This window comes from Brevibacillus porteri, from assembly GCF_003013475.1.
In the GTDB taxonomy this organism is placed as follows: Bacteria; Bacillota; Bacilli; order Brevibacillales; family Brevibacillaceae; genus Brevibacillus; species Brevibacillus porteri.
Genome location: NZ_PXZO01000043.1, coordinates 1 through 42750 on the forward strand (window position 1 = coordinate 1; position 42750 = coordinate 42750).

At 48.6% G+C, this 42750-nt stretch carries 48 protein-coding genes and 1 rRNA gene; 40 read left to right on the plus strand and 9 right to left on the minus strand.

What is annotated here, in order from left to right; translation table 11 throughout:
* Window positions 1–46: 46 nt before the first annotated feature.
* Window positions 47–2095 carry a methyl-accepting chemotaxis protein gene (locus C7R92_RS21595; RefSeq protein ID WP_106835601.1) on the minus strand — a complete coding sequence of 683 codons (2049 nt, stop codon included), beginning with the start codon at window positions 2093–2095 and terminating at the stop codon, window positions 47–49.
* 234 nt (window positions 2096–2329) lie between these two features.
* On the opposite strand from C7R92_RS21595, the gene pstB reads away from it, so the two are divergent.
* Window positions 2330–3082: a phosphate ABC transporter ATP-binding protein PstB gene (gene pstB, locus C7R92_RS21600; RefSeq protein WP_017247280.1), complete on the plus strand. Its 753-nt coding sequence runs from the start codon at window positions 2330–2332 to the stop codon at window positions 3080–3082.
* 65 nt (window positions 3083–3147) lie between these two features.
* Here pstB and C7R92_RS21605 read toward each other — a convergent pair whose 3' ends face one another.
* On the minus strand, window positions 3148–3486 hold the full coding sequence (locus tag C7R92_RS21605; protein ID WP_007721121.1) for a winged helix-turn-helix transcriptional regulator: 339 nt from the start codon (window positions 3484–3486) through the stop codon (window positions 3148–3150).
* Window positions 3487–3658: 172 nt separating this feature from the next.
* On the opposite strand from C7R92_RS21605, the gene C7R92_RS21610 reads away from it, so the two are divergent.
* From C7R92_RS21610 to C7R92_RS21645, 8 genes are all read left to right on the plus strand, one after another.
* Window positions 3659–4282, plus strand: a complete 624-nt coding sequence (locus C7R92_RS21610) for an ester cyclase (protein ID WP_106835602.1) — start codon at window positions 3659–3661, stop codon at window positions 4280–4282.
* Between the two features lie 3 nt (window positions 4283–4285).
* Window positions 4286–4837: an NAD(P)H-dependent oxidoreductase gene (locus C7R92_RS21615; protein WP_106835603.1), complete on the plus strand. Its 552-nt coding sequence runs from the start codon at window positions 4286–4288 to the stop codon at window positions 4835–4837.
* Window positions 4838–4871: 34 nt separating this feature from the next.
* Window positions 4872–5585 carry an SDR family oxidoreductase gene (locus C7R92_RS21620; protein ID WP_106835604.1) on the plus strand — a complete coding sequence of 238 codons (714 nt, stop codon included), beginning with the start codon at window positions 4872–4874 and terminating at the stop codon, window positions 5583–5585.
* 106 nt (window positions 5586–5691) lie between these two features.
* Complete coding sequence (locus tag C7R92_RS21625; RefSeq protein ID WP_069852100.1) at window positions 5692–6984, plus strand: arsenic transporter; 1293 nt, start codon at window positions 5692–5694, stop codon at window positions 6982–6984.
* A 134-nt stretch (window positions 6985–7118) separates the two neighbouring features.
* Window positions 7119–7508: a hypothetical protein gene (locus C7R92_RS21630; RefSeq protein ID WP_106835605.1), complete on the plus strand. Its 390-nt coding sequence runs from the start codon at window positions 7119–7121 to the stop codon at window positions 7506–7508.
* Between the two features lie 27 nt (window positions 7509–7535).
* Window positions 7536–8138 (plus strand): gluconate 2-dehydrogenase subunit 3 family protein, encoded by a 603-nt coding sequence (locus C7R92_RS21635; protein WP_106835606.1) that lies wholly within the window; start codon window positions 7536–7538, stop codon window positions 8136–8138.
* A complete protein-coding gene (locus C7R92_RS21640) occupies window positions 8125–9744 on the plus strand; it encodes a GMC family oxidoreductase (RefSeq protein ID WP_106835607.1) in 1620 nt (539 codons plus the stop codon). Before C7R92_RS21635 ends, C7R92_RS21640 begins: the two co-directional genes overlap by 14 nt.
* A 96-nt stretch (window positions 9745–9840) precedes the next feature.
* Window positions 9841–10176 carry an ArsR/SmtB family transcription factor gene (locus tag C7R92_RS21645; RefSeq protein WP_048036218.1) on the plus strand — a complete coding sequence of 112 codons (336 nt, stop codon included), beginning with the start codon at window positions 9841–9843 and terminating at the stop codon, window positions 10174–10176.
* A 21-nt stretch (window positions 10177–10197) separates the two neighbouring features.
* Here the strand turns inward: C7R92_RS21645 and C7R92_RS21650 are convergent, their stop codons facing one another.
* Window positions 10198–10449, minus strand: coding sequence for a glutaredoxin family protein (locus C7R92_RS21650; protein ID WP_069852108.1), 252 nt, complete (start codon window positions 10447–10449; stop codon window positions 10198–10200).
* A 170-nt stretch (window positions 10450–10619) separates the two neighbouring features.
* Between C7R92_RS21650 and C7R92_RS21655 the strand changes: the two genes are divergently transcribed.
* From C7R92_RS21655 to C7R92_RS21725, 14 genes are all read left to right on the plus strand, one after another.
* Window positions 10620–10868 (plus strand): gamma-type small acid-soluble spore protein, encoded by a 249-nt coding sequence (locus C7R92_RS21655; protein ID WP_069852110.1) that lies wholly within the window; start codon window positions 10620–10622, stop codon window positions 10866–10868.
* Between the two features lie 155 nt (window positions 10869–11023).
* On the plus strand, window positions 11024–11410 hold the full coding sequence (gene acpS, locus C7R92_RS21660) for a holo-ACP synthase (RefSeq protein WP_069852112.1): 387 nt from the start codon (window positions 11024–11026) through the stop codon (window positions 11408–11410).
* A 266-nt stretch (window positions 11411–11676) separates the two neighbouring features.
* On the plus strand, window positions 11677–12714 hold the full coding sequence (locus tag C7R92_RS21665; protein WP_106835608.1) for an outer membrane lipoprotein-sorting protein: 1038 nt from the start codon (window positions 11677–11679) through the stop codon (window positions 12712–12714).
* A 643-nt stretch (window positions 12715–13357) separates the two neighbouring features.
* The gene (locus C7R92_RS21675) at window positions 13358–14470 is read left to right on the plus strand and encodes a hypothetical protein (protein ID WP_106835610.1); all 1113 of its coding nucleotides are present in this window, start codon (window positions 13358–13360) and stop codon (window positions 14468–14470) included.
* A gap of 184 nt (window positions 14471–14654) precedes the next feature.
* Window positions 14655–15095 carry a hypothetical protein gene (locus tag C7R92_RS21680; RefSeq protein ID WP_017247295.1) on the plus strand — a complete coding sequence of 147 codons (441 nt, stop codon included), beginning with the start codon at window positions 14655–14657 and terminating at the stop codon, window positions 15093–15095.
* 2 nt (window positions 15096–15097) lie between these two features.
* Window positions 15098–16300: an alanine racemase gene (gene alr / locus C7R92_RS21685; RefSeq protein ID WP_106835611.1), complete on the plus strand. Its 1203-nt coding sequence runs from the start codon at window positions 15098–15100 to the stop codon at window positions 16298–16300.
* A gap of 230 nt (window positions 16301–16530) precedes the next feature.
* The gene (locus C7R92_RS21690) at window positions 16531–16830 is read left to right on the plus strand and encodes a CopG family ribbon-helix-helix protein (RefSeq protein ID WP_007721089.1); all 300 of its coding nucleotides are present in this window, start codon (window positions 16531–16533) and stop codon (window positions 16828–16830) included.
* 3 nt (window positions 16831–16833) lie between these two features.
* A complete protein-coding gene (locus C7R92_RS21695) occupies window positions 16834–17184 on the plus strand; it encodes a type II toxin-antitoxin system PemK/MazF family toxin (protein ID WP_005830205.1) in 351 nt (116 codons plus the stop codon).
* A gap of 208 nt (window positions 17185–17392) precedes the next feature.
* The gene (locus tag C7R92_RS21700) at window positions 17393–17821 is read left to right on the plus strand and encodes an anti-sigma regulatory factor (protein WP_106835612.1); all 429 of its coding nucleotides are present in this window, start codon (window positions 17393–17395) and stop codon (window positions 17819–17821) included.
* A gap of 5 nt (window positions 17822–17826) precedes the next feature.
* Window positions 17827–18828 (plus strand): PP2C family protein-serine/threonine phosphatase, encoded by a 1002-nt coding sequence (locus C7R92_RS21705; RefSeq protein ID WP_106835613.1) that lies wholly within the window; start codon window positions 17827–17829, stop codon window positions 18826–18828.
* 24 nt (window positions 18829–18852) lie between these two features.
* Window positions 18853–19179, plus strand: coding sequence for an anti-sigma factor antagonist (locus C7R92_RS21710; protein WP_069852126.1), 327 nt, complete (start codon window positions 18853–18855; stop codon window positions 19177–19179).
* Window positions 19179–19673: an anti-sigma B factor RsbW gene (gene rsbW / locus C7R92_RS21715; protein ID WP_069852128.1), complete on the plus strand. Its 495-nt coding sequence runs from the start codon at window positions 19179–19181 to the stop codon at window positions 19671–19673. Before C7R92_RS21710 ends, rsbW begins: the two co-directional genes overlap by 1 nt.
* Complete coding sequence (sigB, locus tag C7R92_RS21720; protein WP_007721066.1) at window positions 19642–20430, plus strand: RNA polymerase sigma factor SigB; 789 nt, start codon at window positions 19642–19644, stop codon at window positions 20428–20430. Before rsbW ends, sigB begins: the two co-directional genes overlap by 32 nt.
* Window positions 20431–20527: 97 nt before the next feature.
* Window positions 20528–22690 carry a Tex family protein gene (locus C7R92_RS21725; protein ID WP_106835614.1) on the plus strand — a complete coding sequence of 721 codons (2163 nt, stop codon included), beginning with the start codon at window positions 20528–20530 and terminating at the stop codon, window positions 22688–22690.
* Window positions 22691–22757: 67 nt separating this feature from the next.
* Here C7R92_RS21725 and cmpA read toward each other — a convergent pair whose 3' ends face one another.
* Window positions 22758–22880, minus strand: a complete 123-nt coding sequence (gene cmpA / locus C7R92_RS21730) for a cortex morphogenetic protein CmpA (protein ID WP_012684250.1) — start codon at window positions 22878–22880, stop codon at window positions 22758–22760.
* A 76-nt stretch (window positions 22881–22956) separates the two neighbouring features.
* Window positions 22957–23295: a hypothetical protein gene (locus C7R92_RS21735; RefSeq protein WP_017246608.1), complete on the minus strand. Its 339-nt coding sequence runs from the start codon at window positions 23293–23295 to the stop codon at window positions 22957–22959.
* A 192-nt stretch (window positions 23296–23487) separates the two neighbouring features.
* On the opposite strand from C7R92_RS21735, the gene C7R92_RS21740 reads away from it, so the two are divergent.
* The 6 genes from C7R92_RS21740 (at window position 23488) to tsaD (ending at window position 27785) form a co-directional block, all read left to right on the plus strand.
* Entirely contained in the window at window positions 23488–23949 is a 462-nt protein-coding gene (locus tag C7R92_RS21740; protein ID WP_017246607.1) for a SprT family protein, read from the plus strand.
* 98 nt (window positions 23950–24047) lie between these two features.
* On the plus strand, window positions 24048–25064 hold the full coding sequence (thiL, locus tag C7R92_RS21745; RefSeq protein ID WP_017246606.1) for a thiamine-phosphate kinase: 1017 nt from the start codon (window positions 24048–24050) through the stop codon (window positions 25062–25064).
* A 5-nt stretch (window positions 25065–25069) separates the two neighbouring features.
* Window positions 25070–25540, plus strand: coding sequence for a tRNA (adenosine(37)-N6)-threonylcarbamoyltransferase complex ATPase subunit type 1 TsaE (tsaE, locus tag C7R92_RS21750; protein ID WP_106835624.1), 471 nt, complete (start codon window positions 25070–25072; stop codon window positions 25538–25540).
* The gene (gene tsaB, locus C7R92_RS21755) at window positions 25521–26243 is read left to right on the plus strand and encodes a tRNA (adenosine(37)-N6)-threonylcarbamoyltransferase complex dimerization subunit type 1 TsaB (RefSeq protein WP_017246604.1); all 723 of its coding nucleotides are present in this window, start codon (window positions 25521–25523) and stop codon (window positions 26241–26243) included. Before tsaE ends, tsaB begins: the two co-directional genes overlap by 20 nt.
* Before the next feature lie 4 nt (window positions 26244–26247).
* Window positions 26248–26703 (plus strand): ribosomal protein S18-alanine N-acetyltransferase, encoded by a 456-nt coding sequence (gene rimI / locus C7R92_RS21760; protein WP_017246603.1) that lies wholly within the window; start codon window positions 26248–26250, stop codon window positions 26701–26703.
* Window positions 26703–27785, plus strand: a complete 1083-nt coding sequence (gene tsaD, locus C7R92_RS21765; RefSeq protein ID WP_069852134.1) for a tRNA (adenosine(37)-N6)-threonylcarbamoyltransferase complex transferase subunit TsaD — start codon at window positions 26703–26705, stop codon at window positions 27783–27785. The genes rimI and tsaD overlap by 1 nt, the downstream gene beginning before the upstream one ends.
* A 342-nt stretch (window positions 27786–28127) precedes the next feature.
* Here tsaD and C7R92_RS21775 read toward each other — a convergent pair whose 3' ends face one another.
* Window positions 28128–28628, minus strand: a complete 501-nt coding sequence (locus C7R92_RS21775) for a DUF3600 domain-containing protein (protein ID WP_069852136.1) — start codon at window positions 28626–28628, stop codon at window positions 28128–28130.
* Window positions 28600–29181 carry a sigma-70 family RNA polymerase sigma factor gene (locus tag C7R92_RS21780; protein WP_106835615.1) on the minus strand — a complete coding sequence of 194 codons (582 nt, stop codon included), beginning with the start codon at window positions 29179–29181 and terminating at the stop codon, window positions 28600–28602. The genes C7R92_RS21775 and C7R92_RS21780 overlap by 29 nt, the downstream gene beginning before the upstream one ends.
* A gap of 245 nt (window positions 29182–29426) precedes the next feature.
* Between C7R92_RS21780 and C7R92_RS21785 the strand changes: the two genes are divergently transcribed.
* Window positions 29427–31664, plus strand: coding sequence for a hypothetical protein (locus C7R92_RS21785; RefSeq protein ID WP_106835616.1), 2238 nt, complete (start codon window positions 29427–29429; stop codon window positions 31662–31664).
* An 8-nt stretch (window positions 31665–31672) separates the two neighbouring features.
* On the opposite strand, the gene C7R92_RS21790 is transcribed toward C7R92_RS21785, so the two are convergent.
* Window positions 31673–33607, minus strand: coding sequence for an ABC-F family ATP-binding cassette domain-containing protein (locus C7R92_RS21790; RefSeq protein ID WP_106835617.1), 1935 nt, complete (start codon window positions 33605–33607; stop codon window positions 31673–31675).
* A 106-nt stretch (window positions 33608–33713) separates the two neighbouring features.
* On the opposite strand from C7R92_RS21790, the gene C7R92_RS21795 reads away from it, so the two are divergent.
* The 6 genes from C7R92_RS21795 to C7R92_RS21820 all read left to right on the plus strand — a co-directional run bounded on the left by C7R92_RS21795 (window position 33714) and on the right by C7R92_RS21820 (window position 37682).
* Window positions 33714–34292: a 5-formyltetrahydrofolate cyclo-ligase gene (locus tag C7R92_RS21795; RefSeq protein WP_106835618.1), complete on the plus strand. Its 579-nt coding sequence runs from the start codon at window positions 33714–33716 to the stop codon at window positions 34290–34292.
* 131 nt (window positions 34293–34423) lie between these two features.
* Entirely contained in the window at window positions 34424–34939 is a 516-nt protein-coding gene (locus tag C7R92_RS21800; protein ID WP_012684262.1) for a MogA/MoaB family molybdenum cofactor biosynthesis protein, read from the plus strand.
* Window positions 34933–35934, plus strand: coding sequence for a molybdopterin-binding protein (locus C7R92_RS21805; RefSeq protein ID WP_106835619.1), 1002 nt, complete (start codon window positions 34933–34935; stop codon window positions 35932–35934). Before C7R92_RS21800 ends, C7R92_RS21805 begins: the two co-directional genes overlap by 7 nt.
* A gap of 61 nt (window positions 35935–35995) precedes the next feature.
* Window positions 35996–36361, plus strand: coding sequence for a twin-arginine translocase TatA/TatE family subunit (gene tatA, locus C7R92_RS21810; protein WP_069852148.1), 366 nt, complete (start codon window positions 35996–35998; stop codon window positions 36359–36361).
* 21 nt (window positions 36362–36382) lie between these two features.
* A complete protein-coding gene (gene tatC, locus C7R92_RS21815; protein ID WP_106835620.1) occupies window positions 36383–37159 on the plus strand; it encodes a twin-arginine translocase subunit TatC in 777 nt (258 codons plus the stop codon).
* Between the two features lie 103 nt (window positions 37160–37262).
* Window positions 37263–37682: a hypothetical protein gene (locus tag C7R92_RS21820; protein ID WP_106835621.1), complete on the plus strand. Its 420-nt coding sequence runs from the start codon at window positions 37263–37265 to the stop codon at window positions 37680–37682.
* 66 nt (window positions 37683–37748) lie between these two features.
* Here C7R92_RS21820 and C7R92_RS21825 read toward each other — a convergent pair whose 3' ends face one another.
* Complete coding sequence (locus C7R92_RS21825; RefSeq protein WP_106835622.1) at window positions 37749–39068, minus strand: CAP-associated domain-containing protein; 1320 nt, start codon at window positions 39066–39068, stop codon at window positions 37749–37751.
* A 265-nt stretch (window positions 39069–39333) separates the two neighbouring features.
* On the opposite strand from C7R92_RS21825, the gene groES reads away from it, so the two are divergent.
* The 4 genes from groES to C7R92_RS21845 form a co-directional block, all read left to right on the plus strand.
* Entirely contained in the window at window positions 39334–39618 is a 285-nt protein-coding gene (groES, locus tag C7R92_RS21830; RefSeq protein WP_007721023.1) for a co-chaperone GroES, read from the plus strand.
* A 55-nt stretch (window positions 39619–39673) separates the two neighbouring features.
* Window positions 39674–41305 (plus strand): chaperonin GroEL, encoded by a 1632-nt coding sequence (gene groL / locus C7R92_RS21835; RefSeq protein WP_017246591.1) that lies wholly within the window; start codon window positions 39674–39676, stop codon window positions 41303–41305.
* A gap of 208 nt (window positions 41306–41513) precedes the next feature.
* Window positions 41514–42296, plus strand: a complete 783-nt coding sequence (locus C7R92_RS21840; protein ID WP_106835623.1) for an HAD family hydrolase — start codon at window positions 41514–41516, stop codon at window positions 42294–42296.
* 272 nt (window positions 42297–42568) lie between these two features.
* Window positions 42569–42750, plus strand: a 16S ribosomal RNA gene (locus C7R92_RS21845); the annotation flags it as partial.

Here is a 42750-nt window from a genome sequence, read left to right on the forward strand (position 1 = left end):
ACTAAATGGGGTCTTGACCATGTGCTTGCAGGAGGGCTTTTTCTTATCATGATGAATGTCGTTGGAGAGAGGGACTGTCTTCCGCTCTGAAAAATTTGATCGCTTGCTCCAGATCCTCAACGATATCTGCCAAACGCAGGGAGTCATCGAGAAATTGCTCCGATAAAGATAAACTTTCTTGATTGGCGGCTACGGCTTGCTGTGTGCCTGATACGACTTGCTGTGCAGACGCAGACAGATTGTCTACCCGCTGTGAAATGGCTTGGCTCTGTGTCGAGATTTTTCCTGTGAGCGTTCTGATCGATTCAAATTGCGCAGTCAACGCTTCACTGAGCTGGATCGTATTGTGAAAGATAGAAGCAGCCTGGTGTAAGGTTTGAATGCCATTTACAGTAGCGTGATCGGTCGTTTGCAAGCAGGCGGCTACATGCTCCATTCGTTCTTCCCCTGATTCAATTACCTTTTGAATGCGGGCCGATGCTTCTTCGGTCTGGTCGGACAGCAAGCGAATCTCGTCTGCTACGACGCTGAAGCCGATTCCGGCTTGTCCAGCCCTGGAAGCTTCGATTCGAGCATTGAAGGACAAAAGTTTGGTTCGCTTGGAGATGGCGGAAATCAGACCGAGCATTTCGTTGATGTCGCTCATGCTTTCTCTCATGGAGGACATGGCATGCATAGAAGCTTTCATATCCTCTGAGATACTGTGCATATTTTCTTTTAGCAAATCAATGGAGGTTGCTGCTTTCGCATTTTGCTGACGTGATTCCTGGCTCTGTACGATTGCTTTTTCCATGGAGTCTGTGATTCGAGACATTTCTTGCGTGATGCCGGCCATCGTGGCGTGGATATCATCGATCTGCTCCTGCTGGTTGTCCATTTCTTGGGCAAGTCGCTCTGTTACGGATACGACTTCTGACTGCATGGCGTGAGAATGGCGAGAGCCTTTTCCCACATGATCGGCTACTTGTTTGACGTCTGAGATGACATACTGGATTTTACCGATGATCGTCCGGATTTGTTCACTCATTCGATTGAAGCTGTCGGCCAACTGGCGAATTTCATCATTGCTTTGTACGTGCATGGTTTGCAGGAGATCACCCTCGCTAAAGGCGGACATTTTTTGTTGTGCTTCCTTAATCGGCTTGATGATTCGACGTACGTACACATACAGCATGAGTGCAAGTGCAGCGAGTCCGACGAGTGAGACGGCCAAAATGGTTAGCTGAAGGCGACGGACCTCTTGCTTTACCTCGGATACCGACTGTGCGACGATCACTCCCCATTTTAGGGAGGGGTCAAATTGATAGGAGGCAAAAGAGTCCACTCCATTAATCCTGCTCGGTTCGTAGCCAGATTGACCAGCGATGACGTTTTGCACGATCGCAAGCTCTGAGAGAAGAGGGCGCTGCAACGCGTAGGACTGATCGGGATGAGCGACCAGCTTGCCTTGTTGATCAACAATCATGGCATATCCAGTTTCCCCTAGTTTAATCTGCCCGATGGATTCGCTCAGCTTCGGGACAGAGACAAATGCCACGACGACGCCTACGGGCTCCTCGTCTTCATTGCGCAAAGGGAGTGAGACGGCGATCTTGGGAAACTCCGTCTCGGAAAACTGGAAGACATCTGAGACAAAAATCCCCTGGTGTGGTTGATTCAATGCGCCCTCATACCAGTCCATTTTTCGCGGATCGTAGGAACTGTCGAGGGGTGATCCTGGAAAGGTTAAATACCGTCCGTCTGTGGTGACGATCTGTAACTCAGAAATCGTAGGATTGCTGGCAGACATATCTGTAAAAATGCCAAAGATCTGACTGTTGGTAACCGTGCTGTTTTTATAAGTGGAAGCAAATGATTGCAAGGCGGTTACGATGTCATAGACCCTGCTATGTACTTTCTGTAGAGCTGCACCTGATGCCTCGTGTAATTGCTGCTTTGTTTTTTCATTAAGCGTGGCTTCGGATTGATAGCTGATGAAGAAAGCGGCGATTGCCATCATGCAGACTACCATCCCCATAATGCCTGCGAACAGCCTGGTGAAAATTGAACGATAATGAAATGACGAGTGACCCCATAGTTTTCTTATGTCTGGCATTCATTGTTCTCCCCTTATTCTTCAAAACGTTCAGCTTCATTGTAGGGGGTACTTAGGGGGGCGTATATGCTTTACCAGCAAGATTTACCATAACTTAATGTAAAATGACCTATGTAAAAAGTCCCAAAACAAAAACTTTATCGAAACTTAATAAACATCACACGGAACCCTAACATTGGTGCGCTATAGTGGGGAAGTAAAAGGACGTAACAATCACGAAGGAGCGAAGACCGTATGAGCGTTATTTCGGTGAGAGAGTTGAATCTCTTCTACGGTAATAAGCAAGCCCTCTATCATATAAATCTGGATGTAGAGCCTGATTCCATTACAGCATTAATTGGTCCGTCCGGCTGCGGTAAGTCTACATTTTTACGGACGTTGAATCGAATGAACGATTCAGTACCGAACACCAAAATTACGGGAACGGTAAAAGTGTTCGATGAGGATATTTATAGCTCTCGCGTAGAGGTTGAGCGACTTCGCAAAAATATCGGCATGGTGTTTCAGCATCCGAATCCTTTTCCGAAGAGCATCTATGACAACATCACGTACGGGCCGAGACTCCATGGCATGAACGATCGTAACAAGCTGGACGAGTTGGTAGAGACAAGCCTCAAGGCAGCAGCCCTTTGGGATGAAGTGAAGGATGTACTGAAAAAGCCAGCAACAGGGCTTTCGGGTGGGCAGCAGCAACGCCTCTGTATCGCACGGGCACTCGCTGTTCAGCCACAGATCATTTTGATGGATGAGCCAACCTCTGCCCTTGACCCGATTTCTACTGCGAAAATCGAAGAGCTGTTGGAAGAGCTGAAGAGCCGTTATACGATTGTAATCGTGACGCACAACATGCAGCAGGCAGCTCGTATTTCGGATAAGACTGCGTTTTTCTTGAATGGAGAGCTAGTCGAGTTTGACAGTACCCCGACGATCTTCCAAAATCCTCGTGACAAAAGAACAGAAGATTACATTACCGGACGTTTCGGATAATTCAATAAGCATGAAGGTAGGAGAGCGGACTTTTCGAGGTCCGCTCTTTTTGATTTTAAAAGCGTTTATAAATGTAACCCAAATCTCTTTAATTCAATGAAAATACCTTCCAATCGTTTCCCTTTCTCCGTTAACGTATATTCCACGCGCGGAGGAACCTCTGGAAACACCTTCCTCTCCAATATGCCGTGCTCCTCCAATTCCTTCAGTCTGAGCGACAGTGTTTTGGGACTAATCCCATCCATGGATTTCAGCAGGTCGCTGAAACGCAGCGTTCCTTCGATAAGCAGGTCCCGAATGATTAAAAAGGTCCATTTGGTCCCGATTACGTCAAGCGTCTTGGCAATGGGGCAAGGCTGGCCCGGGGTTCCTTTGTTCAGTTCGATTGGCTCAAGAACATTCATCGGAATATCCTCCAAATATTTTTTAGGATTCTTTGGCCTAGTATAGCGCAATACTATCTTTTCGGAAACTATATGAATTAAATATCACTACTTCCACAAATGAAGTTAGTGTATTTACAATATAAATGTGAACCGATACTTCCACTCTAAATAAGGAGTTGATCCGAACAACATGATTCCACGCACCAAAAAAATGAGTTCGATAGCTGGTATTGCTGTCATCTTAGGGACGATGCTGTTCACAACAGCATGCGCTACTGATTCGAAAACGTCTGCTTATGATAAACAAACGCCTGTGTTGTCCGCCAAGACAGACGTCCAACTATTGAAGGATCTTCCTCAACCCGTTTCGATGACGATTGATTCCTCATTGGATTCAACGAAAGCTACCGAAATGGTACAGGCTGCTCAACGTTTCTACGGATTCTGGAACACTGGGAATGAGGAGCTCGTTGCACAAACCGTTTCCCCAAGCTTCATTGATAACACATTGCCGAAAGGAAGACCTCAAGGCCCCGATGGCTTGTTATTCGCTTCCCGCAACTTCCGTAAAGCAGTTCCCGACTTGCAATGCAAGATTGAGGATTTACTGGTAGTGGGGGACAAGGTGACAGCTCGTCTTTCCTTTACGGGTACGAGCAAAGGCGAGTTTATGGGAAAACCTTTGACCGGGAAGCCCATTCAATTTATGGCGATCGATGTTTTGCGCATCAAGGATGGGAAGCTCGTTGAGGACTGGCACCTGGAAGACAATTTGACTTTTATGCAACAAATTGGCGTCGTAAAGGAGATGTAAAAAATGAAAAAAATCCTAATCATCAATGGTCACCAAAAATATGGCTCATCAGAGGGGAAACTGAACCAAACGTTTACGGATCATATGGTGAGTCTGCTCGAAAAAGAGAACCATGTACGAACTACCATTATTCAAAACGGATACCAAATCGAAGAAGAGCACGAGAAATTTCTCTGGGCAGATATGGTCATTTATCAAACACCCATCTACTGGTTCAGTGTCCCTGGGTTAATGAAAACATATATGGATGAAGTATATGCCTACGGCTTGTTTTTCAAGGGGGCTAATCAGTACGGAAGAGGCGGTTTATTAACCGGCAAAAAATATATGTTCTCAACGACTTGGAATGCTCCAGAAAAAGCATTTAACGATCCAACCCAATTTTTTAAAGGGGAAAGCTTGGAAGATGCAATCAGCCATTTGCACCGCGTACAGGAATTTTTGGGCATGCAACCTGTAAAGAGCTTTGCTTGCTATGACGTCATCAAAAACCCGCAGATCGAGCGATTTGTATCCGAACTCGAGGCGCATCTCAAACAAGTATTGAGTTTTTAAATGAATATCTCAAAGTAAGGGGAGAGATTCTATCATGTTGCACAATCAAAAGATAGTCATCATCGGCGGAAGCTCCGGAATTGGTTTGGAGACAGCCAAACAGGCAGTAGCGCTAGGAGCAGAAGTGATCATTGCCAGCCGTTCCGAAGATAAATTGCAAAAGGCAAAAGAGAGTCTGGGCTCCAAAGCCTCGGCGTATACGCTGGATACCACCGATGAGCAGCAAGTTCAGGCCTTTTTTGAAAAAGTAGGCGCATTTGATCATCTGGTCGTCAGTGCGGCTGAAACATCTGGCGGTTCATTCCTTCAAACGGATACAGCCCAAGCACGGAAGCTGTTTGACAACAAATTTTGGGGCCAATACTACGCGGCGAAGTACGGAGCGCCGAAGATTTCAACAAACGGTTCCATCACCTTATTCTCCGGAGTCGTCGCCTACAAAGCGATGATTGGTTCGTCTGCGCTCGGCGCAGTCAATGCGGCCGTTTCGAATCTGGGGCAAACCCTCGCCTTGGAACTAGCACCAATCCGAGTGAATATCGTTTCACCTGGCATTATTGATACGCCATCACGCAGTAAAATGCCTGAAGATGTGCGCGATAATTTCTATGCAACATTGGCAGACAAGCTCCCTGTGAAACGAGTTGGACAAGCACAAGACGTCGCACAAAGCGTACTATACCTGCTCCAAAATAGTTTTGTAACCGGCACTGTTCTTCATGTAGAAGGTGGCCACATTTTACTTTAAAGGATTCCATTACCGGACGTTTCGGATCATTTTAATTTGTAGTATGGTAGGAGAGCGGACTTTTCGAGGTCCGTTCTTTTTGGTTTTTGGAAAGGAGATACATGCAATGGTTTGGATTTCATTTTTTCTTTTTCTGATCACGTTGACATTGGTCATCTGGCAACCGCGGGGGCTGTCGATTGGGTATCCGGCTGTCGGAGGAGCACTGTTGGCTTTGGCGATCGGGGTAGTCACAATAGCGGATGTCGCAGAGGTCACCTCGATTGTCTGGAATGCAACGCTCGCCTTAATCGGAATTATCATCATTTCACTTGTATTGGACGAAATCGGTTTTTTTGAATGGGCTGCGCTCCATATGGCTCGATTTGCAAAAGGGAATGGGCGGCTTATGTTCGTTTATGTCATCCTGCTTGGTTCACTCGTATCTGCCTTGTTTACGAATGATGGGGCAGCCTTGATCCTGACACCGATTGTATTGGCACAGGTGCGGGCACTAAAGCTGGATGGGAAAACGGTTTTGGCATTTGTCATGGCGAGCGGATTCATTGCTGATACGAGTTCTTTGCCCTTTGTGATTAGCAATCTGGTGAATATTGTTTCAGCTGACTATTTTGATATTGGCTTTGCTGCGTATGCGGCCAAAATGATCATTCCGACTTTGTTTTCGATTGGTGGAAGTCTGCTGGTTTTGTACCTATATTTTCGCAAAAGCATCCCGGCGCAGATTGATCTTTCCCATCTGAAAAATCCGGAGGAAGCGATTCGCGACCACAGAATGTTTCGCTTGGCGTGGCCGATTCTTGCGGTCTTGTTGATTGGTTTTTTTATGAGCGAGTCCATCCATACGCCCGTTTCTATCATTATTGCGGGGGCAGCTATCATTTTTTGCCTGGCTGCAAGAAAAAGTGAAGCGATCGCTATGCGGCGGATTATGAAAGAAGCGCCGTGGGTAGTCGTTGTTTTCTCGATCGGCATGTATGTCGTGGTGTGGGGGCTGCACAACGCGAGATTGACTGACTTGGTCAAGGACACCTTGGATTGGTTTATGGCGCATGGGTTATTGGCAACGACCTTGGGAACAGGCTTTCTCGCTGCTGTTCTTTCCTCTGTCATGAACAACCTTCCGACAGTGATGTTCAACGCACTCGCGATTGCCGGGACACAGGCAGACGGATTGTTGCGGGAAGCCATGATCTACGCGAATGTGATCGGGAGCGATTTGGGGCCGAAAATGACTCCGATTGGATCACTGGCGACCTTACTCTGGTTGCATGTTTTGGGACGTAAAGACGTGACAATTACGTGGGGACAGTACTTTCGGACGGGGGTTATTTTGACCGTACCGACATTGACGGTAACCTTGCTTGGATTGTATTTGACGTTAGTTTATTTTTCATAGGGAATGAAAAGCCTGCTGGTTAATAGTCAGCAGGTTTTTTCTATTCATCACGCTGCTTGAGTGAAATAGGCAGAATAGGACCTGGCACGGACGGAAAAAATAGGCACAACGTACGTAAAAAGGAGGATGTTTCCATGTGGCATGGCTGGCCGATCGAACGCGTACTGATACTTTTTGCTGGATTGGCGTTTGCCCTGATTGCGGTTCAGGTCACGCTTTTTCACTCCAGACAAAACTTCCGACATTGGGCAATGTGGATTCCCGTGCTTGAGCTCCCTGTATTTGCGGTTACTGCTATTGTTTTATCGTTTGTGAATGCGGGTTGGCTGCGTTGGGTGTTTGCTTTGATGATGGTGGTCGGTATGGCTGGTGGTTTGTACGGGGCCTATTTGCATACGGTCGGGGTTGGGCAGCGTGTGGGAGGTTATTCGCAAGGTCAAAATTTTCTCGTCGGTCCTCCTGTGATTCTTCCATTACTGATCACCGCAATGTCAGCATTAGGGCTTCTTGCGCTGTTTTGGTAAAAATCGTTTTCGAAGGGGTGAGAGGACATGGAGAAGCCTGGACGTTACCCATCCTATGATGTTTGGGACCAGCATACAGAGTGGGATGCTCACACAAGGAAAGTAGTAGGGGCCAGACGAATGCCCGCGATTGCCAATCAATTTTTTACGAAGCCTGAATCCTTGCTCTTACAGACAGTTGTAGGCGTATTGGTCCATGATCACCGTTTGGAGGTGCTGACCTTTGTGGTCGAGCATCTGGATAATACGACGGCTAGTAATATTGGCGAGTCGCAACGAAAGGTCGGAGTTCCACCCCAAAAAGAGCTCTATCGCTCGGGCTTGAAAGGGATTGATGCGGAGAGTCATGCCGCTTATGGAACTGATTTTGTTGCGTTGAAGCTAGACCAGCAGGAAGCCGTTCTTCAGCACGTCGCGAATGGGGGTATCCAAAACCAGGAGGCGTGGACAAACATGGCTCCCGCAGATTTTTTCAAGCGATTGCTGCATGACACAGTCAGTGCGTACTATTCACATCCGTTGGTTTGGTCGGATATCGGCTACGGCGGACCTGCTTATCCGCGCGGCTATGTACGGGTGGAAAAAGGATTGACGGACCCATGGGAGGCAAAAGCAAATGACGAGTCATGACCATCGTACGATTACTCATCGCCCCACTCCTGTTGATCAAAGAAAATACGCCGATGACGCAGATGTATGCATCGTAGGTGCTGGAGCGGCAGGAGGCGTACTGGCTTATGAGCTGGCAAAGGCCGGGTTGCGTGTAGTCGTACTGGAAGCAGGGCCGTTTTGGGACCCTCAACATGATTTTGCCAGTGATGAGCTGTCGATGCGGAGATTGGCCTGGCAGGAAACGAGGCTGGTAGCAGGCAATGATCCACTGCGTTTGGGACATAACAACTCAGGACGGGGAATTGGGGGAGGCACCGTGCATTTTACGGGGGTGTTCCTGCGTTTCCACGAGAGTGATTTTAAGACGAAGACCGTAGACGGCGTAGGGGAAGACTGGCCGATTACGTATCAGGACCTTGCTCCGTATTACGACAAGATTGAACGGGAGATTGCGGTCTCAGGTCCCAATCATTTTCCGTGGGGTTCCTTTCAAGGACCGTATCCGTACCCCGTTCGGGAGCCAATCAGTGCCAATGCCCAACTGTTCCGGGAAGGGTGCGAGAAGCTGGGGATCGAGAGTGTGGTCGCCCCTCTGGCGATTTTATCGGCCCCCTTTGATGGACGTCCTCCCTGTATCAATCGTGGCTTTTGCAATCAAGGGTGCATGCCGAATGCCAAGTACAGCGGGTTGATTCATCATATCCCCAAAGCGATAGCGGAGGGGGCAGAGGTGCTGTCCGACTGCATGGTGACGGAAATTTTGATGGCTGGAGACCGGGTCAGTGGCGTGTTGTTCAATCATAATGGTTTGACGCACAGGCAAATGGCTCGTGTGGTCATTTTGGCCGGGTTTGTGGTGGAGACTCCCAGATTGCTACTCAGTTCGGCGAATGCTCAGTTTCCGCAAGGGTTGGCGAATTCGAGTGGATGGGTAGGAAAAGCTATTATGCCTCACTCCAGTCATGATGTATACGGACGACTCCCGGAGGAAGTGAGATTGTATAAAGGAACACCTGTCCTTGCTTTGACCCAGCATTTTTATGAGACGGAACGGGAACGAGGATTTGCCCGCGGATATACATTGAGTGCACACGGGGCACGTCCAGTCGGGATGGCGGCTGCTATTGCTGCCGAGAGGGAAGACGGCTCGTATTTATGGGGAAAACAGCTTCGAGAAACCATGCTGGATTACAATATGTATGCGCGGATCACCTTGGTCGGGGAAGTGTTGCCTCATCCCGATAACAGAGTGACGCTCTCTGGGGAAAAAGATGAATACGGAATGCCGATCCCTACGGTAACGTTTAGTTATCAGGAGAACGACAAACAACTGTACAAGCATGCTATTGGGCAAATGAACAGGATTATAGAGGCGATGGGTGGGCAGCCAGAGCATGTGGTATCGGATACCGCTCATCTCATGGGGGGATGCCGAATGGGCAATGACAGGGAAACCTCTGTTGTGAATGAATATGGGCAGTCACATGACATACCCAATCTTTTCATAACGGGTGCTTCTACGTTCGTTACCTCGAGTGGCAGCAACCCGACAAATACAGTCATGGCGCTGGCTGCGCGCACTGCAGACAAGATCATTGAGGCGATGAAAAAGCAAGATGTATAAGTAGGGTTCACATAACTTTTGCGTTCCATCTTCCCCATCATATAAGCCATATAGTATACTGATAAACAGATATGTAAGGCAAAGGTGGGTATCCTTATGGAAATGGATTTGATGCAGGTTCTGTTTTTGTCAGAGACTTATAAGCTACTTGGTGACAAGACGCGCTTGACGATCATGGCTCTCCTGCAAGTACAGTCCTTATGTGTCCGTGATCTCGTGGAAATTTTGCAAACTTCCCAGCCCTCTGTTTCCCAACACTTGGCTAAGCTCAAAACTCATGGTTTGGTCAAAGAGCGTCGGAAGGGACCGTGGGTATATTACTCCGTTAATACAGAATGCGGTCCTGAAGTTAAGCAAATTTTGTCTAACTTGCCGGATATGTCGCCAATCGTCAAACAAAAATCAGTTGCAAGTGAACCTTCATTTGGCTGATCAGTCGTAAAAAGCGTTGGATCAATTGAGATCCAACGCTTTTTTTAGTTCTTCCTTGTCAAATCCATGAATGACCATTTGCTCGCCGTTTTCCTTTTCAATGTAGGTAACAGGTGTCATGCTGGCGCCTAATTGAATGGCTTCCTGGAAGTAAGCCTCGTTTTGTCGGATGTCTCTGTCTTCAAAAGCAATGTTGTTTGAAGTCAGCCACATTTTTTCTTCCTGACAAGGACCGCAAGTGACTTGGGTATAGATAATAACCTTGTGAGCCATACAGAATTGCTCCTTTCAAAAGCAGAGTAGAAGCCTTGCTCTTTCCAATATGAATGATCGTTCGCGACAAAGCAAGTCAACAACAACACAATTTGGAAAAATAAGGATGGATACGCACGTAGGGGGCTGTACAAATTATATTCAGTGACGTCGAGGAGGTGAAAGTAACGATGCCTAAACAAAACAAACAAGCGGGTATGGGCAAAGCGAACCAAGCTAGCCAAGCAGCAAACACTGCGACTGAATTCGCAAGTGAAACAAATGCAGCAGAGGTTCGTAGTCAGAACCAACAATCCGCACAACGCGCTGCTTCCCAAGGCGCTGCGACTGAGTTCGCAAGTGAGACAAATGTTGCGGAGGTTCGCCGTCAAAACCAACAATCGGCTGCACAACAATCTTCTGGCCAAGCTACTGAGTAGGAGCCAGCGGAAAAAGGCCCTCGCAATTTGCGGGGGTTTTCTTATTTTTACGGAAAGTCTATGCGTGGAATGTGGTTTCTATCCTCGCACTTGCAAAAGCGTGGAAGTGGATGATACTGTGATTCGTAAATCCGCCCACTAGGAGGCAATTGCTCATGATCATTGGAACAGGCGTAGACATAGTGGAAATAGAGCGCATCGCTACTTTGATAAAAAGACAAGAGAGTGCAATCAAACGCTTTTTGACCACAGATGAACAACAGCTCCTGCATGGAAAGACAGAGACGAGACAGGCGGAAATGGTTGCAGGCAGATTTGCTGCCAAGGAAGCGGGAGCAAAAGCTCTTGGCACAGGCATTGGAGCCGTACTCAGCTTTTTGGATATGGAAATCCTCCCGAATGATTCGGGCAAGCCGATCATGACCATAAAGCACGAGGTGTACAGCAAACTCGATCTGGACCCCGCTCGCGTCCATATTCATGTGAGCATTTCGCATAGCCAAACGCATGCGATTGCGCAAGTCATTGTAGAACAACGATAGATGTTTTGAACAACCTCGATAAACTTGTCTGCATATTGGGACGAGGATGGACATACATTTATATCGCGTAGATCAGGAGGGACTACCTGCTCTTACACAGGAAGGCTAAGTCTGTAGCCGATCCAAGCGATATATCGCCAACTTCGTATCCATTTGCAACCATTGACACGATGTGCGCTGCATGGGCGAGAGACTGACAGATTTCCCAGGAAATAGACAGGGATGCCCTTCTTTGTCGAAAATATTGACAAGGAGGAGTTCATTGAATGAAACGGGTAGCTTTACCACTGGTGTTATTGTTGGTTTTCACCCTGTTCCTTGGCGGTTGTTTCGGTCAGAAAACACCAGAAGATGTGGTGAGCGACCTGAACGGTACGCTGGGAAAAATGTCTGGGTACAAGTCTCAGGCTATTTTGACCATGCAGACAGGCTCTACCCCCATGGAGTACGATGTTCAGGTCTGGTATGAAAAGCCAACCAACTATCGGGTAGCTCTCACCTCGAAGCAGCGTGGCATTACACAAATCATCTTGCGAAACAATGAAGGAGTCTTTGTACTGACCCCGCATCTGAACAAGAGCTTCCGCTTCCAAAGTGGCTGGCCTGAGAACAACGGACCGTTGTATCTATACGAAACACTGGCCAAGAGCATTATCGATGACACTGAGCGCCAAATGAAGATGGAAGAAAAACAGTATGTATTCGAAGTGAAAGCGAACTACAGCGGCAATCGTTCTTTGACCAAGCAAAAAATTTGGCTGACAGAAGATTTCAAACCGACGCACGCCGAAATTATGGATGCTAGCATGAATCCGCTCGTACGGATTGATTTCACTGATTTTTCGTTCAACCCTATGTTTGACAAAGACGCCTTTGACAAAGAGCGCAACATGACAACGAGCTCGTTGACAACGATCCCAACAATGGCGAAAACAAATGGACAGGTCATGAAACAGCCGAACAGCCAATTCGGTGTCATCGTCCCTACGTATACGCCAGAAGGGGTTAAGCAAGGAGATATTGAGCCAGTTACCCGTGATGGGGAGAGGAAAGTCATCTTGACCTACAAAGGGGCCTACAATTACAAGGTAATCGAAGGACGCCCGACAGCAGCATCTGTGTCGTATGAGCAAGGTATGCCTGTGAACCTCGGCTTTACGGTGGGTGTGCTTGCGCAGACAGGTGAAAATCAGCGACTGCTGACGTGGGAGCTCGACGGCATCGAGTATACAATCGCGGGGGATCTTCCTGAGGAAGAAATGGTGAATGTCGCACAGTCGACATATGGTCTCAGCGCAAAATAAAAGTGTGGGAGAGGGGACGGTGAATGCCGTCCTCTTTTGTTTTTGCTTTAGAAAGTGGCTGTAGCGGAGGGGAAGAAGTGCATTTCCTCTACGCTTCGGCCTACGCCCTGCAAGGGGTTAGACTGTCCGCTCCAGAGGCGCTTGGACTGGAAATGCACTTCTTCCCAAGTGACTTTGTCCCACTATTTGAGAAAAATACCCCCTGTTGATACTCAAAGAATGATCTTCCTAAGTTTTTAAAGAAGCGATGAATCAAAAAAGCTGGCGAAAAGAAAAAGCACAGGGCTCGCAGACCTTGACAACGCCTACCCAGTCAGAACTTCAAAAAGAGGACCACGCTTGTCGAACACTTATTCCTTGAGAAACTTCCGCCCGTAGGGTGGCTTTGGCTCGACGGTCCTCTTTTTGGAGTGGAGACGGTCAGTGAATCCCCCACGCTGGCGTGTCAGAGTCGAAGAGAACTGTGCTTTTTCTTTTCCTCCACCATGTTGACTCAAACTAAAATGCCTTTCATAGTTTTTTACGATTTTTCCTCAAGTTTTCCTTTTTTCTCAAACGGGAATCTAAAAATACCCATGTACACTTGGTCTTGTACCAAAGAGGCAGCACACTTCACGAGAAAAGACGAAAGGGTTGAGTGTATATGTTTAGCAAAGCGAAAATGGGAATGCTGATGGGAACGATGGCAGTGGTTCTGAGTCTGGGTAGCATAGGCGGAGCAATGGCAGCCGATTCAGCAAAACCAACCTCATTAAATAAACCGGCAGAAGTAAAATTCAAAACAGGCAAGATGGGCCACCACGGTGGAGTGGGCTTCAAAGAAAACTTCAAAGAAAATACAGAGCTGCTCTCGCTGTTGAAGCTGGATGCTGACAAGCTGAAAGAAGAGCTTGCGGCAGGGAAAACAATCGCAGCGATTGCACAAGCCCAAGGAGTCGACACTGCCGATGTAGTAGCACTTCTGGTTGAACAGCAAGAGGCCAAACTGAAGGAAGCAGTAGCAGCAGGCAAGCTGAAGCAGGAGCAGGCAGATAAGCTGTCTGAAAATCTGAGCGATCGCGTAAAAGAACAGGTAGAAAACACGAAACCGGATAAAGGCTTCGGCAAAGGTGGCTCAGGCAAAGGTGGCTTCATCGGTGGCTTCGAGAAAAACGAAGAACTGCTGTCCCTTTTGAAACTGGATGCCGCTAAATTCCAAGAACAACTGAAAGCGGACAAATCGCTGGCTGCTATCGCAGAAGCTCAAGGCGTATCTGTGGATGATCTGGTGGCTTTGCTGGTAAAACAACAGGAAACCAAGCTGAAAGAGGCGGTAGCGGTAGGCAAGCTCACGCAGGAGCAAGCTGACAAGATGAATGAAAATGCGAGCGAGCGGGTAAAAGAAATGGTGCAAAACACGCATCAAGGACGTGGACCGGGTAAAGGAATGGGCTTCGAGAAAAATAATGAAGAACTGCTGTCCCTCCTCAAGCTGGATGCAGACAAACTGAAGGAAGAGCAAAAAGCAGGAAAATCGTTGGCAACCATCGCCAAGGAGCAGGGCGTAGAAGTGGATGACGTCATCGAGCTCTTGGTAGGTCAGCACGAAGCCAAGCTAAAAGAAGCAGTAAAGGCAGGCAAGCTCACACAGGAGCAAGCAGACAAGCGCAGCGAGGAATTGACAGCGATGGTGCAAAAAATGGTGGATGGTAGCTTTGAAAAAGTCGTTTTCCCAAGACATGAAAAAGAGGGAAAAGACCAGGAGAAAACCATGTAGAAAAGTCAGCAGGTGGGAGCTAATCCCATCTGCTTTTCTATTTTCTCGGGATTGGTCGATGAGGGTCGATTTGTACATAAAAACCAACGTGCGAATGAGGTGAAAGGACAATCCGCGAATTGACACACAGCGGGAAAACACGATACATTCAGAGTAACTTATTGAATGAGGTGGCATGCTTTACATGAAGAAACCGTCTAACGAAGTTTTGTACGAGGAAGCATCGACCTACAAAGACATGCTCCTGCGAAAAAGCTGGAAAATGCGCATTAACGAGACTGTCATGTTTGTGCTGGGGATGATGATTCTCGCTCAATTTTTCCCGACCAATGACACGAGATTCAAGGTGCTTGTTTTCGCCATTGCCATTGCTGTTGTTGGATTGTCTCCGTTTCTGTACAAATCGGTATTTCGTCCGGTGTACAAGCTGACCAAGACCCACCTGATTATATCCATGTCAGGACAGGAAAAGAGCTACCCGCTGTCTGAAGTCGAGCAAATTTATGAAGGCCGTCATTTTTATCGTGTAGGCGGCAAAAAGGAATCACTGATGGTTTCCAGGCAATTTCTCAGTCATTTAAATGAACGCTTGTTTTACTATAAAAAAGGGAACAAGAGGAGATAGGAATGAAATCGTTTTGTCGTGACACTTGGGTAGAGGTTGATTTGGATGCCATCCGGGCGAACCTCGAGACATTCAAACGCCATTTGCCAGAAAAAACGGGTATTATGGCTGTTGTGAAAGCAGACGGGTATGGTCATGGCGCTGTCCATGTTGGCAAAGAAGCGTTGGCGGGCGGTGCAGATTCACTTGCAGTCGCATTGCTCGATGAAGCGCTTATTTTGCGGAGGGCAGGGATCACAGCGCCGATTTTAGTGTTGGGATACACACCTGTCGAATCCATTGTCACTGCAAGCGAGCTGGAAGTGGAGTTAACCGCTTACAGCGTCGAATGGATCACGGAAGCGAACGACATTCTTCAGAAAAATGATCACAAGCCTATCGGGATTCATGTAAAGACCGATACGGGCATGGGACGTTTGGGCGTTCGGACAAAGGAAGATTTACTTGCGGTTGTAGATGCCCTTGAAGAATGCTCTAAGCTGAAGTGGACAGGTATTTTTACGCATTTTGCCTGCGCGGATGAACCAGATACAACCCATGTGCGACGACAACACGACTTGTTTCAATCCTTTTTGCAAGCGCTGCGTGAAGCAAATAAAACATTGCCGTCCGTCCATTGCTGCAATACGGCGGCGGCAATCGCATTTCCCGATTGGGGGTATGATACGATTCGTTTAGGCATAGGTTTATACGGATTGTATCCTTCTTTGTACATGAAAGAACGTGCGGAAGTCATTCTTGCCCCTGCCCTGGCACTCAAGACCAGAATTGCCCACGTAAAGAAGGCAGATGAGCCATTCACGGTCAGCTATGGTGCTACGTATGCAGCAAAGCCTGACGAATGGATTGCAACGCTGCCGATCGGATACGCAGATGGCTATTCTCGCCTTTTGTCCAAACGTGGTGAGGTGTTGTACAATGGATCGCGCTACCCGATTGCAGGCAGAGTTTGCATGGACCAAATCATGGTCAGCCTGAATTCGACAGAAGCAGCGGTCAATGATGAGGTCGTCTTGTATGGCAAGCAGGGGGACGAGGAAATCTCCTTGGATGAAATTGCCGATTTGCTGGGAACAATTAATTACGAGGTTCCTTGTATGCTGAATTACCGAATCCCGCGCCTCTATTTGCGCGACCAGAAAGTAACGGACGTATTTCACCCATTGACGATGAAGCACTCGTCCCGTGAAAATGTAAATAACTAACAAGGAAAATCAGCAGGAATTTTCCCTTGGAACACGAATACTAGTTAAGCGAAAAAGCTGGCTTTTTTGGGTAAACGAAGTCTTCACCTGCACCTTTGGATTGTTTACACTCACGTTTTCTCACCGAAAAAGCGCACAGTAGGTATATTTTTGCAATGGATTCGACATAATGGTATTGTTCATATTGGCTGTTCTTTCTAGAACCAGCATAGCGGATGGAAGTTACGGTCATGGTTGGAGGTGGATTTGTCTTGTCGAAGTCAAACACGAAACGCATCATGATCAGTTTGCCACAACACTTGCTTCAGGAAGTGGATGGCGTTATTCAAAAGGAAAAATCCAATCGCAGCGAGTTTATTCGTCAAGCGATGCATTTGTATTTGAAAGAGCGAAAAAAGCGCACAATCCGTGAGACCATGCAAAAAGGGTACATGGAGATGGCGAAGATCAATCTGAATATGGCATCGGAGGCTTTTGGCGCTGAAGAAGAGGCTGACCATACTCTTGTCCGCTTAGTTAGCGGGGTGTGACTGGTGATTGTCAAACGTGGCGATGTGTTTTTCGCGGACCTGTCCCCGGTCGTTGGCTCTGAGCAAGGAGGCGTACGGCCTGTTTTAGTCATTCAAAACGACATTGGAAATCGATTTAGTCCGACGGTCATCGTCGCAGCCATTACAGCGCAGATTCAAAAGGCGAAGCTGCCTACGCATGTGGAAATTGACGCAAAAACTTATGGATTTGATCGTGACTCCGTCATTCTGTTGGAACAAATACGAACCATTGACAAACAACGTCTAACTGATAAAATAACGCATCTCGATGACGAGATGATGGATCGGGTTAATGAATCCTTGCAAATCAGTTTAGGACTCATTGATTTTTAACGTGTGAAAAAAGATCAGACTATTGGATAGGAAAAGCCACTTGAGTGAAGCAAGTGGTTTTTTGCTGTCAGATTTGCAGGGATTTTATAGGTGAACAGCGAACTGTTCGAAAAGAGAATATAAGACAAAATGTGACACAATATGATTTATTTTTCGAGGTAGAGAAAAAACTCATTTCTACCTACCAAGCGAGGCGGAAGGGGTTTTTTTGGTTGTGGCAGACAATTCTCCTGAGACAATCAATATAGAACAAGAATCAGACATCGTGACGGCGCGGCAAGTGGGGCGAAATATGTCGAAGTTGTTTGGCTTTGGCACGATCACGCAGTCCCGCATCGCCACGTCAATCTCTGAATTGGCTCGCAATATTTATTTGTATGCGGGTACGGGGACGATCACCATTTCGCCGCTTGAGCGCGAAGGAGTGATCGGCTTGCAAATAACAGCGAATGACAGTGGGCCAGGGATTCCTGATATTCGCCAGGCGTTAGATGATGGCTATTCGACTTCGGGTGCCCTCGGGGCTGGATTACCAGGTGTCAGGCGCATGATGGATGAATTTGAGATCCACAGTACCCTGGGAGAAGGGACTCGTGTCGTTGTTGTGAAGTGGAGCGATCAAGCAAAGGAGGAATGAGATAAATGGTAACCCGGAGCTTCCAGGAAGAGTATGTAAAAATTCTTCGGGATTACCTGAGTGCTCAAGGGGAGGACCAGCTTTACGGAGCCCAGCAGTTGGGCAAATGGATGCTTTCTCAAGATATTTCGCCAGAAGAAATAACTGATTTGCATGCGCGAGCGCTTGAGCAGCTCGGGGAAGTGCCAGAGTTTGTGCGCTCCTCCTTCTCCATTTTGACAGAGATCATGATTGAATATGGGAACGAGCATCGATCCGTAAACAGCTGGCGCAATAGGCATCAGCAGATGGAATCAGAAATAGCGGTGGCGAAAGCGATGCAGCAATCCCTTTTGCCAAGTGAGGTTCCAGTCTATCCAGAACTGGAGATTGGCGTAGTGAGTATTGCTGCGAAACAAATCTCGGGCGACTATTACGACTTCATTGAGCAAAGTGAAGGGCGTTTTGGCCTCGCCATAGCAGACATTACCGGAAAAGGAATGCCTGCTGCGATGTGTATGTCGATGGTGAAATATGCGATAGACAGCCTTGGACAAATGGAGCTGGGTCCCGATGAAATGCTGCACCATTTAAACCGGATCGTGGGAAGAAATATTGATCCGAGCATGTTTGTGACGATGATGTTTGGCAGTTACGACTCGAAGGAACACTGTTTCCGTTATGCGATGGCAGGACACGAGCCAGGATTTTTGTACAGGTCGGCCGAAGGGGAGTTCTACGATCTCGAAGGGCGAGGGAATGCACTCGGGTTACACCCAAACAGTGCATACGAGGTTCAGGAGATTCATTTAGAGATAAATGATGTTCTGATTCTTCTGACGGATGGTGTAACAGAATGCAAAAATAACCGATACTATTTGCAAAGGGAAGAGCTTGTACACCATTTGCAAAAAGAGGTGGGCGAATCTGCCCAAAAGATGGCAAACGGCCTGTACAATAGACTGCTTCTGCTCTCCCAATTTGACCTGCTGGATGATTACACCATGATTGTACTTCGAAGAACCTAAGCAACGTACGGGGGGTAGACGCAGATGGACCTGCTAATTAAGACAACGAGCCTTGAAACTGAGCACCGAGTGGTCCTTGGTGGAGATATTGATGCTTTTACAGCGCCGAAAGTAAAGGAAACACTGATGTCACTCGTCACCAAGCCGGATATCAATCACATTACGGTTGATTTGGAAGCCGTAGAATACATGGACAGTACCGGAATCGGAATTTTCATCGGGATTATGAAAGAGTGCATCCAACGAAATCGTACATTTGAGGTGCACAAATTGTCTCCGCGTGTGGAAAGGCTATTTCGCATCACTGGCTTATACGATCATATTGCCATCCGCAAAGGAGAGAGCGAGTAATGGGTCCAAATCGACCTCAGGCAGACGTGATTCAATTGACTTTGCCAAGCAAGGCGGAGTATTTGGGAGTAGCGCGTCTGACTGTATCCGGTATAGCCAACCGTATGGGCTTTTCTTATGAAGAGATTGAGGATATCAAGCTTGCCGTCGGAGAAGCATGCACGAATGTAGTAAGACATGCATACAAGGAAACAGAGAATCCAGGCTCTATTCATATCCAATGCCACGTTTATGAAGATCGGTTGGTGATCGAAGTAAGCGATCAGGGGGTAGGATTTTCAAATGAGCTCATTGCTGAGCAACTGACGCCGATTTTTGCAGGGAAAAGCCTAGAGGATTTGGATGAGGGCGGCCTCGGGCTCTATCTCATTCACACGCTTATGGATGAGGTGGAGACTCGCTCTGAATCAGGGGTGGTAGTCTCCATGACCAAGTATGTTCGGCAGGATGGGGTGGCTGGCAATGACTGGACAATCTCGGAAGCAGAAATATAGTCCAGAGGAGTTAAAGGAGCTCATCCACCTGTATGGTGAAACAAAAGATCCAGCGATACAGGAACAACTGGTGAGGGCCTATACTCCTCTTGTGGAATCGTTAGCGAAGAAGTTTGTTCGCGGACAAGTCATGTATGAAGACCTCGTGCAAGTCGGATTAATCGGCCTGCTTGCTTCCTTTCGTCGGTTCGACCCTAGTTTTGAGCGGACATTTGAGAGCTTTGCGATCCCGACCATTGTAGGAGAGATAAAGCGCTATATTCGGGACAAGACATGGAGTGTCTATGTTCCGCGCAGAGTAAAGGAACTGAGCCCGAAGATCAAACGGGTGGTCGACGAGCTCACGATCAAGCTGCAGCGATCTCCCCAAATTGCGGACATTGCCAACAGCCTCGGCGTTACAGAGGAAGCGATCCTGGAAACCTTAGAGATGGGCCGCAGCTACCATTCTCTCTCTATGGACAGCGAGCTCGAAGCGGATCTGGACGGCAATACGATTTCTTTACTCGACCTAGTGGGGACGACGGAAGAAGGGTACGGAGCAGTCGAGCAGAATCTGATGCTGGAGCGAGCCCTGCAAATTTTGGATCACCGTGAAAAAGAAATCATTCAATTAACTTTTTATCAAAATTTGAGTCAGAAGCAAGCTGGGGACATCATGGGGATGTCGCAGATGCATATTTCCCGCCTTCAGCGCAGGGCGTTGGGCAAGCTGAGAGAAGCATTGAAAGTGGAACAGCTGGAAACCGCGACGTAGAGGGGCCAAGTGGCTCCTCTTTTTTCTTCCCTTTTTCCAGTCCTTGTTAGCAAATGTGATACAATAAACGACGAAGAATGAGCGCAGGAGGACAGGTATGGAGCTTACGTTGATGATCCAGACAATCGCCCAAGATACGGGTGTCAAACCTCACCAGGTGGAGCGCACAGTTGCTCTTCTGGATGAAGGAAACACGGTTCCTTTTATTGCCCGCTACCGCAAAGAAATGACGGGGCAGCTAGATGAAACGCAAATTCGAGCGATTGAGGAACGCGTTCGCTATTTACGCAACCTGTCAGTGCGGAAGGAAGAAGTCGTTCGGCTCATCGATGAGCAAGGCAAGCTGACGGACGAGCTGCGCGCAGCTATTGAGCGTGCGACAAAGCTGCAAGAGGTAGAAGACCTGTACCGCCCTTACCGCCAAAAACGCCGCACGCGTGCAACCATGGCCAAGGAGAAGGGACTAGAGCCACTTGCCAACTACCTCATGAGTTTACCGAAAACTGGGAATCCGGAAGAAGAAGCAAAACCATATATCAACCCGGAAAAAGGCGTAGAGACGACTGAACAAGCTCTGCAAGGAGCAATGGACATCGTGGCGGAACTTCTGTCTGATGACCCAGAAATTCGCCAGTGGGTTCGTCAACGCTCGGTGCAAAAAGGATTGCTTTTGACTGAGCAGAAAGCCGAAGAAGCAGACGAGAAAAATGTATACCAAATGTATTACGCATATAGTGAGCCTCTGAAAAAGGTCGTTCCACATCGGGTGCTGGCCATCAATCGGGGAGAAAACGAAGGCATTTTGAAGGTTTCCATTGAAGCGCCTGTCGCAGAGATTTTGGCTTGGATGCAAAAACGCACCCTTCCTCGTGATACAGTTGCCCGCGATCTGCTGACATTGACAGTCGAGGACGCGTATAAACGTCTGATTGCTCCTTCTATTGAACGAGAGGTGCGCGCGGAGCTGACAGAGGCAGCCGAGGAACGTGCTATTCACATCTTTGCAGAAAACCTGCGCAATTTGCTGCTTCAACCGCCTGTAAAAGGCAAAGTCGTACTTGGGGTCGATCCGGCGTTTCGGACAGGCTGTAAGCTCGCCGTTGTAGACGAAACTGGCAAACTGCTGGAGGTTGCCGTCGTTTATCCGACCCCTCCGGCGAATAAAGTGGCAGAAGCTACAGTGAAAGTGAAACAGTTGATCGAAACCTATGGGGTTACGGTTGTGGCGATTGGGAACGGTACTGCTTCGCGCGAAACAGAACAGTTCATTGCCACGCTGCTGAAAGAGCTGAAGCGAGAGGTAATGTACATCATCGTGAACGAGGCAGGTGCATCCGTGTATTCTGCTTCCCCCCTGGCCAAGGAAGAATTCCCGGACTTGGATGTAGCAGAGCGAAGTGCGGCTTCGATCGCGCGTCGTTTGCAGGACCCGCTTGCTGAGTTGGTCAAAATCGATCCGAAGTCCGTCGGGGTTGGTCAGTACCAGCACGATGTTTCCCAATCGCGGCTGGCAGACAGCCTACAGTTTGTGGTTGAGTCTGCGGTAAACCATGTCGGAGTAGATGTGAATACTGCGTCTCCTTCTCTATTGCAGTATGTATCAGGGATCAGCCGTCAAGTAGCGGGGAATATCGTGAAAAAACGGGACGAGATCGGGAAGTTCACGGAGCGCTCCCAACTGAAGGCTGTTCCGCGCTTGGGTGCTAAAACGTACGAGCAGTGCATCGGGTTTCTCCGTGTGATGGAGGGAGCGAATCCGTTGGACAAAACACCGATCCACCCGGAATCGTACGATGCGACCCACCAGCTATTGTCGATGCTGGGCATTAGCGCTCAAGAGATCGGCAGTGAGAACTGCAAGGAACGCGTACAGTCTTTGGATGTAAAAGAGACCGCTGCGAAGCTTGGGATTGGCGAGCCAACGCTGCAAGACATTGTGGACAGCCTCTTGCGTCCTGGTCGCGACCCGCGTGACGAGCTGCCAAAACCACTCTTGCGAAGTGATGTTCTCCAGCTGTCTGATCTAAGTGTGGGCATGAAGCTGCAAGGTACTGTGCGCAACGTGGTCGACTTCGGAGCGTTTGTGGATATCGGTCTGAAAAACGACGGACTCGTGCACATTTCCCGTTTGAAGAAGGGCTTTGTGAAACATCCGCTTGAAGTGGTGACGGTTGGCGATATCGTAGATGTATGGGTAGTAGAAATTGACGAGAAACGTCAGCGTGTAGGGATGACCATGATCGCACCAACGGAAGGATAAAGTTCTCGCCACTTTCTCGGTGCTGAAAAGACGACTTTTTGAACATGAACTAAAAGGCGGCCTCCTGTCAGTCAGGGCGGCCGCCATTTTTTTCTAAATATAAGAACCAGCAACTGTTGAGCACACGAATTTGGCGAACGTCCTTCCCATTAAAGGCACGTTGCAACTGCCTGCGCATCCATTGTGGCATGAAAGTACCTCCTGGAGATATTCGTCTATAGGCAATGTATGCGCCGAGACGAGCAGGAGGTGCCTAGAATTTTCATTTACTCTTCTTCTTCGTGCAAATACTCCAATTGGGCTTGCAGGGCACGGATCTCTGTCAATAAAGAGATGAGTGGATACTCGGTCTCTTGTAGGGCAGCAAAGCGGCGTTCCAGACCACTGACGTACTCCAAACCATCCACGATCGAAAGCCCGCTCTCTAACCGTTCCACATCCGCACAGTCTGCCAGAACAGTAGGCAATTCCGGGCGCTCTGTGATCGTCAATTTGTCAATTTCCTTGTAAAGTCGTTTCAATAGAGCGATTAATTGGTACATATGCGATTCGGGCAACGAGACAAACTGTAGTCCGTCACTGGACTGCAACAACAAATAGCGCATGAGCTCCTCCACCATTCTGTCTACCGTTTATTTGTGAAAAACGTTTAGACGTTTTTCATTAAACAGGATATGACCGCATGCGGTCAGCAAATAAACGGTCACAACCGTATATTTGCACTCAGTGTAGCCTATCTGTCTGGCACTTTTCAACTGGAACTGCTATGGTGAAAGGAAGGAAGCGGAGGAGATGAGATGACCGATTCGGAACTGCAAATGCTGGTAGAGCAGATATCCAGCGAATTTTTTGCCAAGCCCTTTCGCCATCAGGCCCGCTTTAACAGCAGATTGCGCACGACTGGCGGAAGGTACTTGCTGCGCTCGCATGATATTGAACTGAATCCGAAGCATTTGCAGGAGCATGGTGTGGAGGAATTGATTGCGATCATAAAGCATGAACTTTGCCATTATCATTTGCACATAGAAAAGCGCGGGTATCGTCACGTTGATCGGGATTTTCAACTGCTTCTGCGTCAAGTGGGGGGAAGCCGATACTGCCAACAGGTTGGAAACGGTCGGACGACCCTGCCTTATCGCTACGAGCTGGTTTGCAAGGCATGTGGCATGAGCTACAAACGCAAACGAAAGATGAACCCAAGCCGCTATCGTTGCGGACGCTGCAAAGGAAAGCTGCTGTTGCGCGAGCTTGTGACGTAAAGAGTCAGAGGGGTTGGGCTTTCTTGCGCGTCTTTTGACAGCAGGGGTATAATGAACAGACGAAAAATGTTTTCCGCGAAGGAAAAGGAGCGTTTGAAGTGGCACACGACGAATTTTCCCTGATCCGGCAATGGACGAGTCGTTCTGCGGGGCAGGAAGGGAACGGTTTGACCGTCGGGATAGGGGATGATGCCGCTGTCTTCTCCCCAGCGCCAGAAATGGAAGTCGTGGCTTGTTGCGATGCGATGGTGGAGACGGTTCATTTTTTGAAGAAAACGATGAATCCTAGTGATATCGGATATAAGGCTGTTATCAGCAATGTGAGCGATGTTGCAGCGATGGGCGGGGTTGCCCGGTATGCGCTTGTCAGTATCGCGGTAAGTCCGCAATGGACGCCTGACGAATGCCAGCAAATCTATGAAGGTATTTACGAGGCTTGTCAGGCATATGGAGTTCGTGTCATTGGTGGCGATACCGTTTCTGCACCTGATGCCCTACACCTGAGTGTCACCGTACTGGGAGAGGTAGAAAAAGGGCGTGCCATTCGTCGTTCACAAGCAAAGCCTGGGCAGCTTGTTTTTGTTACAGGGCATGTCGGAACTTCAGCAGCAGGACTACATCTTCTCCTGCAAGGCGAGACTGCTGAAAGAGGCGTCTCTTTACCTTGGGAGACATTAATGGATGCCCATCAGCGTCCCGTTGCCCAAATAAAGGCGGGCAGACTGCTCCTGGAATCAGGGGCATGCAGTGCGCTGAATGATGTCAGTGATGGACTTGCATCAGAGCTGTGGGAGATTGCCGAGGCGAGCGGCGTATCGATTTTGGTCGATGCTGCAACAGTACCGATCCATGACGAAGTTCGGGAGTATGCACAGCACGTAGAAAAAGATCCGCTGGAATGGGCTTTTTATGGCGGTGAAGATTATCAATTGGTCGGAACGCTTGCGAAAAGTCACTACGAAGCCGTAAGCAAGCAATTTGCCGCTAGTGGTGTCCCGTTTACTGTCATCGGTGAGGTGGTAGGAAAAACGCATGAGCCAGAATTGATGCTTCGGCGCGATGATCAACAGCTCCCGTTACCCAAAGCGGGATTCAACCATTTTAGGAGTGGATGAAAGAGATGAGCTATACATGGAGGCTCACGGGAGCGCAGGAGACGAAGCGCTTTGCCGAGCAACTGGCAGGTCTGCTTGAGCCAGGTGACTTCCTCGCGATGGAGGGAGATCTGGGGGCGGGCAAGACAACCTTTACCCAGGGGTTGGCTAAAGGACTAGGAGTCCGACAAGTAGTGAACAGTCCGACCTTTACTATCATAAAAGAATATCAGGGGCGCTTGCCGCTTTATCATATGGATGTCTACCGGGTAGGCGATGATCCAGACTCTCTTGGTCTGGACGATTACTTTTTTGGAGAAGGTGTCTGTGTCGTAGAGTGGGCGTCTTTAATCGAGGATGTCCTGCCGACAGATCGGATGACCGTCTTCCTGCGTAGAGATGGGGAGGAACAGCGGATGATCGAGCTGGTTCCTCAAGGGAATCGTTATGTGAAATTGTGTGAGGAGTTTGATTTTGATGCGCGTACTAGCGATTGATACATCGAATCTGGTGCTAAGTGTAGCTGTGGTAGAGGAAGAGCGGGTCTTGGCAGAAATGACGACGAACCAGCAAAAAAATCATTCCGTGCGTCTGATGGACTGCGTCAGTGAACTGCTCGATGCAACAGGAACAGCACCAGAGGAACTCAGCGGCTTCGGGGTGGCAAACGGACCGGGCTCCTACACGGGCGTGAGAATCGGCGTTGCCTCTGCGAAAAGCATGGCTTGGTCACTGAATGTGCCAGTCATCGGTGTATCCAGTCTGGAGGTAATCGCCATGAATGCCACAGGCTTCTCTGGATTGATTGTGCCGCTGTTCGATGCGCGTAGAGGTCAAGTGTATACCGGCTGTTATCGTTCCCATGGCATGGAGGCGGTGCGAGCGCAGTCCACAGAACAAATCATCCTGTTGCGAGAATGGCTGCCACTGTTGCGAGACCTGGCGCAAGGAGAACCGATCTTGTTCTTGGGTGAAGATGTAAGGCTGCATCGGGAGACGATTGTGCAAGAGCTCGGGAATCAGGCGCAATTTGCTTCCCCAGCGTTCAATCATCCGCGGGCTGCCCATATCGGCTATGTGGCACTGCGCAAGCTTCAAGACGGCGGTAATGCGCATGAACTGGTTCCAGAGTATTTGCAACTGGCAGAAGCAGAAGCGAAGTGGCTTGCCCAAAAGCAGGCGGGGGCCGTAAAGGAGTAAAAGCATGAGTCAACCAATCGATTTGGAATATCGTTATATGACGATGCAGGACGTTGGGGCTGTAGCAGAGCTGGAGCGCTTGGCTTTTACAACTCCATGGCCGCATGATGCATTTGTTAACGAGCTGACGAGAAATCCAAATGCACGCTATGTAGTCGTCGCTCACCAAAACAGGGTTATCGCTTACTGCGGCATGTGGATCGTGATCGATGAGGCACATATTACAAATATCGCCGTCCATCCACTGTATCGTGGAAAGAAGGTTGGATTGGCGCTGATGATCAAAATGATGGGTGTTGCCAAGATGCAGGGTGCCCATAGCATGACGCTGGAAGTTCGACCTTCGAACACAGTCGCGCGGAATATGTATATCAAGCTCGGCTTTAAAGAGCATGGGCGGCGCAAGGGATATTATTCGGATAACAATGAGGACGCAATCATTATGTGGGTGACATTGTAATGAACAAGACGTATACGTCGCGCTACGAGAAGCGCATACAGCAAAAATACGAAGCACATAGGGAATCAGGTGCTCCTACTTATATTTTAGGAATTGAAACAAGCTGCGACGAGACATCGGCTGCTGTCATCCGTGATGGCCGAGAGGTGCTGTCGAACGTCATTGCTTCCCAAGCTGATATCCATAAAAGGTTTGGCGGAGTCGTGCCAGAGGTGGCTTCTCGCAGACATGTAGAGAATATTACGCTTACCATCGAAGAGGCACTGACTGAGGCTGGGAAAACGTTGGATGACATCCAGGCAATTGCGGTGACGTACGGGCCTGGGCTTGTCGGAGCCCTGTTAGTTGGCGTGGCAGCAGCAAAAGCTATTTCCATGGCCAGAGGCATCCCGCTGATTGGCGTGCATCATATCGCGGGTCATATTTACGCGAATCGTCTGGTGCAAGAAATGGAGTTTCCGCTGATCGCACTCGTCGTATCGGGCGGACATACAGAGCTTGTCTGGATGAAGGCGCACGGTCAGTTCGAGATTTTAGGGGAAACGCGAGATGACGCTGCAGGGGAAGCGTATGACAAGGTAGCACGAGCACTGAATATGCCGTATCCAGGAGGACCTCATATTGATCGCCTCGCACATGAAGGGGAGGCAAATGTACCGCTCCCTCGTTCATGGCTGGAGCCAGACTCCTACGATTTCAGCTTCAGTGGCTTGAAGTCAGCTGTGCTCAATACCTTGCACAATGCAGCTCAGCGAGGAGAGACGATCGAACCGGCGAATCTGGCTGCGAGCTTCCAAGATTCTGTAACAGAAGTGCTCGTAGAAAAGACGATTCGGGCAGCTCGTTCTCATGGAGCGAAGCAGGTATTGCTGGCGGGCGGCGTTGCGGCGAATCGCGGATTACGTGAGCGATTGCAAGCAAGGTGTGAGGCAGATGGAATTCCGTTGGTGATTCCACCGTTCACGCTATGTACGGATAACGCGGCGATGATTGCGGCGGCAGGCTTTATCAAGTATGAAAAAGGACAGTTTGAGGGGCTTGATTTGAACGGGGTCCCAAGCTTGTCGCTTTCTGAGCAATAGAGTGAATGGATGAAAAGCATCTCTGAAGTTGAATCAGAGATGCTTTTTTGTTTGATGAGTAACTGCAGTGGGAGGAAGAAGCGCATTTCCAGTTTACGCTTCGGCCTACGCCCCGCAAGAGGTTAGACTGTTCGCTCCAGATTGAATGTCGGGAGCGCTTCAAGCGTAGAAGTTTCGATGAAGTAGTTCATAAGCGAAGCTGAAATTCCCCGACATTCAATCCTACACTCAGGTGGGCTTCAGAGGCGTTTGGACTGGAAATGCGCTTCTTCCTACGCGGCTTTTTTCAACATATCAAAACAAGAAAAAGAGGGACCACCCAAGACGGATAGTCCCTCTTTTTTATTTGCCACCACGTATCTTTTCGAAATAGGGTGCGGCTTTTTGGGGGAGTATCTCTTCAAACTGCTTCCGTTCCTTAGCAGTCAATTGATCTTCATGCATAACCCCGTTCTGATCCGTAATCTTTATTTTTAAATCCATGAGTTGTTTCATAACCGCCGAAAACTCCGCGTACTCTTCTTCCGTCAGCTTGCTTTTCGCTTCCTGAAACAATTTCTCGATTTCCTGATAATCCTCCTGTGTGCCACCACGCTCGATGATAGTTTGCGATGACCCGAAGATTTGATCAGCCAAATAAGGTGTAGCTAAGGCTGCCGTTGGAATTAGGATAGCCACAGCTATGATTCCACTTACCAAACGTTTTTTCATCGATAATCTCCCTTTCTTTTGCAAGAAGTCATTTTGATAGGAGAGGTACACACGACTCTCGATCTCGGGTGGGGTTTTCAACGATTTAGCATGTTGAAGAAGCTCATCGCGTAGTTGTTTGTCTATGGACATAAGAGTCTCCTCCCGTTAATTCGCAATGCTTGCGTAGTGCCTTCAGTGCCAGATGATGCCTGGATTTCACGGTACCCAGCGGGATTTGCAGCAACTCGGAGATTTCATCCAGCGCATAATCGTGAAAATAGCGCAGAATGACCACTACGCGTAACTTGTACGAAAGTGTACGAACCACTCCGAGCAATTCGAGCTGTGTCTCTGATTTGATTACTTCGGAATCTGTCCAATCAAATTGCTCATCGTGCATGAGGCGGTTTCGTTCAAAGAGCCGTATTCTTCGCCAAGCCTTCCTTTTCCAGTCCTGCACCTGACGAACAGTGATCCCGTGAAGCCAAGATCGAAACGGCCGATTCTGGTCATAGGTGTGAAAAGAACGCCACATACGAGTATAGGTCTCGTTCGCAATGTCTTCGATGTCTTGCTTATTGTAGACAAGAAAAGCGATCGTACGATGAACATCGGTGTGCGTGGCTTGATAAACGACGCGAAAAGCTGCTTCGTCTCCCGTCAGCATCTTTTCCAGCCAAGGGAGTAACTCTTTATCATTCATGGGGGGCCCTCCAGAACGTATTACACCCCTATATTCGCTAACAGAGGCAAAAAGGTTCAGTTGTTTTTCGTCCATCTGTATATGATTTATCCACATCATAGGATAACTTTCTGGATTGTTCACATATACTCCTGTGAATACTGGTGATAACACGAGAAAATGACCGGGAAAACCGCATGTACTCTGTGGATTGTTCTGTGGAAAATGTGGATAAAAAAGTCGAGTTATCAACAGGAGGGAGACTCGTGAGAAAGAAACTCGCGCTGATTTGCTTGTCATTCCTGATATTGTTTCTAGCTACAAATATAGGAAAACCATTGATAGCAAAGGAAAAACAACAGGTCATCTTGCTGTTTGTGGAGGGGATGTCGTTTCATGATCTGGAGCAGCTCAAAAAGTTATCTACTGTGGATAAATGGTTGGGTGATGCAGGAGCTGGGGCTCTGTCCATAAGAACACCCGGATCGCGCACAGCCGCAAACGGCTACCTGCTCATGGGGAGCGGCGGTCAAGCGCTTTACTCTGAAAAGAGCGGGACAGGCTATCATCCGTATGAATCGCTCTCTACCAGGGAAACAGCCGGTGAACGGGCGCAAGAGCTGGGCGGTGATCAGGCGCAGGAGGTGGCGCGCTCCTCGATTATTTTTCCGGGTATTTTCCGGCTCTTGGCAGATAATCGGGAGAAACCTTATTCCGCGCAAATCGGGCTCCTTGGGACCGTGCTTGCTGCAAACAACATTCAGGTCGCTTTATATGGAAACGGTGACTATGAGGATACCCGTCAGAGACATGCCGTTTTGTTTGCGATGGATCAGCAAGGCAGGGTTCCGACAGGGGACATTTCTACAAAAAGTATGGAGCTCCTTCGTGGCTATCCGTACGGGATCAAGACAAACTACACTTACCTGCTTGAGAAAATCCACAGCGAGCGTCAAGCGGGCTTGATCATTGCTCAACTCTCAGATTTATCCCGGTTATACCAGTTGAGTGCGGATATGGACCCAGGTCAGTTTACCCGGCAGTATCAGCGCGTTTTGCGCGACTTGTCCCTTTTCCTTGACCAGCTCCTTGTGGAACGTAAACCACACCAACGCATTGTATTGGCATCACCAGCTGTCAAACATGTGGCGACAAAAGAAAAGGCTCTCTTAACTCCAGTGTTCATTTGGGGAGAGAAAGCGAGTGGAGTTTTGACATCAGCTACCACGAGGCAGTCGGGATTGGTCAGTGGACTCGATATGGTACCAACCATACTGTCTTGGCTGGACGTACCCGTACCAAAAGGGTTGGCTGGTCATGTCATACGTATCGAAAAAGGGAATGGTCTCACTGCCTTTCAGAATCAGGTAGGTGAGATTCATCATACGTATGCGACAAGGCCAGCAGTGCTCTATACCTACGTCATGCTGCAGATTGTCATTGTTGGGTGTGCGGTCGTTCTTTGGTGGTTTGGGAGGGAGAGAGAAGGGGCAGGACTTTTGCGACTTCGTAGAGGAATACGTCTGGCGCTGCTGGCTTTATTATGGTTTCCCGCAATGCTTTTGGCAGAGAGCCTGCTCGACTGGCAGGTTTCTGGCGCGGTTGTCTTGGGGGGGCTCATCATGACTGCCCTGATTGCGGCCTTTTGGCAGGAAGCCCATGCTCTCCCGCGAATCGTGATGACGGTTAGCGGAGTGACGACAGCCATTCTGCTCGTGGACGGATGGACTGGCGCTCATTTGATGCGGCAATCGTACCTCGGGTATGATCCAGTAATCGGAGCGAGATTTTACGGGCTAGGAAATGAATACGAAGGGGTCCTGATCGGCAGCACGATCATGCTTGTGGCTTCGCTGTACGAGAGAATTCGTGGGGGACAAAAGGAGCTAAGTCGGGAAAATAAATGGTTGCCTGCTGTTTCCACAGCCATATACAGTGTCGTGCTTTATTACATGGTGGCACCGAACCTGGGAACAGACGCAGGCGGTTTTCTTGCTGGGCTGATCGGATTTACCGTGGCATTGTCACGTCTTGAGGGCTGGCGAATCGGAAAAAAAGGCCTCCTGCTGTTGGCAGGCGGCCTGGTTATGGGTGTATGCAGTTTGATGGCGATCAGTCTCATGTCAGATCAGCCCTTGACCCATGTTGGACGGCTTTCTCAGCAGATTGTACATGGTGAATGGTCCGAGGTAGGGCAGATGATTGAACGCAAACTGGCGATGAATCTCCGCTTGATTCGCGTTTCCATTTGGAGCAAAGCATTTGTCGTCTCCCTGATTGCTCTAGGCGTTCTCACCTTGAAAAACGACCGCTTTTTGCACCATCTAGCGAAGGACACGCCTTACTTGGTCAAAGGTTTTGCTGGTGTCATTGTAGGTGCACTGGCTGGGCTGATCCTCAATGACTCAGGCATCGTCACTGCAGCTACCTGTATTACCTTTCTGGTGGTTCCTGCTCTCTATGCCGCCTTGGAGGAGCCTGCACAGGAGCGCTGTTCTACGTGAAGAGGGGACTACTCTTCTGATAGCGCGCTCCACTCGTCATACAACTGCTCCAGTTCTTCTTTGGCGGCATGGATTTGCTCGTTGCGTTCTTTTGCCTGCACATGATCACTATAAATTTCCGGGAGACAGAGCTCTTCTTCCCATTTGAGAATGTCAGCCTCTCGTTTTTGGATCGTGACCTCAATCTCTTCCAAACGGCGCTGACGTTGACGTTCGCGACGTTTCGCTTCCTTATCTAGCTCATAAGAGGATTTCTCAGGCTGTGCCGCCATGGTACCGCCTTGTTTTTTTGCGGGCTGCGCTGCTTGTTCGGCTGCGAGCTCTTCCAGTTCCTGCTTTTTCTCCACGAAGTAATCATAGTTACCCAAATAGCTGGTCACGCCATCACCTGTCAGCTCTAGGACGCGGGTGGCAATCTTGTTTAAGAAGTAACGGTCATGGGAGACGAACAGGATCGTACCCGGATAATCGTAGAGGGCGTTCTCAAGCACTTCCTTGCTGAAAATATCCAAGTGGTTCGTCGGCTCGTCGAAGATCAGGAAGTTTGCTTGCTTCAGCATGAGCTTTGCCAGAGAGACGCGTGCGCGCTCCCCTCCAGACAGGTCGCTGATCTTCTTTTGTACATCATCACCGCTAAACAAGAAGTTGCCGAGCAAGGTGCGGACGTCCTTTTCCAGCATGTTCGGGTACTCATCCCAAATTTCGCCGAGCACTGTATTCCGTTCGTTCAGGTTACGATGCTCCTGGTCGTAGTACCCGATTGTTACATTGCTTCCGAAATGAATATCGCCCCGCAGCTTAGGCAACTGTTCTACAATCGTTTTTAACAGTGTCGATTTTCCGATACCATTGGGACCGACCAAGGCCACACGTTCTTCACGCTCGATTTCAAACGTAAGGCCCTGAGAAAGGACAGCATCCGGGTAGCCAATTGCGACATTGTTTGCTTTCATCACAATAGTGCCGCTCATTTTTGCCACATCAAAGGAGAAGTGGACGGATTTGTTGTTCATAATCGGCTTGTCCAAGCGGTCTATCTTTTCCAAGGTCTTGCGTCGGCTCTGCGCTCGTTTAGTTGTTGTAGCCCTTGCAATGTTTCGCGCGATGAAATCCTCTAGCTTGGCGATCTCTTCCTGCTGCTTTTCGAATCGCTTCAAATCCTGTTCGAGCCGAGCCGCCTTTTCATCGAGGAAGCGGCTGTAGTTACCGACATAGCGGGTAGCGCGTGTCCGTTCGATTTCATAGACAACGGTCACGAGCTTGTCCAGGAAGTAACGGTCATGGGAAACTACGAGAATGGCGCCCTGATAGTTTTGCAAATACGTCTCCAGCCAGGTCAGCGTCTCGATGTCCAGGTAGTTCGTCGGCTCATCGAGCAGGAGAATGGTGGGAGATTGGAGCAGCAGCTTGGCTAGTGCCAGACGAGTCTTTTGTCCGCCGCTCAATGTGCGGATCGGAGTCGTGTAATCGAAGTCCGCAAAGCGCAGGCCGTGCAAAACCCCACGAATCGCACCTTCGTAGCTGTAACCGCCCTTTTCCTTAAAGGTTTCCGAGCGGTGAGAGTAATTTTCCAACAGTTGCTGGTAACGCTTCTCATCAGCGAGAATAGTCGGATCGCCCATTTTGGCCTCGAGCTCACGAAGCTCCAGCTCTTCTTTTTGTAGATGGGAAAATACAGAGAGCAACTCATCCCAAATCGATCGTTCCGATTCAAGGCCACTGTTTTGTGCCAAATAGCCAAGTGTAACATCCTTTGGAATGCGGATAATTCCTTTGTCGTAGCTTAGCTCGCCGGCGAGGATCTTCATCAGAGTCGATTTTCCTGCACCGTTTACGCCAACCAGACCAACCCGTTCCCCGGTTTGAATTTGCAGGGAGATGTCTTGTAGAATGGTTTCGATACCATACGTTTTTTCTATATGTTCAGCTTGTAGCAAAATCATCGGATTCACCTCTTTATATACTAATGCCAGTGTAGCCTAGAGAGAGCGCATGGGACAAGCCTCGTCGGAATGTCCATGCACGTGACGAAAGAGGGAAGAGGTTGTCATGGGCCAAAAAACGAATAAAAAACAGCTGCGAAGCCATATTTTGGAGAGACGCAAGTCCATGTCTGCAAAGGAACGGGAGCAGCTTTCCAGAGAAGTATGCGATCATTTGCTGTCTCATGAAAGGCTGGCTGATGCCAAAGCAATCATGGCTTTCCATCCTTTTGGCGATGAACTGGATATTTTGCCCTTTCTGTATGAGGCAAAAAAGCGGGGCCAAGACATATGGCTACCTCTCACAAACGTTGCCGAGAGACGTCTCATTCCCTATCGGTATACGGGACCGCACATGCTAAAGCAAGGAGTATACGGGATTTGGGAGCCAGACCCTGCTCTGGCAGAGGAAGCGGACGTATCACACTTGGATGCGATCATTGTTCCTGGTGTTGCTTTTGATAGCAAGGGCGGGCGAATGGGGTATGGCGGTGGTTATTATGACCGCTTTCTGGCAACGCTGAAAAAGCTCCCGTTCTTGGTTGGAGTCGGCTTCTCTATACAGGTTGTGGAGCATGTACCCCTAGAGTCTCATGATGTTTTGCTAGATGCAGTTGTCACCGAAAAAGGTCTTCTGCATTTTTGAATGTTTTGTGTCGGTAGCTTTGTCATGCCTTCTACTGTAGCGAATGGTGCTATCCGCCAAGGAAAAACGACGAGACGTTTTTGACAGAAAAGTGTACAATACTATCGAATGAGAAACCGGAGGAATGTATCGTGAGCAAATGGAAGGTAGGCGTTATTTCTGCAAGTGATTCGATTGCCAGAGGAGATCGTGTGGACGATCGTATGCCAATCGTTCGTCATCTGACAAGGGAATGGCTTCAAGTAGATGTCGCTGTATACCGTGCCGTTAGTGATGATATGGAAGATTTGCAAGAACATATGATTGAGCTCGTAGACCGCGAAAAATGCGATCTGTTGATTGTTACGGGGGGCACAGGACTTAGCCCGCGAGACGTAACGCCAGAAGTGACCGCGTGGGTTATTGACAGACCAGTCCCAGGCTTGGCCGAAGAAATGCGCCGTGCTGGTTTGAAGCAATCCCGACGGGCGATGTTGACCCGTGCAGTTGCGGGAACCAGGGGTAATTCGTTGATTATCAACCTCCCTGGTAATCCGAAAGGCGTAGAAATCTGTTTCAATGCGATTGGCGATATGCTGTCCGACGCTTTGCACATTTTGCAAGGAACGGGAGAAGCAAACGAAGATTGGGGAGGATTGCATTGGTAGAAAAACCTCAGATGCGGGAAGTGCCAGTGCGTGAAGCGATCGGCATGATGCTTCCTCACGATATGACACAAATTTTACCTGGAGAATTCAAAGGACGCTTGTTCAAAAAAGGACATGTTGTCACCGAGGCGGATATTGAGCCGTTGTTGTCCATTGGCAAAGAGCATATTTACGTGCTGGAGATGCCAGAAGGCTACATCCATGAGGAAGAAGCGGGCATTCGTATTGCAAAGGCTGTTTCCGGACAAGGCTTGACCTTGACGCCTCCTTATGAGGGCAAGGTGTCGATGAAGGCCGCGAGAACAGGTTTAGCTAAAATCAATGAGGAAGCTGTCCATGCGTTGAACAAGCTCGAAGGAATTGCGTTCTCCACGATTTACGGCGATCAGGTCGTGCATCCGGGACATACATTGGCGGCTACGAGAATCATCCCGTTAATTATGGAAGAGTCTCGAATCATCGAGCTGGAGCAACTGACCAAACAGTTTGACGAACCGATTGTACAAGTAAAAACGTTTCAGGATAAAAGAGTGGGACTTGTTACAACAGGGGGAGAAGTTTTCTCTGGCAGAATTGCAGACAAGTTCGGTCCTGTCATTCGAAACAAGGTAGAAGCTCTCGGCTCTACTTTAGTAGACCAGCGCTTTGCGCCAGATGACAAGGAAGCGATCGAACAGCAGATTCATTCGTTCCTCGATGAAGGGGTCGATCTGATCTTGGTCACGGGGGGCATGTCTGTCGATCCAGATGACCGCACGCCGGGAGCGATTGCAGGAGTAGGAGCGGAAGTAGTGCGCTACGGTACGCCGATGCTGCCGGGTTCCATGTTGATGGTTGCTTACAAAGGTGAAGTGCCGATTCTCGGATTGCCGGGAGCGGTCATGCATGAAACGTTTACTTCCTTTGATGTATTTTTGCCGCGTATTCTGGTTGGGGAGCGAATTGTGGCATCTGATATGACAAGACTCGGATATGGTGGTTTACGAAAGTGCTAGCTGGTTAGACTGGCAAATAACGAAAAGCAAACGACTTCACAAGAAAAAGGAGTGAACACGTATGAGCTCAATTGGGATTCCTGGATTAATCTTAATTTTAGTTTTAGCCTTGGTGCTTTTCGGTCCGAAAAAGCTTCCAGAATTGGGGCGTGCGGTAGGTCATACTTTGAAAGAATTCAAAAATGCTACGCGTAGTCTGACAAGCGACGATGAAGACGACGATGAGGAAAAAAAGCGCAAGGAGCTAGCCTCCAAAGAAGCGTCTGCCAAAACAACGCCTGTTGTCGCTGAGAAGGAAGCAGCGGAGCGGGAGCGAATTGAACGCGAAGTTCGTGAAAAAATGGAACGCGAGCGCTTGGAAAAAGAAATCCGCGAAAAGCTGGAGCTAGAGCGCCTGCAAATGGAAAAAGAGCAGAAGAACGCGTAACAGGTAAGGTTGGTGGTTACCATGAAGGATCAGGAAATGACAGTGGTAGAACACCTGACGGAACTGCGCAAGCGCATCATATGGGTGCTGGCCGTGTTTATTGTCGCATTGATCGTCGGTTTTTTCCTCGCCGGTCCACTCGTGGATTATTTAAAGCAAGAACCGATTGCGGATGGCGTGCCCATTGTCTCGTTGCATCCGTCAGACGCACTTCGTGTTTACATGCAGGTTGCCTTCATAGTCGGCGCTGTCATTACACTGCCTGTAGCACTTTATCACGTTTGGCGTTTTGTTTCTCCAGGGATGGAAGTACAGGAAAAGCGCGGGACGCTTTATTTCATCCCGGCGGCTTGTTTTCTGTTTATCGTTGGTATCCTGTTTGGCTACTACGTCGTTTTCCCGATGGTCATGCAGTTTATGACCAGTATTACAGCATCGATGGGTGCAGACCCGAACTACGGAATCGCGCAATACTTTGGCTTCATGTTTAATATGGTCATTCCGTTCGGGATACTGTTCCAGTTGCCGATTATCGTCATGTTCCTGACGAGACTGCGCATCCTCAATCCAATGAGGCTGGCAAAGGCACGACGCTACGCTTACTTTGCACTGGCTGTCGTCGGGATTACCTTGACGCCTCCTGAGATTGTCAGCGATATTCTTGTGATCATTCCTTTGCTGCTTTTGTACGAGCTGAGTATTTGGCTATCCCGTGTTGTTTATCGCAGGCAATTGAAAGAACAAGAAGCGTGGGAACAAGAATACGGTAGTCTGGAAACAAACGAACCCATTCAATAACGAGCATGAGAAAAGTCTTCTGTCCCGAGTGGCAGAGGACTTTTTTGTATTTCAGCAGAAATTTGGAAATACTACGGACGTTATGATCCGGGAGGTGCTGAATATGTGGCTGATCGTATGCTTGGCGTTACTCTTTTCAGGGAGTACTGCTCATGCCGCCGGGCTGGGAGAGCCTATCGAACTGTTTGATACGGACAAGCAGCGTGTTGTGGCTAGCTTTGAAAATACAGCTGGATTTCAGGAGGAAGCCCAGCAGATTTTGCAGAGTGTGAGTGGGCGGGTCTTAGAGTTTAATCCATCGTTGAATTCTGCCATGATCGTGAAAATTCCGCTAGTCCCCCCAAAGTCGATGAAACTAAAATCCGCTAATCTCGATGCGATGATTGCAGAGATGTTTGTCATCATGCCCAAAAAAGGGGAGCGTCGTCCGTGGCTGATTCTGCACACGAAAGAATATGAGACGGTCGTTGTGGAGTTTACCGAAAAAGTTGACCATCTGAGGGAGCAAGTGAAATTGCCGTAAAGTGGCGCTTCTTCTTGCAAAAATAAGCCCGGTCGTCCATAAAAAGCGACGAACTGGGCTTTTCGATTATTTCGTGGGAGTGAGGAAGGTTTGAGTGAAGTAGTCTGTATATACGCCTACTCCTAACTGGGTAAAGCCTTTTTCGAGTACGTTTTTGCGATGGCCTGGACTGTTCATCCAGCTTTCATGAGCTTCGATGGCATCCGTGTAGCCTGCTGCAATATTCTCACCGGCCATGCTGTAAGCGAGAGAGGCACTTTTCATGCGGTCAAATGGATTACTCCCAGTAGTTGCAGAGATGTGATCGAAGAAATTGTTGCCCTCCATGTCCATGCTGTGTTTTCGTGCCACATCTGCAGCTTTTTCGTTCCATTGAAGGGGCGGGAGCTTGTATCGGTAGCGGGAGATATTGACCAGATCGAGGATTTGCCTCTCTGATGCAGCATTGACCTGTTCTCGTTCACCAACACGAAGCGGCGGGGGATCAAAATTGGGCGCCTGACCTTGATAGGACCATTTCGTTTCGTAAAAACTACCGCGCAATAGCATTTGCGTATCCATCATACGTACAGCGGTGACCTTGTTGCCATTCTGCTTGTCCAAGTAATAAATGTAGGGGGTACCGTCTTTCATGACGAGAGGGCGTTGCTGCTTTTGATTGGTAATTTGGATTTGTGCCCCCTGAAAAGAGAAAGAAACAATGTTTTGTACAGCCAACTGACGCTCGAGTGAGTGCTGGCTGGTGCCGACTCCGATGTTTCCGAGCTTTGCTGTCGGAGCGAGTGAGTACACATCGACGACTTTGTCATTTGCGATGCCGACTTGCATGTATCGGGCAGGCTCGCGATTGTACACCCACCATTGATAGCCGAGACTGCTTGGCTCTTTGCGGGCGGGCTCACCTAATCGCTTGTGTACTTCCTCAGAAGACATGCCGAGAGCTATGTCAAAAATCGTGTTATGCTTCTCCACTCGAATGGGTGCTGCAGGTGGTTTGGTTGTTGCAGCCTTTTGGGGAAGCGGCAGAGAGGCAGGAACCGCATCGGGTGTAGTCTGTTTTTCAGGCTGTCCGATAGTGAATACAGGAGTATGACCGACCCAAGCAGTTTGGGAAGTTTCATCCCAACCGATAGGTTTATTCAAGTGGCGACTGATCATGGACAGAGGTACATATAATGTTCCTTCGTATTCGAAGGAAGCTGGTATTTCCTTGCCTTCCTCCGTGTAGTACCCGGGCTTTTCGCTTGCGACAATTTCACGGCCATCCCAATAGATGGAGGCGGGGTTAAGGTTGACCCGTATAAAGGAAGTAGTATCCGAAGTGAAGAGACGGCTGATTCCCAAGACTCCCAGGGCAATTAAGCCAATCCAGAGCCATTTGTGCATGGAACAATTCCCTCCTTAGCGAGCTTGCCAGATTCTATGTCTCATTTATATGAGCGTGTCCGAATACTAGAACCTTTTTGCTAGAGAGTGCAATTTGATAGGAGGAAGAGTGGCCAAGCAGTTGCAGATGGAAAAAAGTGAGGGAAACTACTTGCAAAGTACATAGTGATTCATTATTATAGGAATTGGGTGTTAGCACTCATAACAGTCGAGTGCTAACAACAGAAATATTGTTTACCTACATTTTTTGAGGAGGGTGTTTTTAGTGCTTAAGCCATTGGGTGACCGTGTGGTAATCGAAGCTATCTCCAAAGACGAAACGACTGCAAGCGGTATCGTTTTGCCTGATTCTGCAAAGGAAAAACCGCAAGAAGGCCGCGTCATCGCAGTAGGTTCTGGCCGTGTTGCTGACAACGGCGAGCGCATCGCTTTGGAAGTAAAAGAAGGCGATAAAGTAATCTTCTCCAAATACGCTGGTACTGAAGTAAAGGTAGACAACAAGGAATACCTCGTGCTGCGCGAATCCGATATCCTCGCGATCATCGGTTAAGGCTCTTAACATAGGAAGTCGAACGAATAAACACATAACAGGAGGTTGAGTTTAGATGGCTAAACAAGTCAAATTCTCTGAAGACGCTCGCCGCTCCATGCTCCGCGGTGTTGAAACTTTGGCAAATGCGGTTAAAGTAACCCTCGGTCCAAAAGGCCGTAACGTGGTTCTTGAGAAAAAATTCGGTTCTCCGTTGATCACGAACGACGGTGTTACCATTGCGAAAGAAATCGAGCTGGAAGACGCTTACGAAAACATGGGTGCGCAACTGGTTAAAGAAGTTGCTACCAAAACCAACGACATCGCTGGTGACGGTACAACAACTGCAACTGTACTTGCTGCAGCTATGATCCGTGAAGGTCTGAAAAACGTAACTGCTGGCGCTAACCCAATGGTTATCCGTCGTGGTATGGAAAAAGCAGTTCGTGCAGCTGTAGAAGAAATCAAATCCATCGCGAAGCCGGTTGAGAACAAATCCTCTATCGCGCAAGTAGCTGCTATTTCCGCTGATGATCCTGAAGTAGGAAACCTGATCGCTGAAGCAATGGAAAAAGTGGGCAAAGATGGCGTAATCACTGTTGAAGAATCCAAAGGATTCGTAACAGAACTGGAAGTAGTAGAAGGTATGCAATTTGACCGTGGCTACGCTTCCCCTTACATGATCACTGACACTGACAAGATGGAAGCGGTTCTGAACAACCCTTACATCCTGATCACTGACAAAAAAATCTCCAACATCCAGGAAGTTCTGCCTGTACTCGAGCAAGTAGTACAAAGCGGCAAACCTCTCTTGATCATCGCTGAAGATGTTGAAGGCGAAGCGCTCGCTACTCTCGTAGTGAACAAACTGCGTGGTACCTTCACAGCTGTAGCGGTTAAAGCTCCTGGCTTCGGCGACCGCCGCAAAGCTATGCTGCAAGACATCGCTGCTCTCACTGGCGGCGAAGTGATCACGGAAGAGCTGGGTCTGGATCTGAAATCCACTAAGCTGGAGCAATTGGGTCGCGCTGGTAAAATCGTGGTTACAAAAGAAAACACAACTGTTGTTGAAGGTGCTGGCGACAAGGCTTCCATCGAGGGCCGCGTAACCCAAATCCGTCAACAAATCGAAGATACGACTTCCGATTTCGATCGTGAAAAACTGCAAGAGCGTCTGGCTAAATTGGCTGGCGGCGTAGCAGTAATCAAAGTCGGTGCAGCTACTGAAACCGAATTGAAAGAGAAAAAACTCCGCATCGAGGACGCTCTGAACTCTACTCGCGCAGCAGTAGAAGAAGGTATCGTACCTGGTGGTGGTACTACTTTGATCAACGCAATCAAAGCGGTTGAAGCGATCAATGTAGGTGGCGAAGAGGCTGTAGGTGTACAAATCGTACTCCGTTCCCTGGAAGAGCCAGTTCGTCAAATCGCTGCGAACGCAGGACTCGAAGGTTCTGTAATCGTAGAGCGTCTGAAAAAAGAAGCAGTGGGCATTGGTTTCAACGCAGCTACTGAAGAGTATGTAAACATGCTCGAAGCTGGTATCGTTGATGCGGCGAAAGTTACTCGCTCCGCACTGTCCAACGCTGCATCTGTAGCGGCTATGTTCCTGACTACAGAAGCAGTAATTGCTGACAAACCAGAAGAAAACAAAGCTCCTATGGGCATGCCAGATATGGGTGGCATGGGCGGTATGGGCATGATGTAAGAAAGCGGCGCGCCGTTTTCTTCAAAGAGAGGCAGACAAATCGTCTGTCTCTTTTTTATGTGAAACTGGCGATCGTGAGGATAGTTCATCTGATCGGAGTGTGGGATGACTTCTTTTAGCACCATTCCGTTAAGTGTGCTTACACTATTCATTGCCGATGATTTGCTTCCAAGCAATTTATCGAAGGACTTACGTCGGGGGCGATAAAATGAGCAAACGCTGGCTTAGCTTTGATCTGGATGGAACTTTGATGCAAAACCCGTTTGGAGCGTGGGTATTTCCGGAGATTGCGCGTGTAATCTCCGGTCAATTGGGGAGAGAGCACGACATTGTTTCAGAAATGGTAACAGAGCATGAGCGGCGTATGTCCCAAGAACGCTACGTAGAAGCGTATGATTGGGATGATATTCTTGTTAGTAGATGTGATGCATTGAGTATAGAAAAAAAGATTGATATTGAATCGCTGGTTCGGAAACACTCTGTAATGCCCAAGGTTAATTTGCTCGAGGATGGGATTCTCCAGATGCTCGAGGAGACAAAGAAGCGGGGCTTTTCGCTGGCAGTGGTCACAAATGGATTCCACAAGTTTCAGGCACCAGTAATGGAGGCATTAGGCTTGCTGGAGTACTTTGATGAGATCATTACGCCAGAACGAGCTGGTACTGGCAAGCCAGACCCAGTTATTTTGCAAAAACTGCAGGGAAAAGTAATTGCTCATGTAGGAGATCGTTTGGATCATGACATTCAACTTGCTAACCGCAGTCATGTGACCTCTATATTAATAGAGCGAAAATTGCCAGAGGAATTGTTGATGTTCCAACCGCAGATGCGTGCAAATGATCACAGAATGCGTTTGTTCTGTTTGGAGAAGTGGAGGAGGGAGTGCAAGAATCCATTATTGTCAGAGCTTCCGGAGCTTTTCATGCCGCGAATTGTGATTGGTTCTATGGGAGAATTGCTGTCTGTTCTGGATGAACAGGGGGTGGGATAAAATTCTAGGTAATAATGCTTGCGTTTTTGCTTCCGGCTTGGTATGATAACTCTTGTCGCTTTTGAAGGGAATTTTAGAGAGAATGAAAAAAACTTCGAACTTCTAAAAATAACTCTTGATTTTCAAAAGAAGACCTGATATAGTTTAAAAGGTCGGCGCCACAAGCGCTAACGACGAAAGAAAAGAACGATATGCTCTTTGAAAACTGAACAGCGAAAGCGTTAATGAGTCTATCATTAAATGATTTGCCAGCTTTGAACCAGTAACAAACTTTATTGGAGAGTTTGATCCTGGCTCAGGACGAACGCTGGCGGCGTGCCTAATACATGCAAGTCGAGCGAGTCTCTTCGGAGGCTAGCGGCGGACGGGTGAGTAACACGTAGGCAACCTGCCTCTCAGACTGGGATAACATAGGGAAACTTATGCTAATACTGGATAGGTTTTTGGATCGCAT

Coding starts and splice junctions, on each gene's coding strand:
- C7R92_RS21595 (WP_106835601.1), bottom strand. CDS start 2,095: ATGCCAGACATAAGAAAACTATGGGGTCACTCGTCATTTCATTATCGT.
- pstB (WP_017247280.1), top strand. CDS start 2,330: ATGAGCGTTATTTCGGTGAGAGAGTTGAATCTCTTCTACGGTAATAAG.
- C7R92_RS21605 (WP_007721121.1), bottom strand. CDS start 3,486: ATGAATGTTCTTGAGCCAATCGAACTGAACAAAGGAACCCCGGGCCAG.
- C7R92_RS21610 (WP_106835602.1), top strand. CDS start 3,659: ATGATTCCACGCACCAAAAAAATGAGTTCGATAGCTGGTATTGCTGTC.
- C7R92_RS21615 (WP_106835603.1), top strand. CDS start 4,286: ATGAAAAAAATCCTAATCATCAATGGTCACCAAAAATATGGCTCATCA.
- C7R92_RS21620 (WP_106835604.1), top strand. CDS start 4,872: ATGTTGCACAATCAAAAGATAGTCATCATCGGCGGAAGCTCCGGAATT.
- C7R92_RS21625 (WP_069852100.1), top strand. CDS start 5,692: ATGGTTTGGATTTCATTTTTTCTTTTTCTGATCACGTTGACATTGGTC.
- C7R92_RS21630 (WP_106835605.1), top strand. CDS start 7,119: ATGTGGCATGGCTGGCCGATCGAACGCGTACTGATACTTTTTGCTGGA.
- C7R92_RS21635 (WP_106835606.1), top strand. CDS start 7,536: ATGGAGAAGCCTGGACGTTACCCATCCTATGATGTTTGGGACCAGCAT.
- C7R92_RS21640 (WP_106835607.1), top strand. CDS start 8,125: ATGACGAGTCATGACCATCGTACGATTACTCATCGCCCCACTCCTGTT.
- C7R92_RS21645 (WP_048036218.1), top strand. CDS start 9,841: ATGGAAATGGATTTGATGCAGGTTCTGTTTTTGTCAGAGACTTATAAG.
- C7R92_RS21650 (WP_069852108.1), bottom strand. CDS start 10,449: ATGGCTCACAAGGTTATTATCTATACCCAAGTCACTTGCGGTCCTTGT.
- C7R92_RS21655 (WP_069852110.1), top strand. CDS start 10,620: ATGCCTAAACAAAACAAACAAGCGGGTATGGGCAAAGCGAACCAAGCT.
- acpS (WP_069852112.1), top strand. CDS start 11,024: ATGATCATTGGAACAGGCGTAGACATAGTGGAAATAGAGCGCATCGCT.
- C7R92_RS21665 (WP_106835608.1), top strand. CDS start 11,677: ATGAAACGGGTAGCTTTACCACTGGTGTTATTGTTGGTTTTCACCCTG.
- C7R92_RS21675 (WP_106835610.1), top strand. CDS start 13,358: ATGTTTAGCAAAGCGAAAATGGGAATGCTGATGGGAACGATGGCAGTG.
- C7R92_RS21680 (WP_017247295.1), top strand. CDS start 14,655: ATGAAGAAACCGTCTAACGAAGTTTTGTACGAGGAAGCATCGACCTAC.
- alr (WP_106835611.1), top strand. CDS start 15,098: ATGAAATCGTTTTGTCGTGACACTTGGGTAGAGGTTGATTTGGATGCC.
- C7R92_RS21690 (WP_007721089.1), top strand. CDS start 16,531: ATGGTTGGAGGTGGATTTGTCTTGTCGAAGTCAAACACGAAACGCATC.
- C7R92_RS21705 (WP_106835613.1), top strand. CDS start 17,827: ATGGTAACCCGGAGCTTCCAGGAAGAGTATGTAAAAATTCTTCGGGAT.
- C7R92_RS21710 (WP_069852126.1), top strand. CDS start 18,853: ATGGACCTGCTAATTAAGACAACGAGCCTTGAAACTGAGCACCGAGTG.
- rsbW (WP_069852128.1), top strand. CDS start 19,179: ATGGGTCCAAATCGACCTCAGGCAGACGTGATTCAATTGACTTTGCCA.
- sigB (WP_007721066.1), top strand. CDS start 19,642: ATGACTGGACAATCTCGGAAGCAGAAATATAGTCCAGAGGAGTTAAAG.
- C7R92_RS21725 (WP_106835614.1), top strand. CDS start 20,528: ATGGAGCTTACGTTGATGATCCAGACAATCGCCCAAGATACGGGTGTC.
- cmpA (WP_012684250.1), bottom strand. CDS start 22,880: ATGCCACAATGGATGCGCAGGCAGTTGCAACGTGCCTTTAATGGGAAG.
- C7R92_RS21735 (WP_017246608.1), bottom strand. CDS start 23,295: ATGCGCTATTTGTTGTTGCAGTCCAGTGACGGACTACAGTTTGTCTCG.
- C7R92_RS21740 (WP_017246607.1), top strand. CDS start 23,488: ATGACCGATTCGGAACTGCAAATGCTGGTAGAGCAGATATCCAGCGAA.
- tsaE (WP_106835624.1), top strand. CDS start 25,070: ATGAGCTATACATGGAGGCTCACGGGAGCGCAGGAGACGAAGCGCTTT.
- tsaB (WP_017246604.1), top strand. CDS start 25,521: ATGCGCGTACTAGCGATTGATACATCGAATCTGGTGCTAAGTGTAGCT.
- rimI (WP_017246603.1), top strand. CDS start 26,248: ATGAGTCAACCAATCGATTTGGAATATCGTTATATGACGATGCAGGAC.
- tsaD (WP_069852134.1), top strand. CDS start 26,703: ATGAACAAGACGTATACGTCGCGCTACGAGAAGCGCATACAGCAAAAA.
- C7R92_RS21775 (WP_069852136.1), bottom strand. CDS start 28,628: ATGTCCATAGACAAACAACTACGCGATGAGCTTCTTCAACATGCTAAA.
- C7R92_RS21780 (WP_106835615.1), bottom strand. CDS start 29,181: ATGAATGATAAAGAGTTACTCCCTTGGCTGGAAAAGATGCTGACGGGA.
- C7R92_RS21790 (WP_106835617.1), bottom strand. CDS start 33,607: ATGATTTTGCTACAAGCTGAACATATAGAAAAAACGTATGGTATCGAA.
- C7R92_RS21795 (WP_106835618.1), top strand. CDS start 33,714: ATGGGCCAAAAAACGAATAAAAAACAGCTGCGAAGCCATATTTTGGAG.
- tatA (WP_069852148.1), top strand. CDS start 35,996: ATGAGCTCAATTGGGATTCCTGGATTAATCTTAATTTTAGTTTTAGCC.
- tatC (WP_106835620.1), top strand. CDS start 36,383: ATGAAGGATCAGGAAATGACAGTGGTAGAACACCTGACGGAACTGCGC.
- C7R92_RS21820 (WP_106835621.1), top strand. CDS start 37,263: ATGTGGCTGATCGTATGCTTGGCGTTACTCTTTTCAGGGAGTACTGCT.
- C7R92_RS21825 (WP_106835622.1), bottom strand. CDS start 39,068: ATGCACAAATGGCTCTGGATTGGCTTAATTGCCCTGGGAGTCTTGGGA.
- groL (WP_017246591.1), top strand. CDS start 39,674: ATGGCTAAACAAGTCAAATTCTCTGAAGACGCTCGCCGCTCCATGCTC.
- C7R92_RS21840 (WP_106835623.1), top strand. CDS start 41,514: ATGAGCAAACGCTGGCTTAGCTTTGATCTGGATGGAACTTTGATGCAA.